Origin of the sequence: Gordonia terrae (assembly GCF_001698225.1) — a bacterium.
Lineage (GTDB): Bacteria > Actinomycetota > Actinomycetes > Mycobacteriales > Mycobacteriaceae > Gordonia > Gordonia terrae.
The window spans coordinates 1664779-1721009 of record NZ_CP016594.1; the positions used below are offsets into that span (position 1 = coordinate 1664779).

Genomic DNA, 56231 nt, shown 5'->3' on the forward strand with positions numbered 1-56231 from the left:
CCGCTGCGCGGCGAGCAGGACCGTCGCGTCCGGATCGGCCCGCCGCAGGCGGTCGATGATCGCGGCCTCGGTGTCGACGTCGAGGGCGCTGAAGGGGTCGTCGAGCACGTACAGCGACGGCCGGCGGAGCACCGCGCGGGCCAGCGCCAGCCGTTGACGCTGACCGCCGGAGAAGTTGCGTCCCTCCTGCGACACCGCGGCCTCGAGAGCGCCGGGACGCGTCGAGACGAAGTCGGCGGCCGCGGCGACCTCGAGGGCGGACCACAGTTCGTCGTCGGTCGCGTCGGGGCGGGCGATCCGCAGGTTGTCGGCGATCGTCCCGGTGATGAGTTCCGCGCCCTGACCGACGAACGCACTTCGTGCCCGAACCCACGCGGGTGCGAGGCCGGTCACGTCGTGTGCGTCCCAGCGGAGGAGCCCCGAGGTCGGGTCGGCGAACCGCAGGGGCAGGGACAGCAGAGTCGATTTGCCGCTCCCGGTACCGCCGAGGATGCCGGTGACCGTGCCGGGCGCGCAGAACAGCGAGACCTCGTCGACGGTGGGGGCCTCGGCCCCCGGGAAGGAGACGGACACCGCGTCGAAGACGATCGCGGGTGGCGTCGACGATCCATCCGCCTGGGGAGCGCCCGGGTCGAGGGGCTCGGTGTCGAGTACCTCGGTGATGCGTCCCGCGCTGGTGACGGCGCGCGGGATGATCCCGGCGATCATGGTCAGCAACGACACCGCCAGCAGGATCTGCGCGAGGTATCCCACCGTGGCGGTGATCTGGCCGATCTGCATCTCCCCGCGGTCGACGAAGACCGCACCCAACGCGGTCACCGCGACCACGGCGAGGTTCGAGACGACGGTGACCATCGGGAGCATCAGGACCTGCAGACGACCCAGACGCAGGGCCACATGGGTGAGTTCGTCGTTCTCCGCCGCGAACCGAGTGCGCTCGCGGTCCTCGCGACGGAAGGTCCGGATGATCGCGATCCCGCGCAACTGCTCACGCAGCACCCTGTTGACGACGTCGAGGCGACGCTGCAGCTGGGCGGCCCACGGCACCAGACGTCGTACGAGCACGGCGACCAGGATCACGAGCACCGTCCCCGCGACGACCAGCACCGGCGCCATCCGCCAGCCCTGAACCAGCGAGAGCACCAGTGCGCCGAACAGCATCAACGGTGCGGTCACCACGACGGTCAGGGCGACGAAGAGGAATCCCTGGACCTGGCCGACATCACCGGTGGTACGCGTCAGCAGGCTCGACAGGCCGATGGAGTGGACCTGCGGATCGCTGAACGCACTGATCCGGCTGTGCAGGCGAAGGCGGAGGTCGCGCGCGGCGGTCGCCGAGATGTGTGACGCGAGAAAAGTGGCTCCGATCGACACCACCAGGTTGATCACGGCGACGACGACCATGAGCACACCGACTTGTTTGATCGTGGCCACGTCGCCGCGCAGGATGCCGTCGTCGATGATCGCGGCGTTCAGTGCCGGCTGGGCGAGTGTGGTGAACACCGACGCGAGCTGGAAGACGAGGAAGCCGGCACAGGCCCAGCGGGTGGCCCGGAGCGCGTCGAACAGGAGCGCGAGCAGCGCGCGGACCTCATCCTTGCTCAGCGAGCGGGTGACGGGCATCAGGTGAGGCTACTCCGGGTCGTGGTGACGCTGGCGAACCGCGCGGAACAGAAATTCAGCCCCGACATCGGGCTCGGTGGATGCGCGGTCGTGAGTGTTCCGAAGTCTACATGCGCGCGTTTTGCGCCGGACCGCACCGGATATCCCGGCCGACGATTCATCCGCTCTATCGCAAAATGGGCGCGAAGAATGCTTCGATGTAGCGGAAAAACGTCGGGTGCGGAGCCAAAAACCGCCCCGGACCGTAGCCCGGGGCGGTTGGTCTCGGATCGAGATCTACGCGGGAGCGTCTTCCGAACCCGATTCGATCGAACCCGTGACCAGTTCGACGATTGCGTCGGTGATTGCGCCCTGAATGATGTCGGCCATGTGATCTCCTTCGTCGATGGTGGACTTCCGCACGTGGACGTCGATCGCAGGCGAACGACGATCACGACGCGAACAATACGATATTCGACAATGCAGCCGTCGACAGTCCATGGACTTCCGGTGAACCGTCTCGCAACAATCGGGTGCGTTGACCCGGTGATTATTTTCCGTATGGCTGCGCGAAACGCACATCGCCCCCGGCGTAGACCGGGGGCGATGTGCGAAAAGCGGTGGATCAGTTCTCGGTCGGAGCCTCGTCCGACAGGCTGTCCAGGTCGCGGATGATCTCGCTGAGGTTGATCTCGATTCCGGTTGCCATGTGAATCTCCTTCTGGGGCTTGAATTGAACGTGGCGAACTGGCCGAAGACGATCGGCCGGTACTTCTAGTCCTCGATCGGGGTGCCGTCGCTGTCCAGCGACCCGGTCAGCAGGTCCTTGATCGCGTCGCCGATTCCTCCACCGACTACTTCACCCATGACAAACTCCTTCTCGTGCTCGTGTCCGTCGGCATGTGCCGATGAGAGGCATGCGAACTCGTCTGTCGTATCGCCATCGCGATCAGTCGACTGCGCATGCCTGGGGAAACTCCTCTATCGGAGCAGAACGCTGATCTGGAATCAGCGATTCGCGTTGCGGGGCCGAATTACTCGGCGGTCGTGCCGTCCGAGCCGCCGCCTTCGTCGGAACCGGTGACCAATTCCTCGATGTAGAGGCGGATCCAGGAAATGCTGATCGCGTCAGACATGCGAATCTCCTAATGGTTGTCGACGATCTGATTGTGAAGCGCGTCGTTCCGTCTCGAAGACGGCAACGCGGCCGACATTACCGCACACCTCAGCACCTGTCCTGACCAGAGGCGGTTGAATTCTTGGTGAACTCATCCGCATCCGGGATGGGCGAACAGGTCGGCCGAAGCAGCCCAGGTGGTTGGTCGTGTGCCGCGCAACTGTGCTGGTATGAACCGATGACGCAACGCGTGGAGGTAGGCGGCACGACGACCCGGCAATTGGTCGAATCGGATCGGGAGACCGCACTCGACCTGCTCGAACACGGACTGCGTGAGGTCCCGGTCTACCGCTGGCTGATCGGCGCGGACGCGCCTGTGGAGGCATACCGCTGGTACGGGGAGATCCTGTTCATCGAGTATCTGCACGGCCTGCACGGTGTGTTCGACGAGCGGGGCGAGTTGATCGCGCTGATCGCGGTGTCGGCCCCCACCGACGAAGCCGGGCGGATCGACGAGGACCTCAAGACACGCACCAAGCATCAGGTACAGGCCATCGACGGCTTCGTCCACCGCTTCACCGAGTTGCAGCGGAAGTCGGAGGAGGCGCAGGTTGCGGAGAACCCGATCCGGGTGATCTTTGCGCTCGTCCGGCCGGATCATCGCCGAGGTGGCACTCTCGCCGGGCTGGTCGACCCGGTCATCGAACGCGGACGACGCGAAGGGCTGCCGGTCACGTGCAGCACGAGCGACGAACAACTCTCCGCGTTGTACGCCCGCAGATGGAAAGCGCTGGTACGCACGGAGTTCACGTTGACCGACGGTCCCACCGTGTGGGTCCAGCGCGTCGATCCGCCGGTGTGAGGAGTTGTTCCAGCGGTGGGAGCGAAGCGAGCCACGAAGGGTGGTGGGTCACCAGCCCTTCGTGGCTCGTCGCTTGCGCTCCTCGCACCTCAGGGAGCAGAGGGCAGTCGCTTGCGCTCCTCGCACCTCAGGGAGCAGAGGGCGTCGCTTCTTTCGGATTAGGGAGCGGAGGGGTGTCAGCTACCGAAGAACCACGGGAACGTCTTGGGGCGGGCCTGCGGACGCGCCTGGTTGCGCTGCTGCGGACGAGCCTGGCGGCGGTTCTGGGGCTGCGGCTGACGGTTCTGCGCGGGCTTGTTGGGCATTCGATCATCCTGTTCTCGTTCGGTCGCACCGGTTTTGGGGTCCGGTGCGGTCGCACGTTCCGGCGACGAATCCCAAAGTAGGGAGCCAACCTTCGGGTTCGGATGGTTCCGCCTGTCAGCTTCCTGCGAGACCGCGGTCCGCGTCAGCGCGAGTGACGGCCCGGCGCGTCCGGGCCCTCGCCCGGGAAGTCGCCCGGGTACTGCTCACCGGGATAACCGGATCCGGGGCCGGGCGGCGGGTAGTTGCCGGCACCCGGGTAATTGCCGGGCGGCGGGTAGCTGCCCGGAGCGGGTTGCGGCGTCGGAAACGGCTGTCCGGTAGGGCCTCCCGGCGGCGGTCCCTGCGGCGGGCGGTTCTGCGGAGGAGCCGACTGGGGCGGAACGGACTGGGGCTGGCCCGATTGCGGGGGAACCGGGTGTGAGGGCGGACCCTGAGGAGACGGGGGAGTCGAGATGCGTTGCGTCGTACCGGCTCCGGCGGGCGCCTCATAGGGGGCAAAGGAACCCGACGGCGGACCGTAGGAGTCGCCGGCAGGCCCGGCCGGATCGGACAGATGCGGCGGCAGGTCGCTCTCGGCTTCCGCCTTGGCTTTCGAGGTGCCCTCGGGGTCGAGCAGATCGCGGATCTCGGACAGCAGCGCGATCTCCGTGACCTCCGCCTTCTTCCCGAAACCGCCCAGTTCGGCCAGCTTGTTGTACGGCAGGATGATGATGAAGTACACCACTGCGGCGATGATCAGGAAGTTGATCACGGCAGTGATGACGCTGCCGAGGTCGACGAATGTCGATGGGTTGTCGGTGATCTGGAAGCCGAGTCCCTGCGCGGCGTCGGAGCCGACGGGGATCGAGTTGATGATCGGCTGGACGATGCCGTCGGTGAAGGCGGTGACGATCGCGGTGAACGCCGCGCCGATGATGACCGCTGTTGCCAGCTCGACGACGTTGCCCTTGAGTATGAAGTCCCTGAATCCCTTGAGCACGGTGTGCGGCCTCTTTTCGGTGATGTCCTGCTCTTGTCCGGCGATTCTGCGCACGATCGGAGCAAATCCGACACGCGCTGTGCGAGCTCGTACTACCCTATCCACGATCGTGAAGGAACCGATCCATTTGAGTTGATTCGCGCCGCTGTGTCGTTGCGGGCGAGGTCGGTATCCGCGGTCAGTGCAGGACCACGGCGAGCGACGTGTCGAGCCCCGCGGCGGCCACCCGGTGAGCAGCCGCGGCGTCCATGGCGAGCAGCACCGGGGCGGCCGCCGCCCGGCTGGGAGCGAGGCCGCCGGACTGCGGCTCGGCGGCGTGGAGGGCCACGACTGCCCGGCGTGCCAACACCTCCGCGTCCTCGGTCAGCACGTCCACCAGGTCACCCGGGCGGAGGAGTGAGGTCACCGCGTCGTCCGACAACCGGATCGGCACGAGGCGGGCGTCGTCGATCCCGGTCAGGTCGGCGGGCAGATGCGAGGACAGCAACCGCGCGTCGGTGAGGATCTCGCCTCCGCGGACGCGTCCGGTGACCGTCCGTCCGATGGCCGGTGCCGCCTCGGTCAAGACGCCGTCGGGAACCGTCCCGCCGGCGACCAGGTGGGATCGTAGGTCGCCTGACTCGACGATCTGACCAGGCAGCAGGTCATGCGCGGCTACCAGGACCTCGACATCGCCGTCGGCGCGCGTTCCGGCGACCCCGATGACCGCCGCTGCGACGACCAGGCACGCGGCGGCGACGCGGCGGACCAGGAGGTTGCGTGTCCACCCCGGGCGCAGTGCGGAACTCAACCGGTCGCGAAGTCGAGGCCCGAGGGAGGCGCTGGACGGGTGCTTCGACGGGGCAGACATGAGGCAGAGGCTAGGTTCGTCGACCGGGATGGGCGGCGCTCCGGACGTGCCTGTGGACAACTCGAAACCTGCCCTCGGTCCCTGTGGACCTCGTCCTCGCGGGCGGGTCGGAATGGCCCGCGGCGTGGCAGTGGGGGAGAATCGGTGATCGGTGTGCCGGGAAGTCTGGTCGGCCGCTGCCCGGCGCGGGTGGCGTGACGATGATCCGTCCGTCCGACCAGAGGAGATCGATGACCGACCAGACACCAGACGAGCTCGCAGGCGACGCCGGCCGGGCGAACCGATTGCGGCGCTGGGCCGCGCTCGACACGACCAGCGGGGCACTGCTTCTCGTGGCCGCCGCCATCGCCGTGCTGTGGGCCAACTCGCCGTGGCGCGCGGCCTACGATTCCCTGCTCGACGTCGAAGTCGGGCCCGAGGCGCTCCACCTGCACCTGTCGCTGGCGCACTGGGCGTCTGACGGGCTGCTGGCGATCTTCTTCTTCGTCGTGGGGGTCGAACTCAAACACGAATTCGTGGCCGGGAGCCTGCGAGACCTGAGACTCGCGGGCGTGCCGATCGCCGCTGCGGTGGGCGGGATGGTCACCCCCGCGCTCTGCTACGTCGCGGTGGTCGCCCTCGGCGACCCCGAAGGGTTACGGGGCTGGGCCATCCCGACTGCCACCGACATCGCCTTCGCCCTGGCGGTGCTCGCGATCTTCGGACGCGGACTGCCGCTCGCGCTGCGGACGTTCCTGCTGACGCTCGCCGTCGTCGACGACCTCCTGGGCATCATCGTCATCGCGACCTTCTACACCGAGGAGATCGACTTCGTCATGCTGGCGGCCGCGCTGGTCACGGTGGCCCTCTTCGCCGTGCTGGTGCGGCAGGCGTGGCGGTGGTGGCCGGTGCTCATCCCGGTCGCCGTCACCGCATGGGCGTTGATGCACGCGTCGGGGGTGCACGCGACAGTTGCCGGTGTCCTGCTCGGATTCGTCGTGCCCGCCGTTGCCATCCGCGGCGAGGCGCAGCCGCGCACCGAACGACTCGACGACGCGGTTCGCCCGTACTCCGCCGCGCTCGCCCTGCCGGTGTTCGCCTTCGCCGCCGCGGGGGTGACCGTCGTCGGCGGGGCCGGGTCGATCGTGCAGCCGGTGTCGATCGGCATCGTCGTCGGACTCGTCGTCGGCAAACTCGTGGGCGTCCTCGGCTCGACGTGGCTGATGACGACGTTCACTCCGCTGCGATTGCCCGACTCGATCGGGCTTCGCGACCTCCTGCCGGTGGGCCTGCTGACCGGCGTCGGATTCACTGTTGCGTTGCTCATCGCCGAACTGAGCTTCGAGGCCGGCTCAGACGATCACGCCGCCGCGGCGAAGGCGGCGATCCTCGTCGGATCAGTGGTCTCGGCGATCCTCGCCGCGATCCTGCTGCGGTGGGACGCCCGCCAGGCGCGCGACCCGGACATGAACCGCGACAACATCCCCGACATCGACAAGGACGTCATCGGGGGATAGGTCCCTACTTCGACAGTGTCGCGGCTTCCCGGGTGTCGTCGGCCCGACCGTAGGACTCCCAGAACGTCGCTCCCACGATGCCCAGGGCGACCGGATCGAAGATCGGGTCCTTGCCTTCCTTCTTCTGCCTCTCGTAATCGCGCAGCGCCTTGAACGCCGGCTGCTGCAGGATCAAGATGCCGATGATGTTCAGCCACGCCATCAGGCCGACGCCGATGTCGCCCAGCGTCCACGCCTCGCTCGCCGTGGAGACGCAGCCGATGGCCACCGACACCAGGATCAGGGCCTGGAGCAGCATCGTCAGATTGGCGCCGAGCGTGCTGCGGAGCGGACCGATGTAGATCGTGGACGCCTTGCCCATCAGGAACCGCAGGTTGGTCTCGGCCATGTAGTAGTACGCGATGATCGTCGTGAGGCAGAAGAACGCGAGTGATACCGCGACGAAGGTCGATCCGGCGCCGCTCCACATGCTGTCGAAACCGATCTGGACGAAGGTGGGGCCCACATCGGTGCCGCCGGGAAGCAGGCCGCCGTCGGCGATCACCGTGCCGTCGGCGCTCTCACCTTCGAACACCCGGTAGGCGCCGGTCGAGATGATGAGGAAGCCGGTGGCCGAGCAGACGAACAACGTGTCGATGTACACGGCGAACGCCTGCACGAAGCCCTGCTTCGCCGGGTGCGAGACCTCGGCGGCCGCCGCGGCGTGCGGTCCGGTGCCCTGACCGGCCTCATTGGAGTAGATGCCGCGCTTGACGCCCCACATCACGGCGGCGCCGACGACCGAACCGAAGACGGAATCGATCCCGAAGGCGCTCGCGAAGATCAGGCGCAGAACGTCGGGGATCTGCGAGGCGTTGGTGAACACGACGACGAGAGCGAACAGGATGTACAGGACGGCCATGAACGGGACGACGATCGTCGCGAAGGTCGCGATGCGCTTGACCCCGCCGATGATGACGAACGCGAGCACGATGACCACGCCGACCGCGACCGCCCAGTCCGCGATCCCCCACGCCTGGTTCATCGCGAGCGCCATCGAGTTGGACTGCACACTCGGCAGCAGCAGTCCGCAGGCGAGAACGGTCACGGCGGCGAACACGAGACCGTAGACCTTGAAGAACGGTGCCGCCTTGGTGTGGGCGAGTGCCTTGCTGAAGTAGTAGGCCGGCCCGCCGCGGTATTCGTTGGTCAGTGGATCTCGGGTCTTGTAGATCTGCCCGAGCGTGCACTCGACGAACGACGTGGATGCCCCGAGGAAGGCCATCGCCCACATCCAGAACAGTGCGCCCGGTCCGCCGAACGCGATCGCCGTGGCCACACCGGCGATGTTGCCGGTACCCACACGGCCGGCCAGCGAGATCATCAGCGCTTGGAAGGACGAGACACCGTCGGGGGAGCTCTCGCCATGACGCATGACCCGGATCATCTCGGGCACGTGCCGGATCTGCAGGAATCGCGACCGGATGGAGAAATACACCCCCACGCCGAGACACAGGTACACCAGCGGATTGCTCCAGATGATGCTGTTGAGGTCGTTCAGGAAATCGGTCATGAGACTCCAGCGATGATGGGTGTTGCCGCGCGGGCAGCACGTCGCGGACATTGCGCGGTGAACGGATTACTTCGGCTTGGCAAACACTTTGCACGACGCCAGGCGGTGGTGCGCGACAAGCCGGGAATCGAACGACGGAAAATCAGCTCGAAGCCTCGCTTAGCACTCGGAATGACTGAGTGCCAAAGTCGGTTACACTGGTCAGCGTTTACTGACTTTTCGGAGGTTTCGGTGCCCACCTACTCGTATGCCTGCACGGAGTGCGACAACAAGTTCGACATCGTCCAGTCCTTCTCCGACGACTCGTTGACCGAGTGCCCGCAGTGTGCGGGTCGTCTGCGCAAGCTGTTCAACTCGGTCGGCATCGTGTTCAAGGGCAGCGGTTTCTACCGCACGGACTCGCGTCCGGGATCATCGTCGGACACCTCGACGTCGTCGTCCTCGTCAGAGAGCTCGTCGTCCTCGAGTTCCACGTCGTCGGACAGCTCGTCGAGCAGTTCGAAGTCGGACTCGTCCAGCTCGTCGTCGACGAAGAGCGAGACCAAGGCCGCGACGCCGGCCTGACCGGCGCCACGACGACATCATCGACGCAAACCCGGGCGGCTGTCACGACGACACCGCCCGGGTTTCGCTGTCCCGCCGATCAGGCGAGTCTGCCGAACCCGTCCTCGGGTGTGAGTGTCCAGCCGACCGGGACGTCGTGGTCGCCGGACGGAAGTGAGTCGACGACCTCGTCGTCGTAGACCACGCCGACGAGGTCGGCCGACAGCCCGTGCAGGGTGCGGTCGTAGTACCCCGCGCCCCGCCCCAGCCGCACCCCGCTCTTGTCGATGGCCAGCGCGGGCACCAGGATCACCGATGCCGCGCGGATCGCGGTCACCCCGACCCGGTCGGTCGTCGGCTCGAGAAGGCCCCAGCGGCCCGGCGCCAACGAGTCCGGCCCTGTGTAGGGAGCCCAGTCCAACGGTGCGGGACCGCCGTCGGGGACCACCGGGACGAGCACCGAGACGCCTCGGTCGACCAGCGCGTCGAGCATCGAATTCGAGCCGGGTTCGTTGCCCACCGGCACGTGGGCGGCAACCGTGACGTCGTACTCCAGACGGAACGGGCAGGCGTACATCCACTCGGCGAGGGCGGCGGCGGAACGGTCCCGTTCTGCCTCGGAGCGCCGGGAGCGTCGCTCTTCGATCTCTTGTCGCAGTTGCTGTTTCAGCGTTGGCAAGACCCGACCGTCCTTCGCGTCGTCTCGACACCGGTGGCGTGTGCGTCCCGGCGGTGACAGCCGGGACGCCCGCACTGTATCCGACCGTCGGAATGCGTGTGGTGAGGTCCCCGTGACCGCCGTCTGTCCGGCCGACCACTCACTCCTGTCCTAGGGTGGATTCATGAGTGCGACGGATAAAGCTGGTTTCAGTGAGTACGACGGTGTACCCAACACTCCGCCGATCCCGCGTACGGCGGTCGTCCCGGCAGCCGGGTTGGGCACGAGGTTCCTGCCGGCCACCAAGACGGTTCCCAAGGAATTGCTCCCCGTGGTCGACACCCCGGGCATCGAGCTGGTCGCCGAGGAGGCCAAGGCGGCCGGCGCCGATCGTCTGCTCATCGTCACCTCGCCCGGCAAGGACGGCGTGGTCGCCCACTTCGTCGAGGATCTCGTCCTGGAGAACACACTCGCCACGCGCGGCAAGGAGTCGATGCTGGCGAAGGTGCGCAAGGCGCCCAACCTGCTCGAGGTCGCCTCGGTCGTCCAGGAGAAGCCGCTCGGCCTGGGTCATGCGGTCGGGTGCGTGGAGAGCTACCTCGACGACGACGAGGACGCCGTCGCGGTCCTGCTGCCCGACGATCTGGTCCTGCCCGGCGGTGTCCTGGAGGTCATGGCCCGCACGCGGCAGCGCCGAGGTGGGTCGGTCCTGTGTGCCATCGAGGTCCCCGAAGAACGGATCAGCGCGTACGGCGTCTTCGACGTCGAGCCGCTGCCCGATGCCAACAACCCCAACGTGATGCGGCTCAAGGGCATGGTCGAGAAGCCCGAACCGCAGGACGCGCCGTCGAATCTCGCCGCCGCGGGCCGCTACATCCTGGACCGCAAGATCTTCGACGCGCTGCGGCGCATCGAGCCCGGGGCCGGCGGTGAGCTTCAACTCACCGACGCGATCGCGCTGCTCATCGAGGAGGGCGAGCCGGTTCACGTCGTCGTGCACCACGGCACCCGGCACGATCTCGGCAACCCCGGCGGTTACCTGAAGGCCGCCGTCGACTTCGCCCTCGACCGTGACGATTACGGCCCCGATCTGCGCGAGTGGCTGGAGAAGCGACTCGCCGACAGCTGAGTCGGCGCCGCGATCGACGGTTGCATCCGCGCGCCTCGCACGCCGAGGCGGGAGTGCTCGATAACGTCTCCGACGTGTTGTATCGAGTGCACGACGCGCCGCGGGCTGTCGTCTGCACGTTCCGGTGCCGACCGGTTGAGACGAGAAGAGCGGTGAGATGCGGTCTGTCGAAGATCATCTGACGCTGGTGACCGCGGCGGCGGTGGCGCCGCGACCGGTGCGCGTCGCGATCTCCGAGGCGCAGGGCCTGATGTGTGCCGAAGAGGTCGTCACCGAGCACCCGATGCCCGGATTCGATCAGGCGGCGATCGACGGCTACGCGGTACGGGCGGTCGACGTGGGGCTCGCCGGGGTACTCGCGCCCGAGGACCTCGAGGAATTCGACGCCAACGGCGCGGAGCTGGTCGATCTCGAACCCGGCGAGCCGATGATCGTGTCGCTGCCCGTGGTCGGGGAGGTCGGCCCGGGTGCTCGCACACCGACACGACTGCAACCACGTCAGGCGGTGCGCGTCGAGACCGGGGCCCCGATGCCGACGCTCGCCGACGCAGTGGTCCCGCTGCGCTGGACCGATGGGGGCGATCAGAAGGTCAAGATCGGGCACGGTGTGGAGAGCGGCAACTACGTCCGGCGGGTCGGCGACGACGTACAGCCGGGCGACGTGGCTGTCCGCGCGGGTTCGATCATCGGTCCGGCCCAGGTCGGTCTCCTCGCGGCGGTCGGCCAGGCGCGGGTGATGGTCCACCCCCGGCCGCGGTTGTCGGTCATCTCGGTGGGCAGCGAGCTCGTGGACATCGACCGCACACCCGGGCCCGGTCAGATCTACGACGTCAACAGCTACGCGCTGGCCGCCGCCGCCCGCGACGCCGGAGCCGATGTGAACCGCGTCGGCATCGCCGAGCGCGAGGCGTCGCGGATGCGCGAAGTCGTGGAGGCGCAGCTGATCCGCTCCGAGATCGTGGTGATCTGCGGTGCCGTCGGGGGCAGTGCGTCGACCGCCGTCGCCGACGCGCTCGCCGATCTCGGCGACCTCGAGATCGTGCGTGTGGCGATGCATCCCGGCTCGGTCCAGGGTTTCGGGCGCCTCGGTCGCGACGAGGTGCCGACGTTCCTGCTGCCCGCCAACCCGGTGAGCGCGCTGGTGACCTTCGAGGTGATGGTCCGTCCGCTCATCCGGATCGCGCTCGGGAAGCGGCAGCCGATGCGGCGGATCATCAAGGCCCGCACCATCGGACCGATCGCGTCGGTCCGCGGCCGCAAGGGCTACCTGCGCGGGCAGTTGATGCGCGACGAACGTTCCGGTGACTACCTGGTGCAGGTACTCGGGGCGTCGCCGACCGGGTCCTCGCACCTGCTCGCCGAACTGGCCGAGGCGAACTGCCTGATCATGGTCGACCCCGATGTCGAGGAGATGGGCACGGGCGACGAGGTCGAGGTGGCCTTCCTCGCGCAACGCGGGTGACGTCGGACGTCGTGTCCGTCCGACGCGAGATCCAGGTCTCACGCCGTCGGCACTGTGACAGCGCATAAACTTCTCCTCGTGTTCAGGTGGTTGAGCGGCAATCAGGGAAGCCCGGGCTGGCCGGCAACTCTCGGGCCGCTGCGCACCCGGACCGGCACGGTCACCCTGCGGCCGGTGAAGATGCGCGACGCCAAGACCTGGAGTGAGTTGCGGATCCGCAACCAGAACGCCCTGTTGCCCTGGGAACCGACCGGCGTGGGGAGCTGGGCCGAACGCCATCAGCCGGGGTCGTGGCCGCCCCTGTTCGCGGTGTTGAAGTCCGAGGCGAAGCGAGGGGCGTTGCTCCCGTTCGTCATCGAACTCGACGGCCGCTACGTCGGACAGCTGACTGTGGGAAACATCCAGCGTGGAGCCGTCCGGACCGCGTGGATCGGCTACTGGGTGGATTCGGCCGTCGCAGGCAACGGCATCGCGACCGCCGCCGTGGCGCTCGGGGTCGACCACTGCTTCGGTGCCGTCGGCCTGCACCGGCTCGACGCGACGGTGCAGCCGCTCAACGAGGCGTCGCAGAAGGTGTTGACCAACATCGGATTCCGGCAAGAGGGTCTGCTGCTGCGCTACATGGACGTCAACAAGCGCTGGCGTGACCACATGCTGTTCGCGCTCACGGCCGAAGAGGTGGTCGGCAGCGCGGCCGAGGCACTGGTCCGGGCGGGCAGGGCGACGTTCCAGTGAGTCGGGGCGCGGCGTCCCGACCGACATGCACTTGGGAGATCAGTGCGTTTCGGGATCCGAGTATGTACTACTGGGTTTCGGGGCCGACCCAGCCCGACGACCTCGACGACCTGACCGAGATCGGCGGCACGCAGGCCGAGATCTTCTATGAGTCAGTGGGACTGGCGCGATACATCGTGCGCCTGGACCGCCACACGTTCGACGTGGCGTATTCGGCCGACACCTCGCCGGACACCCCGAGCGCGCCCGATGGGGCGGGGCTCGTGATCTCGGCGCTGCTCGACAAGTACGGCTACCGTTAGCCGCCGGTCAGCGTCCGGTTTCGACGGGGAAGTCCCGCGCGCGCATCTCCGATTCGATGGCCCCTCGAGTACGCAGATAGGAACTCGTCCGGATCGAGTCGTCGGCGGTGTACAGCGAGGGCAGGAACGTCGAACCGCGCTGATCCCGGTGCGCGCCATCGGCGCCCGCACGCAGCAAGACGAGGCAGTGATCGATGTTGAGCACATCAGCCGCGGTGAACAGCGGCGTCCGGCCGGCGAGTGGTTGCACCGAGTCGAGGTCGGCGCCGCGGTCGATCAACAGACGCAAGGCGTCCCCGCGACGATGGCGGACCGCGGTGTGGACGACGTTGCCGCCGATCCGGTCGGACGCCTCGACCAGCCCCTCGTCGAACCCGATGATGGTGCGGAAGGCGTCGAAACGGTCGAGCAGCACGCTGTAGGCGACGGCGTTGTATCGGCCGGCGCCCGGCAGGTGTGGATCGGCGCCCGCGCGGAGCAGGGCACCCACAGCCGTCGGCGGCCCGAATTCCACCGCCCACTGCAGGGGTGTGATGTCCACGCGGCGGGGGTCGATGTCCGGGTCGCCGCCGAGTTCGTCGAGGTCGGCGCCGACGGCGATCAGGGATTCGATCTGCGGCTGGTCGTCTCGCCGGGCGGCGTCGAGCAGTCGAACGGTGGGTGCGGTGAAGTAGTCGGCCGCGTCCACGCGCGTCGAGACGACATCGGCGATCCATCCGCATCCCGCGACCATGCACGCCGACATCGCTGCGGCGAACAACCCCACGAGTCTCCTCATCCGCACCACGTCCTCCGCACCAGGCTGTTCCCTCCACGACCTTCGCCCCGAATGTCCGATTTCGACGATAGTCCGGATCGGCTCGTCGACACATAGGCTCTCGGAATGACCGAGCACATCGACGAACTGGAGATCGTGGTCCGCGGCAACGCTCGCGGGCGGTACCGGCCCGAGCGCGGAATCATCCACCTCGTGGTGCGGGTGGAGGGTGCGGACAAGCCGGCGGTGTACACGCGCGCGGTCGAGGTCCACGCCGAGCTGAGTCACGCGCTGACGGACCAGGAGTCGGCCGGGGTGGTGACCCGATGGTCGGCCGACTCGGTGCGGGTGTACTCCTATCGCCCGTACTCGGAGACCGGGGAGCGGCGAGAACTGGTGTACAACACCCGTATTCGCATTGAAGCCGAGTTCGTCGACTTCGAGCGGCTGTCGGAGTTCATCGACCAGTGGGCGTCGGTCGACGCCATCGAGATCGGGGACGTCGACTGGGATCTGCGCGAGGAGGCCCGGCGCGAACACGAACGAGAGTTGCGTCGCGCCGCGGTCGACGACGCGATTCTCAAGGCGCAGGCCTATTCCGATGCGGTGGGTCGGGGACCGGTGACACCTGTGCTGTTGTCCGATCCGGACATGGCCGTGCGCGTGCCGGCGTCACCGCGACGGGCCATGCCGATGGCGGTCGCCGCCGGTCCACCGTCCTCGCCGTCGCTGGAACTGCGGACCGACGACATCGAGATCGCCGTGGCGGTGGACGCGCGATTCCGGGCGCAGTGACCCTCTCGGCAAACGGTGTTGCTGAGAGGCGCGTGTGAAACCCGTGCCGATTCGCTTGTGACACGGCGCGTCTACCCGGGGCCGACGTCTCGTCGCCCTAGATTGTGGAGTGGCTTCGTGTGACCAGAGTGAATGAAGGGAGAGTCGCATGCCCAACTCCGTACTGTGGGTCTGTCTCGTCGCGGTCTGGCTCTTCGTGCTGGTCCCGATGGTCATCAAGGGACGTCCGCAGATCCTGAAGTCGACCGACGCGGCGCGCAAGACGCGTCTGCTGCACCGTGGTGGGTCGCGCGCCACGACCGCTTCGGGCAACCGCCGCCGGTCGTCGGCCCGTCACCCGCACGACCCGTCCTGGAAGTCCTCGCGCCGCAGCACAACCACGACGCTCGAGAAGGACGCCGACGTGGAGGCCGCGGACGATGCCGAAGTCGATGAGACCAAGCCCTCGACCCGGATGCGCCGTTCCGGCAACGCCAAGGTCGAGAAGCCGGTGGCCGAATCCGCGGACGACGACACCCAGGTGGCCGAGACCGTACTCGACGAGACCGAGGACGGGCTGGTGGACGGCGACGAGACCGCGGAGACCGGCGACGACATCGAGGCCGAGGCCGGCGTCGAACACGTTGACACCACCGAGGACGAGGCGGACGCCACGTCCGAGGCCGCCGAACACGACGACGACTTCGAGGACGTCGACAGCGAGTACGAAGACGCCGAAGACGAACTCGACGACGACACCGACCACGACGACGCCGACTACGACGACGCCGACTACGACGACGCCGACTACGACGACGCCGAATACGACGACGCCGAATACGAGGACGTCGCAGACGAACTCGACGAAGACGAGTACGACGACTACGCCCGTGGGTCGCGGCACACCGACGCGCCGTCCGCGGTCGACGAGGACGAGACCGCCGAGACGGACGACGCCGAGGTCGACGAGGTCGAGGACAGCCGCCCCGCGGCGCGCTCGTCGAGCAGTCGACGGTCCGGACGCAGCATCTACTCCTCGGACAAGGAACGCGAACTCAAGTACCGGGAGCGTCAGCGCGTCACTCTGGGGCTGTTCGTACTCGTACTGCTGGCGATCGTGGCCGGGTTCGTCGTCGGGATGCCCGGCTGGGTCGCCACCGGCGTGCTCGGTCTGCTCCTGGTCGGTTACCTCGCGTACCTGCGTCGTGCGGTGAAGACCGAGCAGCAGATCCGGGCGCAACGTCTCGCGCGTGCCAAGCGGTCGGCGCGCGCCGAGGAGGAGCGTCGTCGACGCGCCGCAGCGGTTCCGGAGTTCGCCGCCGCACCGCCGCCTCCGCGACTTCGGCGACCCGGCGGCGCAACGGTTCTCGAGATCGACGACGAGGATCCCGTGTTCGATCACATCCCGCCGTTCCAGCGGCGTCGCATGGACCGCGAGGACCTGCAGTACCGCCGCGTCGGCTGACCCGGCATCGCAGTTCAGCAGTAGGTCTCGCTCGGCGACACCTACTGCTGAACTGCTTGTGGGTTACTTGGTCAGTGCCGGCCTGCCATGCGAATCCAGCCACGCCTGACCGGCTTTCGCGGCCTTCGACAGCGCGAACCGTTCGCCGAGGTAGGTCGCCGGGGCGCCGATGACGGGGATGTAGGCCAGCATGCGGAACAGCGCCATCGGCTGCGGACGCTTCTCGAATTCGTCGTCGACGGCGCGCAGCAGCTTCGCCGCATCCCAGATTGCGGCGAACAGCGACTTCTCGCGTTCCTTCGGTTCCGACGGCAGGGACTCGCCCGACTCGGCGGTGACATCCGGGTTCGTGAGATCGCGCTTGCACAGCACCGACGCGAGCAGCTGCACCTGCCGCTTGCGATCGGTGACCTCGTACTCGCGGGCGATCGCCACCAGCACCATGGCCTGGTTGGCGAAACCGAGGTACGGGGTGATCGGCAACCGTTTCGCCCACACCCCGAAGACGCCAGGAAACGCCACGGCGCCGGTGTTCAGGGTGCCGATGCGGGTCACCCACCAGCTCGCCCGCTTGTGCATCGACCGCTCGGACCAGCCCTTCGTGCCGGGCCACTCCGCAACGTCGAGCAGCTTCGACGCCGCGTGCTGAGCCTGCTGCAGGCGCGAGTCGGAATGGTCGTCATCGTGGAAGGTGTGGCCCTTCAGCCCGAGCGGGTCCCGCTCGGCGAGGGCATCGAGGACGGGGTTGATCACCCCCACGACATTGTCGAGAATTCCGGCCAACTGCTGATCAGACATCCGAGGCACTCGTCCAGCCTAGTGGTGTACCAGCCGTTTGGGAGTCGACGACCCCGGGCTGATAAAGTGGCTCGCGGTTGGTCGCAAGACCTCCCGGGGCTATGGCGCAGTTGGTAGCGCGACTCGTTCGCATCGAGTAGGTCTGGGGTTCGATTCCCCATAGCTCCACCAATAACAGCAGTTCAGACGGCCTCACCCGCGTCCCGGGTGGGGCCGTTTTTCTTGTCGCCACAGGTGTAGACCACTTTTCGGGTAATCGTCTGGCCGTCGGCTTTCGTCGTCCCAAGGGGGTGCTACCCGGCGTTGCCGTAGACCTCGACGATGTTGGCCTCCACCTTCGGCGCTGTGACAGAACCACCCATGGTCGTGTCGTAGGTCTCCGACCCGGTGACACCCACCCACAACGTCACGAGATCGTCCTCGACCACCTCCTTGAAGGACGCCAGGCCGGTCGTCACGATCGTGTTGATGTCGAAATCGTAGAGATCGACTTGCTGTCCGTCGGTGTTCACCCTGATTTGGAACGTGCCCGTCGCCGCATCGGCCTGGACGACTCGTCCGTAGATCACATACAACTCGCCCTTGTGCGCGTCCGGGTTCTTCGCGACGAGCTGCCAGTCACGAGAGGTGACATTGCGGTACGACGCCTTGTTCGTGAGCCGCCGGAATTCCCTGTCGCGCTGTTCGCGTGCGGCCACCGCCGATCGAGATGCGGCAGCAGCAGCGGATGGATCGGGCGCGAAGACGGTCACAGACCCGGACTCATCCGCGGTCACAGTCGAGCTGCTGCGTGCGCTACTCGAGCTCGAGTCGCCGCCGGATGACCCGATGACGGCAGTGCAGGAACCCACGACGAGAAGGAACGCGAAGAGCGATCCACCGATGATCAGGAGCGGCTTGGCTGCGCCCGATTTCTTGCGCTGGGGATACGGCGGGAAGGGCCCCGACGGTGGTGGAGTCGGCTGGCGATTGGCTGTCCATTGGTACCCGTCCCACCACCGGATCATCGTGGGGTCTTCGGGATCGCGATGCCAACCAGGAGTGGATGGCCAAGGGGGTGGCGGCTGTGACATTCGCGGATCATATCGGGCGTATCCGGCAATCCGCTGTCGTCTGTGCGAGCGTATCGAGCCGCCGCATCCGCGGCGCGTGCTGGCCCACATCAACGGCAGTCTGCAATCAAGAACGTGTTGCCTCAGGCAACTACGCGGCGTGAATCCCCATAGAATCTCATCAGCTTCCGGTGGGTTCCGATGCGGCTCTCCGACGCAGGTCAGGCGCTGCTCAGCCCGGTGCCAGCTGGGTTCGATTCCCCATAGCTCCACCGAAAACAGCAGTTCAGACGGCCTCACCCGCGTCCCGGGTGGGGCCGCTTCTCGTTGTCCAACGGGAACCTGTGCGAGGCGATCGAGCAGGCGCCGCGCGTCCCCCCTGAGTCCCCGGCTCAGAGTCGGGTCCGCAACCCCCAGCCTCGTCGTCAGTTGCCGGGGCTCGTGACCTCTCCCGGTTCGCGATCGCGTTCCTGACGCGCCGCTCCGACCGCATGCTTGGTGTATTTGCCGGCCAGAACGAGCAGCGCGATGGGCACCATCCAGTTCAGCAGTAGGTCGACAGGGCGGGAACCGTCCGACGGTGCGGACGCCGGCTCGACAAGTCCGGCCACCACATGGCCGACGCCCATGAACAGGACGGCCAGTCCCCAGACAGCACTGACCTTCCGGTTGGTCGCCCGGAACAACGGGCTCGACCATCGCTCTTCGGGTACCGAGTCCTTGGCGTATTGCTCGGTGAAGGGGACGGTGGCCGCGGAGATCAACATGAGTACGGCGAGAAGCAGGGTGGAGCCGCCGCGGGCGAAGTTTGTCAGCCAGTCTCCGAGTGAGTCGCCACCGATGAAGCCGGCGACGGCGATGGCGCCGAAGGTCACCACACCTGCCACGTCGAGGAATTTGATTCCACCCCGCCCACGGCTGGTCCATGCCATGACCGCGGCGAGTGCCGCCGCACAGAGTGCGGCGATGGCGACCGAGTCGTCGCCGTGCCGGTGGCTGAGCAGCGAGAACAAGAACCAAGGTGCCAAACCGAGAACAAAGCCGATCGGATTCATGCGATCACCGAAAGTGTCTGGAGTCGAGTCGATGTCATGATCATCCCAGCACGTACGTCGCCTGGGAGTGCGCGCCGAAGCGGTCGATGCGCGCGAAGTTGATCTCACCGTCGGAGGCGCCGGTGTTGCCGAGGGTGGTGAAACCGAGCGCCCAGCTGAGTTCGGACCGGTAGCGCCAGTGCGCCCACCGGTAGCTGTTGGAGTACGTCACCGACGCCGACATGTGCGCCGGGTTCGCTGACCAGGCACGCACGACCTCGACGCCGCCACGCGGAAGGACCGGGGCGGGAGGGTCGATCCACTGTGTGATCGACGAACTTCCTCCCCAGGTGTCGGTGGACGGCCATCCGCTCAGCGACAGGTCCCAGCCCGTCTTGTTGATCATGATCAGGGTCACGGTCGATCCGCCTGGAGGCGTCGGCCGTGCCTGAGCGTGCGGCGACGTGCCGATGCTCAGGCCGAGCGCGAACAGCAGTGCTGACACGAGTGCGATCAGACGGTTGGCGGATCGTGTTGTGTGCATGACGGGGTCCTCACTGATTGTTTCCATGGGGTGATCTGCTCGACGGGCACACTTTCCGAAATGCTGCTCGGTGTGGCAGGTCGACTCGCTGAGATGCGACGATAGCACTTTGAATGTAGTCCAACTACATCAAAATAGAGACGGGATGCTTCTCCGCGTCCGGCGGGCGATGGGGTCGTCCACCGCCCGGTGAAGGTGGCGGGATGGCCCGCGATCACCACCAGGAAACGGCGGGCCCACCGTGGGGGTGGACATGCTGGTGGTCGCAACGATCGAGATGTCGTGAATTGCAACGGCTTCCGGTCGCGGGCAGCATTGCAGATGCCGCCCTCGGTAGGGGGCGTTCGGTGCGGGCAAGGAGGTTGCGGTGAGTTGGTGCCGTGTAGCAGGTGGTCCCTGGTCAACGGCGCCCGCTCTTGCGATCGTGATCGCCGGCGCTCTGGTGGGCTGCGCCGGCACCACAACCGGCAGTGGCACGCCCGTCGGGTCGTCGACCCGTGGCCTGTCGGTGCCCTCGACAGTCGGGGAGGTTCATCTGGACGTCGGCGACACGTTGGCCGTCGAGTTCGGCACCGTGAACTACAGCGTCGGCGATCAGTGGAGGGTGGCCGATGATCCTGATCCCGAGGTGCTCACACCGTTGCTCGCCGACGGGTCGGGCGGCGAACAGGAGCCGGCCCCGCCCGGGAGTGCAATCGAGCTGACCATGCGGTTCGTCGCAGTGGCGCCCGGCTCGACATCGATCGCTTTCGAGTATTCCTATCGGGGTGGAGCGGGCACCCCACCCGATTCCGGCCCGCGGCGCCGAACCGTGACGGTGACAGTGGCAGGGCAGTCCTAGCGCGCGGCCTCTCGGTCGGGCACGTGCCGGCGGCGACGCAGATCGTGCGCGGGGTCAGCGATCCGCGGTGACCCGTGTACCTGGGAGTCACGCGGATGCGGCGGCGCGATGAGAACCGGGCGTACACTGCGACCAACTGGATCGAACATCCGACAGACCACTGTCGGCGTCACCGGTGTCAGATGACCGCCCACGGGTGGTCGAGTCAGGTGGCAACGGTGAAGGTCGCTACTCGTCCCGTGGGAGTCAGCCCACGGGTCTCCCCGAACAACCGGCTCGACGGATGAAGCCGCTGCTCGGCCCGCCCCGCGTCCGGTTCGGCCTCGATCCCGCCGCCGCGATCAACGGGGCCTGGTATCCGTACACCTTGCGTCTCGCCGAGGAACTGCCGGGGATGCTGGCGGCCGCTCGACCGCAAATCGGCGAGGTCACCGGAATCGACGTGAACTGGAGCAGCTTTCGCCGTCTTCCCGGTCTCGACTCACCGGACTCGCCGGAGATGCCGCCGCTGATGACCCTCACGTGCGGGGGTAAGACGGTGATGCTCTTGGTCATCCCACCCAGGACTGCGTCGTCGCTGGCGGCCATCCTGCTGCGCCAGGCGAGCGACACCGCCGCCCCCGGCGGTCAGTGCCATTCCCTGGAATACCGACGCGCCGAACGGATATTGGTGCGTGCGGGTGGCCATGGGGCTCGGGCCGCCCGCTGAACTGCGTCGAGCAGCGACGCCTGGGCGCGAGGACTTCCGCACCGCTGCCCTGTGGCCGGTGTAGATTTCGCGCATGACCGCCGCGATGCTGACGTTCGCCGGAACGCTGCTCGTCGCGATGATCGGCGCGGTCATCGCGCGGCTCGACGCCAATGACCGGCACCAGAAGCTGTCGCAGAAGGTCGACATCCTCGCGAAGCTGCCGCACGACTCGGCGGCACATGCGCGCATGAGCGGAATCGTCCTCGACGCCATCGACGAACTCGCGGAGTATGAACACCGGCGGCGGAGCGCGGTCTTCCAGCGTCGGGCACTCACCATGGCGTTGCTGGCCTGGCTCGTGGTGGTCGGCCTGCGCATCGCGGCCGAGCAATTCGACGTCGGGCACTACGAGCAGATCATGCACTACGTCGCGGTCACGCTTCTCGTGCTGGGATTCGTGCTCGTTTTCGCCTCGGTGGTGGCCACCATCCGCGACATCCGGCACCGTCACGACGAGGAACCCGCGTCAAACTGACGACGTTCCGCTCCCGGAAGCCGAGGTCTGTCGCGCTGGGATCCGCCATTTCACAGTGGGTCCTGTGAAACCCACATCGTGCCCTGAGACGGTTTGTTAGTTTCCGTCCATGAGATCGCCGAAGATCGTGTGGGGCCTGGTCGTCGCCGTGATCGGGGTGCTGGTGGTGACCGTGGCACCGGCGCGCGCCGACCCGCTGCCCGTCACCTACAACTTTTTGGCCGGGATACCGAACGAGCTCGCGAAACCCGGAGGCTCGCTTCCGGGGTCGAACGACTGGACCTGCAAACCGTCTGCACGTCATCCCAACCCGGTCATCCTCGTGCACGGGACGGGTGGATCGCAGCAGACCAACTGGGGCACCTACGTCCCGCTGCTGAAGAACGAGGGCTACTGCGTATTCGCGCCGACCTACGGCGCGGTGAAGGGAACCCCATGGCCGATCAGCGCGATCGGCGGCATGGGTGAGATGTCCGCCAGCGCTGCCCAGTTCGGCGCATTCGTGGACAAGGTCCGCCGGACGACCGGCGCGTCCAAGGTCGACATCGTGGGCCACTCCCAGGGGACGGTGGTGCCCGCGTACTACGCCAAGTACCTGGGCGGACGGGACGCGATCGGCAACTATGTGTCGCTGGCTCCGGCGTGGCGGGGCTCTGGGGTCGGTGGGAACGACGTCATCATGCCGATCGCCCGGTCTCTCGGATTGCAGCCCGAGCAGGTGCCGTTCTGTCAGGCCTGTGCCCAGCTCGATCCCGGAGCGGCGGTACTGCGCAAGATCGCCGCCGGGGGCTACTACCTGCCGTCGATCCGGTACACCAACATCGCCACCCGCTACGACGAGCTCGTGGTGCCGTACACGCTGGGATTGCCGCCGGGCGGATCGAACGTACGCAACATCGTTGTGCAGGACGGGTGTTCGGTCGACTACACCGAGCATGCCGGGATCGCCGGTTCGCGTCGCGCGGCGTTCTTCGTGCTCAACGCGCTGGATCCGGCGAATCCACGACCGGTTCCGTGCGATCGCGCCGCACCCATCACCGGGAGTCCGTTCTGAACGTGAGCAGGCGACGTCTCGGTGGTGGCCGTCGGCGCGTGCGCGCCGGCGTCGTGGCCATGTCGTGCGCCGCGATGCTGCTCGCGATCTGCGGTCTCGGCGGTGTCGGAACCGCCTCGGCGTCCGTTCCGCCGCTCGGCCCCGCCTTCGAATTCGGCGTCGCCCAGTCCGGTTTCCAGTCCGAGGGGTACAACCGTGACTCCAACTGGGTCCGTTACGGAAACCAGGGCCGGGTCGCCCACCGTGTCGGCAACGCCGTCGACTTCTACCATCGCTACGCCGAGGACATTGCCCGCGCGAAGAGTCTGGGCGTCGGCATCTATCGGACTTCGGTCGAGTGGTCGCGAGTGCAACCGTCACGCGGCCGGGATGATCCGGCGGGGTGGGCGTTCTACGACCGGGTGATCCGCGCGGTCGTCGACGCCGGGATGCGACCCATGATCACCCTCAACCACTGGGTGCACCCGGGCTGGGCGGTCGACCTCGGCGGTTGGAACCGTCCGCAGATGTCCGCCGACCTCGTGCGTTTCGCCGAGCGGGTGGTCGACCGGTACTCCTGGGCCGACCCGCTGTGGATCACCTTCAACGAACCCACCGAATACGTTCGGCGCGAACTGATGTACGGGGGAGTGGCACCGCAGAACGTGGGGCTCATGGCCGACGGGATCGTCGCCGCGCACCGGTCGATCCACCGATACATCCACCGCGTGCAGCCGGGCGCCCAGGTGTCGTCGAACATGGCGTACTACCCGATCGCCGGCCTGCAGACATGGCTGGAATCGGTCTTCCCGCAGCGCATGCGCGACACACTGGACTTCGTCGGCATCGACCACTATTACTCCTTCTCGGTCACCGATGCCTCGGTGGCCAACGGCGCGACGGGTGAGTTCTGGAAGAGCTCGCAGGCACCGGAGAGCATCTACTACGTGCTACGTCATGTCGCGCACCAGTTCCCGGGCAAGCAGATCCGGGTGATCGAGAACGGACTGGCCACCGACCCGCAAGGCCGGCGGCCCGACGGTTACCGCCGGGCCGATCACCTTCGCGACACCGTCTACTGGTTGCAGCGCGCCCGACAGGACGGCATCGACGTGGCGTCCTACAACTACTGGAGTCTCACCGACAACTACGAATGGGGCGACTTCGATTCGCGCTTCGGCCTGTACACCGTCGATGCGGAGCGTGACCCGACTCTGACCCGTCACCCGACCGATGCAGTCGCCGCCTACCGTGAGATCACTCGCGACAACGGCGTTCGCCCGGGGTACCGCCCGACGCGGATGCCGGTGACGTGTTCGCTCGTGGCGGTGCCGGACAGTTGCGCGAATCCGGCTGTCGTGCGGTGACTTTCTCGCCGTCACTCACGCGAGGCCGAGGGCCCGCAGGCCGGCGGCGGTGGCCGCGGCGAGGATGACCACGACCGCGAGGGGCGCCCTCAACAGCGCCGCGATCACCCCGACCGTGACGCCGATTGGACGCGCCCAGCCGGCGAAGTCGTGGTCGATGAAGAACGCGCCGGTCAGCGCGACGGCGACGAGCAGGACCACGGTCGCTCGATCCATCAGCCTCTCGACCCCGTCCGAGACCGAGATGCGGTTTCGCAGAACGGGTCCGGCGGCGCGCATCGCATAGGTGCCGACCGCGAGGACAGTGATGCCGATGGCGAGGGAGATGCCGGTGCTCATCGACATCCCGGAACGCCGTTGTGCTGGAGCGCCTCTCGCGACGATGCGGTCTCGTTCACGGTGTCCGTCCTCGTGCCGGGTAGGGCCGGTGCGCTCGGTGGGGTCCGCCGAAGCCGGCGGAGTGACTCCACGGCGGCGAAGCCCACAAGCGCTCCCATGATGGGCAACCCGGCCGGTAGGAACGGCGTCGAGGCCACGGCCACCGCCGCGCCGACGGTCACGGCCGCCCAGGTGGCGCCGTCGCGCAGGGCCGGGATGGCCAGCGCGGCGAGCAGAGCGGGGAAGGCGGCGTCGAGCCCGAGGCTCGCGGGATCGGCGACCACACCGCCGAGCGTGGCACCCAGTGCTGCGCCGACGGGCCACGAGACCAGAACGCCGAGTCCGCACAACAGGAAAGCGGCCCGTGCCCGACGCGGGTCGGATTCCGCGGTCGCCAACGCGGCCGTCTCGTCGTTGATGAGGTGGGCGCCGACGACGAGCTCCGGGGTGCCGCGCAGGTGCTTGCCGACGGCTAGGCCGTACCCGAAATTGCGGGTGTTGACCAGCAGGCCCGCCAGTGCGGCGAGGATCGGCGCCCCGCCGGCGGCCAGGATGCCGACGAAGACGAACTCCGACGATCCGGCGAGGACGACCGTGGCGATCAAAACGATCTGCCAGAGGGCGAGACCCGCGCCGTGCGCGGCCACCCCGTACGACGTCCCGATGACCAGGACGGACAGGGACATCACCACGACGGCGCGCAGGGTCGCCGTGTCGAGTGTTCTCCAAGCCGAACGCATGACTATCATAGTGAACAGGAGAAGCGTGTTCGTCAAGATGGACGATCGGACGGTTTGATGAACGAGACGCGGGTGAACCCCAAGGAGCTGGTCGCGGCGTCGTTGAAGAGGGAACGCACACGAGCGGGTCTGTCGCTGACCGAGCTCGCGCGTCGTGCCGGGATCGGGAAGTCGACGTTGTCCCAGCTCGAATCGGGGGAGGGGAACCCCAGTGTCGAGACGCTGTGGGCGCTCTCCACGGCGCTTGGTGTGCAGTTTTCGGCGTTGCTGGACTCACCCACACCGACCGTCGAGGTCATCCGGTTCGGCGAGGGGCCGGTGATCCCCGCCGCGGACGCGGACTACTCGGCAACCCTGTTGTCCACCGCGGCGCCGGGGTCGCGGCGCGACATGTATGTCATCAGAGCCGAACCCGGCAAGCCGAGAATCTCGGCGCCGCATGCGCGCGGGATCATCGAGCATGTCGTGATCAGTTGCGGCCGTGCGCGTCTCGGTCCCACTGATGCCACCGAGGTGCTGTTGGCCGGTGACTACATTTCGTATCCCGGCGATGTCGAGCACGTCTTCGACGCGCTCGAGCCGGGCACCGTCGCGGTGATGCTCAGCGAGGCGTTCTGAGACGGTGGCACAGGTTCTGGCGAAACGCGACGTGCATCACAGCGATTCGCGGTATCGATCACCGACGCGTACTGTTGCCAGAAGTGATGCGCCCGTACAGGCCGCGTCCAGCGTCGTAGAACGCCTCTCTCGCAGGTCCGGACATTCCGACACCGGTCGGCCACCTGCCATTGACTTCATACGGCGAACGAGCTCGCGCACCCGCGTGTTCGCCACCGGCACCGCCCTTGCACCTCAGTCGTGCTGTTCGCGTGCCAAGCACAGGAAGAAACCTGCACACCACATGACTGCTGTACTCGAAAACCCGGCCACCACCACCGATGCTGCTGCGTCGACGCCTGGTGTGTCGTTCGAATCCCTCGGTGTCCCAATCGAACTCGTCAAGGTTCTTGCCTCTCAGGGCAAGACCGACGCATTCCCGATCCAGAAGGACACCCTCCCCGACACCCTCGACGGCAAGGACGTCCTGGGCCGCGGCAAGACCGGCTCGGGCAAGACCCTCGCCTTCTCCATTCCGCTCGTCGCCGGCCTGGCCGAGATGCAGGTCAAGCGCTACGTGGGGGCACCCACGGGGCTGATCCTGGCGCCGACCCGCGAACTCGCGACCCAGATCGCCGCGGTCGTCGAGCCGCTCGCCGCCTCCGTGGGACTCACCGTCACCACCGTGTTCGGTGGCGTCAAGCAGACCCGCCAGGAGCAGGCATTCCGGCGCGGTGTCGACATCGTCGTCGCCTGCCCCGGTCGTCTCGAGGACCTGATGCGTCAGGGCATCGTCCGCCTCGACGAGGTCGAGATCACCGTGATCGACGAGGCCGACCACATGGCCGACCTCGGCTTCCTGCCCGTCGTGACCAAGATCCTGGCCGCGACCCCCGCCGACGGACAGCGGATGCTGTTCTCGGCGACGTTGGACAACGGCGTCGACAAGCTCGCCAAGCGGTTCCTCGACAACCCGGTGCTGCATTCGGTGGACTCGGCGGAGTCGCCGGTCGCCGCGATGACCCACCACGTCTTCGAGGTCTCCTCGGCGAACAAGCAGGATCTCGTCGCCGAACTCGCCTCCGGCACCGGGCGCCGCATCCTGTTCATGCGCACCAAGCATCAGGCCAAGAAGCTCGCCAAGAAGCTGACCGAGGCCGGGATCCCCGCCGTCGACCTGCACGGCAATCTCAGCCAGGCGCAGCGCGACCGCAACCTCGCCGCCTTCGGTGAGGGAGACGTCCGCGTCCTCGTCGCCACCGATGTCGCCGCTCGCGGCGTGCACGTCGACGGCATCGAGCTCGTCGTACACGTCGACCCGCCGGCCGAGCACAAGGCCTACCTGCACCGATCGGGCCGCACGGCTCGCGCCGGGTCGGCCGGCGACGTCGTTACCGTCGTCCTGCCCGAGCAGCGTCGTGAGGTTGCGCAGCTGCTGCGCAAGGCCAAGATCAAGGTGACCCCAGTCTCCGTCGACGCCACGTCGGCTGCTGTCGACGAGCTCGTCGGTGAGCGCGCGCCCCGCGTGTTCGCGGCGGCACGCGCCGCAGCAGAGGCTGCTCGTGGTGGCGGTGCTCAGAACGGGCGGTCCCAGGGTGGTCGTTCGCAGGGGAGCCGCCGCGGCGGTCGTGGCCGAGGCCAGGGCGGTAACAGCAGTGCTCGAGGCGAGAATCGGAGCGCCGGCACCGGCGGTGGCCGGAACTCCGCCGGCGGTGACTCGCGCGGCACCCGCGGCGAGGGCCGCGGACGTCCGGCCCGGAGTGACTCACGGTCCGGCGGTTCGCGCTCGGCCGAGGGTCGCACAGGCGGTCAGGGTCGAGGCGCGGGACACTCGCGGGCCGGCGATCAGCAGCGCGCGGGCAGCCGCGGGCAGGGACGTCGGGTGAGCCGCCCCGCCGGTTCGCCGACCGGTCGCTGACCGAGACGTCAACCGCGACAACTGAAGAACGATATTCACCCAGGTGTGAGCGAAGCGAGCTTTCTGTGTTCCCCGAGGTGTGAGCGAAGCGAGCTTTCTGTGTTCCCCGAGGTGTGAGCGAAGCGAGCCTCGAGGGGCTGGTGACATGAGTCGCCTGCCCTTCGAGGCTCGTCGCTTGCGCTCCTCGCACCTCAGGGAGCAGGGGTTATGCGGTTCTTTCGGCTTAGGGAGCAGAGCGGTGGCCGCTTGCGGTCCTCGCACCTCAGTGTCTGCGGCCTGGCGGCCGTCGTGGACTACGACAAACTCCGCTCCCTGAGGAGCTGAGCGGTGGTCGCGTGCGCTCCTCGCACTTCAGTGGGGCGGATCAGGCAGGTAGGAACCGCTGGGCCAGCCGCGGTGCGAGCCACGGGCGGGCGCCCCAGGCGATCGCCTTGACGGTGAGGCCGATCCATCCCGGCGACACCCGGCCGTAGCCGGCCAGCAGGGCGGTGGCCGGGTCGACGCTGATGTGTACGTCGGGGCGGCGGGGTTCCGGCGGATCGATCACGAGCTCGCCGTCGGTGAACTCGTAGACATGGCGTTCGCCGCACCCGCGCAACCGGATGTCGTAGGTGCCGGAATGGCCGGCGGCGTTCACCGGATCGACCCAGCTCGGCAGGATGTGCTGGCGGGCGCGGATGATCATCGACACCACCTCGGGCTCGACCCACCAGCGGGCGCCGACGGCCCGGGCGATGTCGTGGGCGTGCACGACGAACTCACCGATCAGCAGACCCAGTGCGGCGTCCGCGCGGATGAGGCGGTCGCCGTCGAAGTGCATCTTGGGGACCTGGGCGTGGAAGTGCGACACCTCGTCGACGAGTTCGCGCAGGTCGTCGGCCAGCCGACGGCACAGCAGTCGCACGTCCCGGGTGGGCAGGTTGGCGATCTGCTTGGCGTTGAAGTCGGGGACGTCGACCGCCGAACAACACCATTCCCCCTCGCCGCGGGCGAGTCCGAGAAAGCGCGACGGTGCCGACGCGACATGACCCAGGCAGTCGGTCAGCGTCCAGCCGGGGACGTCCGGGAGCCGGGTGTCGGGGTCGTCGACCCCGAGCACGAGATCGGTGAACCGATCCCCGGTCGTGAGCGCGGCGTCGATGTAGTCAAACCTCGAGAACATCCCCGTCGCGCGTGGTTCCTCCCCCCACATGGGGCACGACAGTACCCCGGCGCGTTGCGACGTGCGACACATTCAGTCCCAACACGCCGAACCTGGGGACAGATGTGCAACGTGCGCAACATTATTCACAAACGCGCACGGTGATTTTCAATCGTGTGACGCTGCCGGGGCGGCTTCGCCGAGACGGACGCACACGACGCCGAGCACGATGAGCAGGCCGCCGGCGAGCTGGATCGGTGCCGGCAGCTCGTCGAGAACCAGCCAGGCGAAGACCACCGCGAACAGGACCTCGGACAGCGCGACGAAAGACATCACGCGCGCGCCGAGGAGCCGCCCGCCCGCGATGCCGAAGCCGTAGGCCATGGCGGCCGAGACCACACCGAGCAGGACCAGCGGCACCCACCAGGCCACCTCGAGTGCACCGACCCGGACCGGAACGGTGGTCATCGTCATCGGCAGGAGTCCGGTCAGTCCGGCGCCGACGAGGGCCAGCGCACCGATGAGCAGGCCGCCGGCGGCGAGGCTCAACGGCGGCCAGCCCGTGCGATCGTCGGCCGAGATCACGAAGTAGGCGGCGGCCCCGACCATCGCGGCCAGCGCCCACAGCACCCCGACCGCACTGATCGGTACGTCGCCCGTCAGGTCGAGCACGAGTGCCAGTCCGGCGATCGCGAGGGCCGCGCCGAGGACCGTGACCCGTCCCGGCCGCTGACCGTGGCGGAGCCACATCCACACCAGCACCGCGACCGGCGCGGTGTACTCGATGAGCAGCGCGACCCCGACCTGCAGGTAGGTCACCGCGTAGAAGTAGGCCAGCTGACAGCCTGCCACGGCGAGCAGGCCATAGCTGACGAGCACGGGCCAGGACCGGCGGCCGGGCCGGTCCGGGACGGGCCGTCGGCGATCACGGAAGGCGAGCAGGCCGGGCACGGCCAGCACCAGTCCGCCGAGCGCGATGCGCACCGTGACCGTCGCGCCGGCCGACCACCCCGCCTCGATCATGGCCCGGGCGAGTACGCCGGAGATGCCGAAGCAGGCCGAGGAGATGAGGGCCAGCGTGATGCCGAGGGCAGGTCGAGGGAGGGCGGGAGTGCGGTCTGCGGAGCTCACGGATTCTTCGCGGCGACGATCGCCGTGCGAACGGCTTCGCGGCACTCCGGCCCGGCCGGCTCGCCGGTCCCGAGGTAGAAGCTGCCCGGGCGACCCTCGTCACCGGCGAACCCGGTCACCGAGAATCCGTCCGACTCGGGAACATACGGGGTCGACGACATCGACGCGACGCCCAGCGGACACGACAACGCCGCGACCCCGCGCTTGGCCCCGGACACGACGACGATCAGGTGGGTCGGGTGCAGCACGATCAGCGTCTGGTGCTCGGAGTCGGGGTCGACCGGGTTGCTGCGTCGTCCGAAGACCTTGCCGAGGAACGTCGTCGACGGCGGGTTGATGCTCCGGGTGATCCACGCCGGCAGATCATCGGTGACGGTGAGCTGCTTCGACTCGGCGTGGTCGCGCAGCGTCGCGGCGACGTCGGCGGGAAGGTCGGACAGATCGGCACGCACGGTGGTGCGCTGGTACGCGGGCCCCATGGCTGCTCAATCTAGTGCAGTGGCCCCGCCGTCGAGGCCGGCGACGGACTGCGCGACACCCAGACGTCGGCCGAGTAGCCGACGCCGACGCGGCACCGAGACCTCCGGCGCCTTCGCCTCGAGGTCGTCGAGCAACGACGCGACGGTCTGCGCGGAGTCGGTCTTGTTGGTGCCGATGAAACCCGACGGCCCTCGCTTGATCCACCCCGTCACGTACATGCCCGACACGGGTTCGGTCCCGTCGAGAACGCGGCCGTCGAGGTGGGGGATGACCCCCGCGGCGTCGTCGAACGGCAGGCCGGGTACCGGCACGCCGCGGTATCCGACCGAGGTGAGGACCAACCCGGTCTCGAGAGTGGTGGTGTCGCCGGTGGGTTCGATGCCCACCGCGGACCCGGCGTCGTCGACGACCGGCCGGTTGCGGCCGACGACCAACGCGCTCGCCCGACCGTGGGGGCCTGCGGTCACCTCGGACGGAGAACTGAAGAAGGCCAGCCGGATTCGACGGCCCGTCGGCTCGGGGCGCGCGGCGCATTCGGCCAGGATCTCGAGTTTGCCGCGGACGGTGGCGTCGAGATCGGCCGGCGCGGGGAGCGCATCGAGATCGGCGGCATCGACGGTGACCGGGACACCCGAATCGACCAGTCCGATGAGTTCGGGGAGGGTGAACGCCGCGTGCGCGGGTCCGCGACGTCCCATCACGACGACTTCGCGCACCGACGAGGCCCGCAGGGTCGCCAGCGCACTGCGAGAGATGTCGGTGGCCGCGAGCGTGTCCGGGTCGGCGACGAGAATGCGCGCGACGTCGAGGGCGACGTTGCCGTTGCCCACGACCACGACACGCTCGGTGTCCAGGTCGACGTCGAGGTCGGTGAAGTCGGGGTGGCCGTTGTACCAGCCCACGAAGGAGGTCGCACTGGACACACCCGGGAGGTCGAATCCGGGCAGTGCGAGTCGCCGGTCGGTGGGGGCGCCGCCCGCCCAGATCACGCCCTGGTGTCGGGCGCGCAGGTCGGCCAAGGTGAGATCCCGCCCGACCTCGGTGTTCAGCAGGATCTCCAGACGCGGGTTGCGCGCGATGTCGTCGAACAGCTCCATCACCTTGCGCGTGTGCAGGTGATCGGGCGCAACGCCGAAGCGTGCCAGCCCGAACGGTCGGTCGAGGCGCTCGTACATGGTGACCGACACCTGCGGCTGCCGCAGCAGCTCGTCGGCGGCATACATCGCCGAGGGGCCCGATCCCACGATGCCGATCGAGATCGAGCGCTCGACGGCCAGCTGCCGCGGCCGGTCGATGGGTGCGAGTGGCAGCCGACGGGCCGGGTCGACAGGGAAGCGAGCGGCCCCGTCGGCCGGATCGTGGTACTGCGTCGCGTTGACCTCGACGAACCGCTCCTGGCCCGCGGGCAGACGGTGACCCGGGACGATGGCGCCGACCGGGCACGCACTCACACACGCGCCGCAGTCGACACAGGTCGCGGGATCGATGTACAGCATCTCGGCGATGCCGAAATCGGGTTCTTCGGGCGTGGGGTGGATGCAGTTGACGGGGCATGCATAGACGCACGACGCGTCGCCGCAGCACGCCTGGGTGACGACGTGGGGCATGGTCTCGGGATCTACCTGCGTTCGGTGCGGCTCAGGCCGCGGTGTAGGTGGGCTCGCTGCGAAAACGCGAGGGCCGACCGCTGATGCCGAGTGCACGCCACAGCAGTCGCGACACCGGGTTCATCAGCCCGCTCTGCTCGCCGAGCATCCTGACGTCGCCGAAGACGTTGCGCAGGAAACGCTTCGACTCCGCCGACCGCCAGAAGATGTCCTTCATGACCTCGTCGGGGACGTCGAAACGCTTGGCGAATCCACGCGGGGGCACCACGATCGCGCCGCACAGGATGCGCATGGTCAGCGGGAGCATGAGGGACAGGATGAACCGCTGGAAACGGCCACGCTGCGGCACCTGCTCACGGATGAGGTGATGGGCGAACGAGATGTGGCGCGCCTCTTCGGCGACATGGAGCTGCATGACCGCCGCCATCGTGGGATGCAGGCTGGCGCGGGTGCGCAGGAAGTCCTTCTGGATGTGGTCGATCGGCTCCTCGCCGCCGAGGACCCCGAAGAAGAACAGGGTGGGGAAGACGGTCGAGACGAGCGGGACGAACGGAGAGATCAGCCGGTAGCCGATCTTGGCACCCGGCACGTCCACCCCGGTGCGGTTGATGAACTCCTGGAACATCAGGGTGTGGTTGCACTCCTCCTTGGATTCGTGCGTGGTGTACCGGAATTCGCGCGCGCCGTTGGGGAGCTTGAAGCTGTACTGCATCAGGCCGCGGATGAGGATCGACTCGAACTGCAGTCCGACCTTGGCGACGTTGGCCTGGCGCCACATGCCGATCTCGATCTGCTTCTCCTGGGGAAGCTGCTGGTACCACGGGTGACGGCCGATGGGATCGACCTCGTAGGACAGGATCCACCGGGGGTCGTTCTCGGTGATCGCCATGTGCGGCGCGTCCCAGTCGATGTCCACGTAGGGATCGAAGTTGCGGTGGACCGAGGCCGCGGACAGGTCGTCGAGCACCTGGCTGTAATCGTGGTCGCCGCCGGATTTGTCGTGCTGCGGCACGTAGCGGGCGGGGGCCTCGTGCTCCCGATCGGTCGGGGTGAGTGCTTTCGTCATCGTCGCATCCCTTCGGGTGGGCGGCTCGGTCGGTGAAACAGACCACAGCGGATGACTCGAACGTATTTCGACGCCGCCTTATTTGTCAACACTCGATGTCACGTTCGATACCGGCACAATGGGCTGGTGCGCGTGTCGGTCGATGTCCGGCTTCGGGGGCTGACCTGGTGAGACGGGTGTAATTCGATCGGGTTATATAACCCGGTCGAGGCGATGATCGCGGGTTAGAGTTACCACCGTCCGTGCCCGTGTCTGCTCACCTGGAGGAGCGATGTCCCGTCGTGTTCACGCGTCCCAGCGCTTCCGGGCCCCGACGCACTCCACCTGCGCCCGCCGGCACGAAGCGCCCGCGGTCGTGACCCGGGTCCGGGGCCGGTCGTGAATCAGCCGCCGCAGGGTCCGACGCGTGTCGTCCCCTCGCCGGGCGGGCCTCCTCCGGGTATGCCCCATCCGGGCGGTCCCCGCCCGGGTGCGCCGGGTCCCCATCGGCCCGGTCCGCCGCCCCCGCCTGCTCCCGGTCCGATGCCGCGGCAGGCCCCGCGGTCGCCGAACCGGGGTGCGCCCGGTCCCGGCGGTGCCCTCGGTGATCTGACCCCGCAACTCATCGACACCGACATCTGGACCGACGCGATGGTCGAGGGAGCGGGCATTCCCGTCGTCGACGTCCCGTTCGTGACGGTCGGGTCGGGCATCGGCTCGTTCGTGACCGTCGACTACTTGCGGATCAGCGGGGTGCCGCTCGATCGGATCGCGGTGCTCGGCCCGCAGGACGTGCCGTGGCACAGCTATGAGTACCTGACGCGGGTGTCGCAGATCCCCCGTGGGGAGCGCCTGCGTTCCGACTCGGCGTCGACCCCGGACAACATCTGGGGTTTCCCGTCGTACGCGGTCCGGGAGGCGTGGGCGGACAAGAAGTTCAAGCCTCTGTGGAATGTGTTGGTGGAACCCGTCTTCGCGAACTTCTACACGCCGAAGGCCGGACAGGCATTCGCCTCGATGGAGAAGGAGTGCGAGCGCATCGGCTACCTGAAGTGCCTGCACCGCGGCCAGGTCCGGATGATCCGGCGTCGCGCCGGTGGCGGGTACTTCACGATTCTCACACCGCCACAAGGATCTTCGCCCACCAAGCGGGTGGCGTTCCGCAGCCAGTGGGTCCACGTCGCGATCGGTTACCCCGGGATCAAACTGCTGCCCGATCTGCAGGCGTTCCGGGAGACCTACCGCGACGCCAGCAAGGTCGTGAACGCCTACGAATCCCATGAACACATCTATCAGTCGTTGCAGCGCAAGCCCGGCACCGTGGTGATCCGCGGCGCCGGGATCGTCGCCTCCCGGGTTCTCCAGCGACTCATCGACGATCGCGACGCGTACGGGCTCCAGACGCAGATCGTGCACCTGTTCCGCACCTACTACGACAAACCGCACGGGCCGCACATCTTCATGCGGCGCAAGGGCAAGGACGGCTGGGCCTATCAGGGGTTCAACTACCCGAAGTCGGTCTGGGGCGGACAGCTCAAGGCCCGGATGCGCAAGCTCGAGGGGCATGAGCGGGCCGAGGCGTACAAGCAGATGGGCGGCACCAACACGCCCGTCCGCGACGACTGGCAGGAGCAGCTGGCGCGTGGGCGGCGCGAGGGCTGGTACCGCGTCGCCGTCGGGAAGGCAGAGAGTCTGGTGCCCGCGGCGGGTGGTCAGGGTGTGGTGACCACGGTGCGGGTCGACCCGCACGCACCGATCCGACAGGACCACCGGCCCGACGGGACCTTCGAGATCTACGCCGACTACGTGATCGACTGCACCGGACTCGAAGCCGACGTTCGCGAGCACCGCCTGCTGCGCGACCTGCTCGACCACACCGGTGCCGGCATCAACCCCGTCGGCCGCATGGATGTCGAACGTGACTTCGAGCTGAAGGGCACGCGGAGCGGGAACGGCAAGCTCTACGCCTCCGGCAGCGCCACACTCGGGGGCTATTTTCCCGGCGTCGACACGTTCCTCGGCCTGCAGATCGCCGCCCTGGAGATCGTCGACGACCTGGCGCGCCAGGGTTTCTGCAAGCGCCTGACGCCGTGGCGGTCGACCGCTCAGTGGTGGCGCTGGATGAACAACAAGGGAGTCGACTGACATGTTGCCCACCCTGTGGGGGCGAATCCAGACCCGCGTGCTCGTGCTCGGCATCCTCGGTGGTCTGTGGACCATCGTGCTGGTCCCGTTCCTCTGGCTGATCTCCTCGGGTGATCCGACGATCCTCGACGTCTACCGGGTCGCCTTCACCGTGCTCGTCACCGTCATCGTCCTCGGGGTGTTCTGGGAATTCCTGTACCACTTCCTGCAGCAGTTCCGGTGGGAGAAGGACTGGCCGACGCTGTTCGGGCTCCTCACCGCCATCAACGAGGGAATTCTCGTGTGGGTGGTGATCGACAACACGGGACTCATCCCGGAGTCCCTTCGGCCATCTCCCTTCGTGTTCTCGGTCCAGTTCGTCACCACGTGGCTGCTCGTGTGGGTGGCGGTCAACGGGCCACTGCGAGCGGTCTTCCCCCACTGGCGATTCCAGGGAGGTCGTTTCCTGTGACCAGCCCGGGCGACATCCCCAGCGTCACACCGACCGTGACGCTGATCCGCGGGGAGGGGGTCGTGATCCGCACGCCGGCGTTCCTGTGCCTGGTGAACGACGCGGTGCCCGCGTCCTTCCTCACCGACCTCCTCGACATCGAATCGGCGGTCTCCGTACCGGATTCGGCACCCCGACGCGGACGGCACCTGGTGCGGGCGCTGGCACAACTGGTGGCCACCGCAGCCGACCCGGTCGACATCGCCTTCGCCGCACCCGACAGTGCCGGCATCGCGATCTTCCTCTCGGGCCGGGTGTACGGCGAGACCGACGGCAAGCGTGTCGAAGCGGCCGCCGGCGACACCTACGACCGCGCCGTGCCGTGGCCGTACGAGGGTCTCGGGCTGTATCTCGCCGGCACCGAGCCGGCCGAGGTCGGCGAGGAGCGATTCGACCTGGTCGAGGGCACGGTGCCCGCCGCGGGTGCGTTGCTGCACACTCCACTCGGCCTGCGCGGCACCGAGTTCCACGCGGTGTCCGACAGAGCGGCGCAGCCTCGGCCCGACGGAGCGGCGCAGCCGCGGCCGGACCGGGTTGTCGAACCGTCCCGACCCGACCCGGATGCGGGGCCGCCGACCGAGGCGCTGGGAGGGCTCGACGAGCCGGATCATCCCGAGATGCCCAGAACTCCGGCGCCCGAAGCGGAACCGGAGCCCGACCCGATGGGCACCACCGAACGGATGGCCCCCGGCGCCGGGAGCCCCGGATCGCCCGCACCGGACCCGCTGCCGTTCACCTCGACTCCGCTGGGCGGCCCGTTCGAGGCGGAACCGTTGTCGCCGAACGCGCCGCTCCCGTCCGAGCCCGCGCCGCGGGACGTCATGCCGCCGGGCGGACGCGCGCCCGTCGAACCCGGAGCCGCGTCGAATCCGTTCGCCGAGCCTCTCGAACCGCGCGCGCCCCTGCCCAAGGCAGAGCATCAGAAGCCCGCGACCGAGGTCGTCAAGATCGAGGCCTCCCGGGCCATGGTCCACGGGATACGTTGCTCGCGAGGCCATCTGAACCACCCGCAGTCGTGGCTGTGCGGAGTCTGCGGAATCCGGATGGATCAGTTGACGACCTTCCTCGTCGAGGGGGAGCGGCCGCCGCTGGGCTGGTTGCTGCTCGACAACGGATTCACCTTCCTGCTCGACGAGGACCTGGTCATCGGTCGAGAGCCGGGATCAGCCGGAGGCGGACCGGCGGCTTCGCCCAAACCGATTCGCGTACAGGACGAAACCGGTCAGCTGTCGCGGCGGCACGTCGAGATCCGGCTGGTGGAGTGGACGGTGCAACTGGTCGACCTCGGGTCCGCCAACGGCACCTTCGTCGCCGATCCCAGCAACGGCAACCGCGAGACCCGCCTGCTGCCGCATCGTGCCCATGTGCTGGTGCCCGGATCGCATGTGCGAATCGGCGGTCGGCACTTCATCTTCGAGTCGCACCACGCCCGCATCTGAGGGATCCGAGGTCATGGAGAAACACACGATCGCCTTCCTGCTGCTCGACGTCGCGGTCGTCATCGCCGCCGCCCGGGTGGGCGGGATGATCGCGCGGGCGTGCCGTCAGCCGGCCGTGGTCGGCGAGATCGCCGCCGGGATCGCGCTGGGCCCCAGCCTGCTCGGACTCCTGCCCGGCAATCCCGACCAGTGGCTGTTCCCCGACGACGTCCGGCCGCTGCTGGGCGCGCTGGCGCAGATCGGTCTCGTGCTGTTCATGTTCATCGTCGGCCTCGAACTGGACATGAGGCTGACCAAGGGGCGTGAACGCGCGGCGGCGAGCATCTCGGCCTTCTCGATCGCCCTGCCGTTCGCTCTCGGTGCCGGGCTCGGAGTGCTGCTCTACCCCTCGCACAACATGGTCGGGGGCATGGAGATCGAACGGCTCGGGATGGTGCTGTTCATGGGCGTCGCGATGTCGATCACCGCCTTCCCGGTACTGGCGCGAATTCTCACCGACCGCGGGATGATGCGGACCGTCCCCGGCGTGTTCAGCCTGGCCGCGGCCGCGATCGACGACATCCTGGCGTGGACGCTGCTGGCCTTCATCATCGCGATCATCCAGGGCGGCAGTCCGCTCGAGGTCGCCAAGATCGTCGGGCTCACGCTCGTGTACGCGGCCGTGATGTTCGGCGTGGTTCGTCCCCTGCTGGCCAAGCTGATCGCGTGGCGCGACACGGCCGGCCGGCTCACCCCGGACATCCTGGCGGTCATCCTGATCGGGCTGTTCCTCTCGGCGGCGGCGACCGACGTCATCGGCATCCACCAGATCTTCGGCGCCTTCGTGTTCGGCGCGGTGATGCCGAAGGTGGGGGCCGAGCAACTGCACCGGGAGATCCTCGAGCGGCTCGAGCAGGCGAGCGTGCTGCTTCTGCTGCCGATGTTCTTCGTCGTGACCGGACTCAACGTCGACCTCACCGAGATCGGGTTCGCGGGGATGGGGCAGTTGCTCCTGGTCCTGCTCGTCGCGATCGCGGGCAAGTTCGTCGGTGCCTATGCCGGCGCGCGGGTGAGTGCGATACCCACCAGGCAGAGTGCGGCCATCGCGGTGTTGATGAACACGCGCGGACTGACCGAGCTGGTGATCCTCGCCGCCGGCCGGGAGCTCGGCGTGCTGAGCGACGAGCTGTTCGCCATGCTCGTCGTGATGGCGCTGGTGACCACGATCCTGACCGAGCCGTTGTTGCGCGTGGTGTACCCGGACCGGGTGGTGGCCAACGACATCGCGGCAGCCGAGCGGCGTGCGCTGGCCACCGCCACCGCACCCCGGGTCCTGGTGCTGATCCGCGATCCCGTCGGAACGGTCGCGGACCTGCGGGCGAGGCACCGGCGAATGCTGGATTGCGCCACCGGATTCGACGTCGTGCTGGCCGGTCTGCTCACTGCTCCGGATCGGTCCGCCCGTCCACTCGAGGTCGGTATCCCGGTGGTGCCGGACTTCGCGGCGATCGCCTCGGCCGTCGAGAAGCTCTCCGAGCTGGGCTCGTCGCTGACCGGCGCGGGTTCGGTCTCTGTGCTGTGCCGGTTCAGCGCCGATCCGGCCGCCGACCTCGACGCGATGTCGGAGAACGCGCATGCCGACATCATCGTCGTGGACAGTGTGGACCGATCCCTGGGGGAGTCGCTGCGATCGGCCCCGGTCGCCGTGATCGACGAGGCCGCCGATGCGGCGGTGGCCCCGGGTCGCAGCACCGTCACCTGCTTCGCTGCCGACAGTCGCAGCGGCCGGACCGCTGCGCTGGTGGCCGCGGGTCTGGCGCTCTTCGGATCGCGCTCGCTGACCGTCGTCGCATCGGGGTCCCGGCGCCGGTGGCTCGCAGATCTCAACGCTGTTGCGGAACAGGGAGTCTCGGTGTCGGTGCAGGATCCGCGGCGGCATCGCGACGATGCGGTGTCGTTCGCCGTCGCCGCACCGGACGAGGGTGGCCCGGGCGCACCGGTTCCGGTCACCGTCGTCGACAACACCGGGACAAGCGAGGAATCGCTGGGCGACCGCGTGGCGGCCCTCTATCCGCCGCCGGTGGCGCAACCCACGCCGTCGCGAGCGGCCCCCGACACATCCAGCCCCGACATCGGTTCATCATCGGAGAGGCACTGACATGGCGACAGTCGAGATCCCGCAGCAACTGGCGGATTTCACGGTGCTCGAGAAGCTCGGCATGGGCGGCAACGGGACGTTCTACCTCGCCGTGCCGCCGGCCCGATTGGGTCTGCGCACCGACCGCGTGGTGGTGAAGGTCTTCGGGGGAGTCTGCAGCGACGACGCCTACCGCCGAGGCGTGCGCGAACTGCGGGCATTCGCGGCCGTCGTGTCGCCCTACCTCGCGGGCCTCTACGACGCGGTGCTGCAGGGCCAGTTCATGTACGCGATGGAGTACTTCCCGCTCGGCTCGCTGGGCAGTCCGGCCCGCGAGTTCAGCCGAGACGAGAAGCTGGCCGCCATCGCCGACGCGGCGCGCGGGGTCGACGCACTGCACGAAGCCGGGATCGCGCACGCCAACATCACGCCGTCGAGCATCATGGTCACCGACACCGGCGGCAAGATCTCCGATCTCGGCCTGGCCCGGGTCCTCGCCGCCGACGAACCCATCACGAGCTTCGCCCAGCCCGGCGCGGTGCAGTACATGGATCCGGCACTGCTGGCGGGTGACGTGCCCTCGCGTGCGACCGACATCTGGTCGCTCGGAGCCTGTCTGCACCGTGCCCTCACCGGCGACGGGGTGTACGGGGAGGTCCCGGACGCCCAACCCCTGCTGGCGATCCGGGCGGCGCTGTCGACCCCGCCGGCGCTCTCGGAGAATCTGGACCGCGACGAACGCACCCTGATCGCCAACTGCCTGGCGCTTGCCGGTTCGCGTCCGTCGACCGCCTCGGAGGTCGCCGGCCGGATCGACGCGCTCCGCGGGCGCTGACCCACGACCTCGCACCGGCCGCCGGGCGGGCGACAGTCCGGGCGGTCAGCCCAGCGGCGCGGTTCGCCACCAGTCGTCCAGGATCTCGCGGCCGGTGTGCCCGGGCCACGTCGTCACCAGGGTGTACTCCGCGTATGGTGAACCGCTGAAATTCGTGACGACCCAGCCGTCCGCCACACTGTCCCGGCTCGTCGAAGCCGGCCCGTCCCGCCAGCTGATCTCGTCTCCCGGAAAACCTTTCAGGTCGGCCGTGACAGCGGCACGTGCGGCCGGCGTCGGCGTGCGCCACACCACGAATCCGACGCTCGCGTCGTCAGTACACGAGATGCCGTCGACGCCGTCGCGGAAGACCGCCGCGCAGGCGGCATCGCGCCAGCCGGTCCCCTCGGGTGTGTCGGGGAGGAGTTGCGGGAAGGCCGCGGCGATCGGGGCGACGGTCGACGGCCACGGGGGCCGGGTGGTGCGCGCACCGAGGAGCATCAGCGATCCGACGACGACGGCGACGACCAGCGTCGCGACGAGAAACGGTGCGATCCATCGACGGCGTCGTGGCGACGCCGGCACCGGTGTCGTGGACGGCTGCCCCGTCGCCGCGACCGTCCGGTTCCGGTCGGTGCTGATCTCGGTCGGCCGGTCCGGATGACCTGCGGGCTGGAACACGCGTGGGACGTGGTCCGGGCGGGGCGCGTTCGCGACGATGACCTCGGTCGGAAGTTCGCCGCCGGTGTGCGTGAGATGTAGGGCGAGTTCGGCGGCGCGGACGAATTCCGCGCAGGTGCGGTATCGGTGATCGGAACCGGCGTCGAGTGCGCGCGCCAGCACGGCGTAGAAGGCCGGCGACACGGCTCCCGACACCCGATGCCGTGCGACCGAGTCTGTGCCGGTGAGCAATTCGACGAGTGTTCGACCCAGGGAAGCGACATCGTCTGCCGGATGCGGCATCTGGTCACCGTTCGCCGGTGCGGTGAGGCCGAACCCGGTGAGCGTGACGACCCCGGGGGTCGCCGCGGCGGAGGCGGCCAGGTCTGCGGACTCGGCGAGCAGGATGTCGGCGGGGGAGACGTTTCCGTGCACCAGTCCTCGGCGGTGTGCGGCGTCGAGCGCCTCGCCCACGATCGAGACGATGCGCACCGCGAGTTCGTTGTCGATGCCGTCGGGCCGGCGGCGGACGACCAGTGCGGCGTCGGAAGCAGGCACGGGTGTGACCGCCACCCATGACCGCCCGCCGGCAGAACCATGACCGGCGACGCGTGCGATCGCGGGATGCCGCATCGTGGAAGCCTTTTCGAGCGCAACGGGGAACCAGCCGCCGAACCCGGGGTCGGCCGAGGTCCCCCGGTCGACAACGGTGAGCAGAACCCGCCCGGCAGGCGAACCCGGTGTCGGGGGCTCCCCGGCGCCGCCGTGGCGGACGGTCGCGAGGTAGTCCGTACCGTGCGGGCGCCTGCGGAGCAGGCGGTCGACGCGATGAGGCCCGACGAGAGTGCCGGGCAGGAGTGGCTCGTCGTGAGCCGGACCGACGGACACGGCGCCCCCTCACCTCAGGTGAGTCCTGACTTTACCGGTCGGACCATGTCCGCCCGGGGTGATCAGTCGTCGGTCGTCGCCGCGGAGATCATTCGAAGAGGAGCGGGGCGGAGTTGAACAGCATCACGATGAAGAAGAACAGCAGGAACCACGCACCGCCCTGCCACACCTGCCAGCGGCCGTTGCGCTTCCAGACCAGGTACGTGCGGTACAGCATCGCGCTCGCGCCCACGAGAACCACGACGGGGGAGGCCACGACGAGTACGGTCTGCAGCGAATCCGACGACGCGTGGGCGAGGAACAGCAGGCCGAGTCCGAGGGCGACGGTGATCCCGACGTGGATCAGGATCGCGCGAAAGTCGTTGGTGCCGTTCTGCGGAAGCGGTGACGTCATGGTGTCCACCAGGTTACACGCCGGGCGAATCGTGCAGAAAGCCACCGCGATCAGGACTTCGTACTCATTGCCGCGGCCACGACGCCGGGGCAGGATGGAGGGCGGGGCCGAACCGGGCCGCGCGGGGCGACCCGAACGGCCCGCGGCCGAACCCGAGGACCCCACCCGGGTCTGTCGAGATCAGAGGAGATGAGCCACAACATGAATGCGATACTCGTCGGCGTGGACGGGTCGGACGCGGCCACGGGAGCAGTGCGATGGGCCGCCCGGGCCGCCGCGGCCGAAGGTCTCGATCTCAAAGTGGTCGGTGTGTACGACGCCAGCACGAGTGACTACGCCCCCGGCCTCATCATCCCGCAGGACGTCGTCGACGCCATCCGCCAGGACGCGTCCGACGCCGTCCACGCGGCCGCCGACGCCGCGAAGGAAGTGGCGCCCGGGGTGACGGTCGCCACCTCGATCGTCGACGGCGACGCGACCCGGGTCCTGCTCGAGCTGGGCAAGGACGCGGCGATGATCGTGGTCGGCACCCGCCGTCTCGGCAGCGTGAAGGGACTGTTCCTGGGTTCGGTGAGCACCAGTGTCGCCGCCCACGCGCACGGCCGGGTCGCGGTGGTGGCCGCCGAGGGCAGTGACGCCGGCCCCGTCGTCGTCGGTGTCGACGGTTCGCCGGTCAGTGACGCCGCGGTCGCCGAGGCCTTCCGACAGGCGTCGCTGCGGAACGTTCCACTTCGGGCGGTGCACACATGGACCCCCCTCGACGCGGACGCGCTGCACGGTTACGGCATCGGGGCCGACGAGGTGGCGCGGATGACGCAGGACGCGGTGGAGGTGCTGGCCGAGCGGCTGGCCGGATACGCGCAGGACTACCCGGACGTGACGATCGAACGCTCCGTGCTGCCCGAGGACCCGGCGAAGGCCCTGCTCGACGCGGCGGGCGCCGACGCGTCGCTCCTCGTGGTCGGGAGTCGTGGGCGGGGTGGCTTCCGCGGGCTGCTGCTCGGTTCGACGAGCCAGAAGGTGATGCACCACGCCGAGTGTCCGGTGATGGTGGTCCGCGCCTGACCGGACGAACGCGGCGCGTCGTTCCCGATCGCGGACCGGGGCCGACGAACCGGCGGCGCTTACCATCGACGCATGACGCTGAAGAAGCTGGAGCTCTCGGTCGGGGAGCTCGCCCAGCGGGCCGGTATCGCCCCGTCGGCGGTCCGCTTCTACGAGGACCAGGGCCTCATCTTCAGTCGGCGCACCTCGGGTAACCAGCGCCGTTATCACCGGGCGATGCTGCGGCGCGTGGCCTTCATCCGCGCGTCGCAGGTCGCCGGTATCCCGCTGTCGGTGATCGGTGAGGTGCTCGCCGAACTCGGCGACCATGAATCCCCGCCCAAGTCGATGTGGGAAGCGGCGTCGAAACGCTGGATGGACGACATCAATCACCGCATCGCGCTGCTCGAGAACATGCGGGACATGATCGGCTCGTGCGTGGGTTGCGGCTGCCTCTCGCTCGGGGAGTGTCACCTCCTCAACCCCGGCGACGAACTCAACAAACTCGGTCCGGGGCCGCGCCGACTCCTCACCGATCAGTAGCGAGCTCGACCACAGCGGGTTCGGCCACTTGCGATTCGGGGCGCACAACTGCCGGCGGTACTGTTGCCCCATGGCTCGACCGTCGCGCGTGGCGCTGGCTCTGGGAAGTGGAGGCGCTCGCGGTTACGCGCACATCGGGGTGATCGCCGAACTCGAGGCACGCGGATTCGAGATCGTCACCGTCGCCGGCTCGTCGATGGGTGCGCTCGTCGGCGGCCTCTACTGCGCGGGCAAACTCGACGACTACGTCGACTGGATCTCCGGCCTGTCGCAGCTCGACGTCGTCCGGTTGCTCGACGTCTCGCTGACCAAGCCGGGTGTCATCGGCGCCGAGCGCATCCTTCTCCGCGTACGAGAGATCCTCGGCGACACCGTGATCGAAGATCTCCCCGTCCCGTTCACCGCCGTCGCCACCGACCTGAACGCCGGTCGTGCGGTCTGGTTCCAGCGCGGTGTCCTCGCCGACGCCCTGCGCGCGTCGATCGCGATCCCGGGGGTCATCAGCCCGCACGAGCACGGTGGCCGGCTGCTCGCCGACGGCGGCATCCTCGATCCACTGCCGGTGGCGCCCACCTCGACGGTGTCGAGTGACGTGACCATCGGCGTCATCATCGGCTCCGACGGCGGTCCGGAAGCGGGCGCCATCCGCGAGCCGAAAGCCAAGGGACTGCTGCGCCGCAACGTGGCGCCGATCCTCGACAACGAGTTCATCCGCGCGGTCCGGGACCGGCTCGGCCACGAGGTGCCCCCGACCGAGCGCGGCGAGCCGTCGGCGACAGGCGGGGCGGCGACAGACGGGGCGACGACGGGTGGGGCAGCGACCGCCAGCGGCGGTGCCGACATGGTCGACGCGGCGGCCGGGCCGGACTCCGTCCCCACCACCGAGCAGGCCGGGTTCGGCGTCGACGAGCCGGCTCGGATGGGACGCGTGGAAGTGCTCAGCCGGTCCCTCGACATCATGCAGGAGGCCCTGACCCGCTATCAGGTCGCCGGTTATCCGCCCGACGTCCTGATCAGGGTGCCTCGGCGGACGGTTCGCACGCTCGACTTCCACAAGGCCTCCGAGATGATCGAACTCGGCCGGACCCTGACGGCGCGAGCCCTCGACGACCTGCCCGAGCTGCCATGAGGCAGATCCCCCGCGGCATCTGGGTCCTGCTGTCGGCGAACGTCGTCATCGCACTCGGATACGGCTTCATCGCGCCCGCGTTGCCGACCTTCGCCCGTACCTTCAACGTCTCGTTCACGGCCGCGACCGCGGTCGTGTCGGCGTTCGCCGTCATGCGGCTCATGTTCGCGCCCGCGACCGGCCGCCTGGTCACGGTCTTCGGCGAGCGGCGCATCTACCTGACCGGCCTGCTGATCGTCGCGGCGAGCACGCTGGCGTGCGCGTTCGCCCAGACCTACTGGCAGCTGCTCGTCTTCCGCGGCCTCGGCGGAATCGGCTCGACGATGTTCAGCATCTCCGCGATGGCGCTGCTGATCCGGATGGCGCCGAGCGACATTCGCGGCCGGGTGTCGGGCTTCTTCTCGGCCGGGTTCCTCATCGGCAGCATCACCGGGCCGCTCATCGGGGCGGCGCTCGTCGGCTTCGGCCTCCGTGTCCCGTTCGTGGTGTACGCGGTTGCGCTGCTGGTCGCGTCGACGGTGGTGGCCACCCAGCTGCGGGAGGTCATCGCCCCCGATCAGGCCGACGGCCCGGCCGGCGCGCTGATCGGTTTCCGGACCGCCCTGCGCGACAGCGCCTATCGGGCGATCCTCGCCTCGAACTTCACCCAGGGCTGGGCGTCCATGGGCGTCCGGGTCGCGGTGGTGCCGTTGTTCATCACCGAGAGTCTCGGTGCCGGAGCGGGAATGGCCGGGATCGTGCTGGCGATCTACGCCGCGGGCAACGTGCTGGCGATCCTGGTCGCGGGCCGGTTGTCGGACCGGTTCGGGCGGCGGCCCATCATGCTGCCCGGTCTCGTCATCACCGTCGTCGCGACCATCGCGCTCGGCTTCTCGCCGAACGTCGGCGTCGCCCTGGCGTTGTCGGTGGTCGCCGGAGTGGGCTCGGGTCTCTTCGCACCCACCCATCAGGCGGCCCTCGCCGACGTCCTCGGCAACCGTCAGCAAGGCGGTTCGGCGTTGGCCGCCTACGGCATGTCGTCGGACCTCGGCGCCGTCACCGGACCCGTGATTGTGGGGTTCGTGGCCGATCGGGTCGGCTTCGGCCCGGCGTTCGTGCTGACCGGGGTGGTGGCGGCGGTTGCGCTGGTCCTGTGGATCTTCGCGCGGGAGACCGCGCCGGCGATCGTGGGCGACGGCCCCACGATGACACCGACCGACACGAACCCCCGCGGTGCCGATGAGTGATGTGCGCGGGCGGACGACGAATTACGGTTGAGCGATGACCGGTGCAGGGCAGTCGGATCACCCGCCTCGGCGGACCGTCGGACGCGTGGGCCGATGACGTCCGGCAACGGTGGCCGCGCGCCGGGATACGACTACGCGCTCGGGGCCGACTCGGAGGTCGGCGTCCTGCGGGCGGTCATGTTGCACCGTCCCGGCGACGAACTTCGCCGACTCACCCCGCGGAACAGCGACCAGCTCCTCTTCGACGGGCTCCCGTGGGTCGGGCGCGCGCAGGAGGAGCACGATGCGTTCGCTGAGGTGCTGCGCGGCCGCGGAGTCGACGTGTACCTCCTCGGCGACCTGCTCGCCGAGACGATCGCGCACAGCGGTGCGGCCCGAATCCAGGGCATCGCGGCGGCTGTCAGCGCACGCCGGCTGGGAACGCACCTCGCGGAGGATCTCGCCGCCCACTTGCGGGGTCTGTCGCCGGCCGACCTCGCCTACGTGCTGATGGCCGGGATGACGTTCGACGAGCTGCCGATCACCCCGTCGGCAGAGCGGTCGTCACTGGTGCGGCGGATGCATCACGGGCCGGAGTTCGCGATCGAGCCCCTGCCCAATCTGCTGTTCACCCGCGACAGTTCGTTCTGGATCGGTGGACGGTTCGCGATCACCTCGCTCGCGCTGCCCGCACGGGCCCGGGAGACGTCGCTGACCGATCTCATCTACGCCCATCACCCGCGGTTCACCGGCGCCCGACGTGCCTACGAGTCGCAGGTGGCGCCGGTCGAGGGTGGCGACGTGCTGCTGCTCGCCGCCGGTGTGGTGGCCGTCGGGGTCGGCGAACGCACCACGCCTGCCGGGGCAGAAGCGCTGGCGCGCAGCCTGTTCGACGACCATTTGGCGCACACGGTGCTCGCGGTGCCGATCGAACAGTCGCGGGCCTTCATGCACCTCGACACCGTCTGCACGATGGTCGACACCGACGCCGTGGTGATGTATCCCAACATCCGCGACACGATGTCCGCGTTCACCCTCGTCCACGACGCCGCGACCGATGCGGTCCGGATCACCGGTGAACGGCCCTTCCTCGACGCGGCCGCCGAGGCGATGGGGATCTCCAAGTTGCGTGTCATCGACACCGGCCTCGACCCGGTGACCGCCGAACGGGAGCAGTGGGACGACGGCAACAACACCCTCGCCCTCGCCCCCGGGGTGGTGGTGTCCTACAACCGGAACTCCGAGACCAATCGGCGACTCCGCGATTCCGGCATCGAGGTCATCGAGATCGAGGGTCGCGAGCTGGGCTCGGGCCGCGGCGGGCCGCGGTGCATGTCGTGTCCACTCGCACGTGATTCTCGGGAAGGGGGCGCGTCGTGACCTCGGATTCATCGACCCCCGACGCGGCGAGCGACGCCGCCCCGTCGGCGCTCGCCGCACTGCGGATCGACGCAGACTCCGATCGGCCGCCCTTCGAGCAGGTGCGGGTCGGCGTCATCGACCTCATCGAATCCGGGCAGTTGCTCACGGGCGAACGCCTCCCGACGGTGCGGGCGCTGGCGTCGCGGCTCGGCGTGGCCGCCAACACGGTCGCGCGCAGCTACCGGGAGCTCGAGGCGGCCGGGGTCATCGAGACCCGTGGGCGGCAGGGATCGTTCATCAAGGCCGGTCGCCACGATGCGCTCGACGCCGGCTTTGCAGCCGCCACCGAGTACGTCGAAACCGCCCGTGAGCTGGGCTTCGACGATTCCCTGATCGTTGAGATGCTCAACCGTGTGCTCGGGCGAACTTGAATAGATTCATCGAGATTGATTGGCTTGAACGATGACAAGTGAACAGGATGTGATCACCAGGCGTCCGAAGCAGACATTGGACCCGGTGGTCTTCACCGTGACCGCGGTTCTGGTCATCGCCTTCGTGATCTGGGGGATCGGCGACAAGGAGAGCCTCAACACCACTACGACCGAGGTGCTGAGTTGGATCACCAACAACCTCGGGTGGTTGTTCATCCTCTCTGCCACGGGCTTCGTGATCTTCGCGATCTTCCTGGCCGTGTCCAAATACGGCCGGATTCCGCTGGGCCGGACCGGGGAGAAGCCGCAGTTCCGCACCATCAGCTGGATCGCGATGATGTTCAGCGCCGGCATGGGCATCGGACTGATGTTCTTCGGCGCCTACGAGCCGCTCTACCACTTTGCTAGTCCGCCACCGGAAATCGGTCCCGACGACATCCGCGCGGCCATGGCGACGACGATGTTCCACTGGGGTTTCCACCCGTGGGCGATGTACGCGGTCGTCGGTCTGGCGCTGGCTTACAGCACGTACCGGCTGGGTCGGACGCAGCTGATGAGTGCGGTGTTCGAACGGCTCCTCGGTCCGCGGGTATCCAACGGGCCGGGCGGCAAGGTCATCGACATCCTCGCCATCTTCGCCACCCTGTTCGGCACCGTGGCCTCCCTGGGCCTCGGCGCGCTGCAGATCGGATCGGGTCTCGACACCCTCGGCTGGGTCAACGAGCCCACCAAGATGCTGCTCGTCGCGATCATCGCGCTCCTGACCGCGGCCTTCGTCGCGTCGGCGGTGTCGGGAATCGCGCGCGGTATCCAGTGGTTGTCGAACATCAACATGGTGCTCGCCGTGGTGCTGGCGCTGTTCGTCTTCGTCGCCGGTCCGACCATCTTCATCCTGAATCTGCTGCCGACCACTCTCGGGGCCTACGCCACCGACCTGACCACCTTCGCGGCCCGCTCCGACGCCACGGTCACGACCGAGGCGGGTCATCAGTGGCTGGCGGACTGGACGATCTTCTACTGGGCGTGGTGGGTGTCCTGGACCCCGTTCGTCGGTCTGTTCCTCGCGAAGATCAGCCGCGGTCGCACCATCCGCGAGTTCGTGATCGGCGTCATGGTCGTCCCCACAACTGTGTCGCTGGTCTGGTTCTGCATCTTCGGCGGCACCGCGATCCATCAGGACATCGAGGGCACGCTGGCCTTCGATCCGGCGACCGCGGCCAGCGAGAGCACGCTGTTCGACGTTCTGGCCCACATGCCGTGGACCGGGGTGGCCTCGGCCCTGGTGATGATCCTGGTCGGCATCTTCTTCGTGTCCGGCGCCGACTCGGCCTCGCTCGTCATGGGCACCCTCTCGCAGCGGGGCGTCGAACACCCGTCGCGCTCGCTGACCGTGTTCTGGGGTGTGCTGACCGGCGTGGTCGCCGCGCTTCTCCTGGCGATCAGCGGCGACGACGCCCTCGACGGCATCAAGACGATGGCCATCATCGCCGCGCTGCCGTTCGTCGTGGTGATGATCGGCATGTGCCTGTCGCTCTATCTCGACCTCCGGCGCGACCCGCTGATCGTGTCCCGGCACGTCCTGACGGCCCAGGTCGACGAGCACGTCCGGGAGCAGGCGGTCGCCATCGCGACGGGCGAACTCCAGTCGATCGACGCCGACGCGGTACGGCACCTGGAGAAGATCGACCCGGACTTCGTCGAGCAGGCGAACGGTTCGGAGGCCGCCGGATCGACCAACGGGTCGTCGCCCGCCGCGCCGTCTGTCGGCGACGACGGCCGCACCGACGGGAACCGGGACGAGGGCCAGCACGACACCGATCGCCTGCCCGGACCTGCGGTCTAGCAACCGATTTGCCCCCGATGGGGCGATGACACCCGGTGGGCCGCGCGATGGTGCGCGGCCCACCGGCGTCGGCGGGGTCGTGCCGTGGGAGGGAAGGGCGCCTACGGAGCGTCGATCTCCGCGATCGACGCGGCGAGAGCAGCGGTGAACGTCTCGGCAGCCGCCCGGTCGAGCCGGGACGTCGTGACCCGCAGGCCGTTTCGGGGGGTGGCGCTGTCGACGGCGAAGATCGTCCCGGGTTGTACCGCCCAGCCACGACGGGCGAGCTCGGTGCTCACCTTCTCCGCGGGGACCTCGCGGGGCAGGTCGACCCAGGTGTTGATCCCGTCAGGTGGTCCGAGCGTCGACGCGACGCCCTCGGAGGTGAGTGCATCGATGAGAAACTCTGTGCGACGGGCATATTCGTCGCGAGCCGTGGTGATGAGCTCGGTCGTCGCCGGATCGGTGAGAAGGTGCGCCGCGGTGGTCTGCAGCAGGTGGCTGACCCAGGGGCGGCCGGACCGGAGTCGCGCGTCGAGTGCGGCCGCCGTCGTCGGGTCGGCATCGACGAGGGCGACCCGCAGGTCCGGACCCAGGAACTTCGCGACGGACCTGACGACGGCCCAGTGCCGGCTGTTGTCCGGGATCACGCGCCGGTAGTCGTAGACCGACAGCAGCGAGAAGTGGTCGTCTTCGATGACCAGCACCTCGGGGTACCGCTCGAGGAGCGTACGAAGTTCTCCCGCACGGGTCTCGGAGAGGGCGATCCCGCCGGGGTTGTGGCCGCGGCAGGTGACGATGACGGCCCGAGCGCCCTCGTCCAGCGCCCGTGCCAGGTGATCGGGTCGCATGCCGGACCCGTCCAGTTCCACCGGTAGCGCGCGATATCCGTTGACGCGAATCGTGCCGACGCTGGCGAGGAAACACGGATTCTCCACGGCGACACCGTCACCCCGGACGAGGTGGGTGTTCAACAGCCGTTCCATCGCGTCGACGGCGCCGTGGGTCGCGACCAGTTCGCCTTCCTGCGGATGATCGCCGAACAGCACCGGCGCCGCGGCCCGGAGCGCCGGAGCCACCGCGGAGGTGCCGTACATCGTGGGCCGGTACGGTGACGCGGCGATCGCGGCGCGCAGGTCGGGGAGGAGATCGGGGTCCGGGTTGCCGCCGGCGAGGTCGACGGCATCTGCCGGAGCGGCGAGTTCGCTGCCGGGGTGGAGTCGGTCGGCGACCACCGTTCCGCCGCGGCCTCGGGTGTCCGCCGCGCCCAGTACGACGAGCTGCCGGTATGCCGTGGCCACGGTGTTGCGGTTGACGCCCAGCTCGGTTGCGAGTTCACGGATCGGCGGCAACGTGTCACCCGGTCGGAGTCGGCCGGAGACGATCGCGTCCCGAGCGCTCTGAACGATCGCGTTCACTGTCTGCCCGGTGATCACAACGGACACTGTAACCCCAGCTCCCCATTTTTGTCCTAGGACAAATGCTACCCTGGTCGTACAACGCCGAGATCAGGAGTGTTCGCCCATGAGTCACGAGTCCCCGCGCCCGGCCTGGTGGCGCTACGTCGCGTACTGGTACGGCGGCAGACTGCCTGTCTCGGTGCAGGATTGGGTGATCAACGACCTCGTCGGTCCCGGCGCGTCGGCGCGGATGGTCGCTCGGTGGTCGATACCGTGCATCATCCTCGTGCTGCCGATGCTGTTCGTCCCGGGGCCGTGGGGGGTGCGGATCACCATGACCATGCCGATCCTGCTGTCGTACCTGTTCTTCTCCATCGCGCTGAACCGTGTCTATCGCCGCTACCGGCTGGTCCAGCACGGACTCGATCCGGCACTGATCAACGCGCTCGACCGGGAGAAGAACGCCGACCTCTACGCCGAGTACCACCGGAAGTACCGCAACGAGGCCGCACCGCCGCCGTTCCCCGTCTCACGGTGAGGCCGCGTGGGCCTCACGGGGTTCGGTTGCGCGCCGGGAGTGCTCAGCCCCAGCTGGGCAGCCAGATCTGCTGGCGCCAGAGGCCCGGTGATATCGGGGAACCCGTCAGGATGGGCCACAACCAGACGAAGTTCGCGACGACCAGGCCCACGTAGATCGCGACGACCAGGATAGCGAGCGCACGGCGCTCGGGCCGGGCGCGCGCCGTCGCCGCAGCCGAACGCAACAGATCACCGCAACACAGGGCGAGACCCATCACCAGGAACGGCGCGAGGACGGTCGCGTAGAAGAAGTACATCTGCCGGTCGAGGGCGAGGAACCACGGCAGGATGCCGGCGAGGTATCCGACGAGGACCGCCGCGTACCGCCAGTCGCGACGCACGATCCACGACCACAGTCCCCACAGGAGCATCGGCAACGACAGCCACCAGAGCGCGGGCGAGCCGATGAGCATCTGGGCGCGGACGCACTCACCCCCGCCGCACTGGTCGGGCCCGTTCTCGAGCGCGTACAGCATGGGACGCAGGCTCATCGGCCACGTCCACGGCTTGGACTCCCACGGGTGATGGTTGCCCGCGGAATTGGTCAGCCCCGAATGGAACTCGAGGATGCCGGACTCGTAGTACCACAACGATCGCCAGGCACCCGGCACCCACGCGAACGGGCCGTCGGTTCCGATCGTGTTGCCCACCTGGTAGCGGTAGACGGCGGTCTCGCTGGTGAACCAGGGGATGTAGGTCAAGAAGTAGATGACGACCGGCATCACCGCGAGACTCGCGCCGCTCGGGACGACGTCGCGCACCAGGGTGCCGACCCAGGGGCGCGGCACGTGATAGGCGCGGCGGGCGGCCACGTCGAAGCCGATCGCGAGTGCGGTGAAGAAGATGACGTAGTAGATGCCCGACCACTTGGTGCCGCAGTTCAACCCCAGCATCACACCGGCGGTGAACCGGTACCAGCGGAAGCCGAGTCGCGGTCCGAACGGGCTGTCGGCGATGCGGCCCTCGAGGTACACGCGGTACATGCGTTCCCGGACCTGGTCGCGATCGGCGACGAGCGCGGCGAACGTGGCCACGATGAAGAGGGTCTGGAAGATGTCGAGCATGCCCATCCGGGATTGCACGAACAGCACGCCGTCGCAGATCGCGAAGATCCCCGCAATGGCGCCCACCAGCGTCGACCGGGTGAGCCGGCGCACCGCGCAGTAGATCAGCACGACGACCAGCACGCCCGAGACGGCCGGTGCGACACGCCAGCCGAGTGGACCGTAGCCGAAGATCGCCTCGGACGCCGCGAGCATCCATTTGCCGACCGGTGGGTGCACGACCAGGCCGTACGCCGGGTTGTCCTCGATCCAGTTGCCGCCGGACAGCACCTGCCAGCCCTGGGGGACGTAGTGCTTCTCGTCGAAGACCGGTGTGCCCTTGTCGGTGGGGTGGGTCAGGGCCCAGAACCGGGTGATGGTGGCCAGCAGTGCGATGACGACTCCGACGAGGAGTCCACGCCCGCGGTCGGGGGCACCGAACAGCGGCGACGGAACCTCCGGACCCAGGCGGGGTCGCGGAATCGGAGACCGTGGGTCGCCGCCGGACACCGGGGTGTCGTGCACGGCGGTGATGGTCACCCGATCGATCCTAGTGGTCCCTCGTAAGCTGGCTGTCGATGAACACCGCCCACCCCGGCATGTCCCACGCCGACGACGACGCCTCCGGGCCTCCGGACACCAGTGCTGTCGCCGACCCCGGTCGCGTGTCCCACGGTCTCGGCCGGCTGGTGCTGGCCGCCACGCCGATGGGACAGATCGACGACGCCTCGCCGCGTCTGCGTGCGGCCCTGCAGACCGCGGACATCGTCGCCGCCGAGGACACCCGGCGCGCCCGTTCGCTGGCCGCGGCGCTCGACGTCGAGATCGGCGGGCGGCTGGTCAGTTACTACGACCAGGTGGAGGCCGCGCGTACCCCGGGTCTCGTCAGCGCGATCGCCGAGGGGCAGACGGTACTGCTGATCACCGACGCCGGGATGCCGTCGGTCAGCGATCCCGGGTATCGCGTGGTGGTGGCATGCGCCGACGCGGGACTCCCGGTCACGGCACTGCCCGGGCCGTCGGCGGTGACGACGGCCCTCGCGGTGTCGGCGCTGCCCTCCGAGCGGTTCTGCTTCGAGGGTTTCGCTCCCCGCAAGCCCGGCGCGCGAGCCGCATGGCTGCGCGAACTGGTTGCCCAGCCACGGACCGCGGTGTTCTTCGAGTCGCCCCACCGACTCGCCGACACGCTGGTCGCCGCGGCCGAGATCCTCGGTCCGGACCGCCGCGCGGCGGTGTGCCGCGAGATGACCAAGACCTACGAAGAGGTCCGGCGCGGCCCGCTCGCCGAACTCGCCGAGTGGGCGGCTGACGGCGTCCGCGGCGAGATCACCGTGGTGATCGCCGGTGCCGTAGCCGCCGAACCCGACATCGACGACCTCGCCGATCGGGCCGAAGAACTCGTGGCAGGCGGCATGCGACTCAAGGACGCGTGCGCCGAGGTCACGCAGGGTTCCGGTGCCTCTCGGCGCGACGTCTACCAACAGGTACTCGAAAGACGTCGAGCTGATCCGGGCTGACCCGCAGTTCCACTCGCGGCGCCAGTCGATACGGCCGGCTCGAGACGAGCGCCCCGACCACCCGGCGCAGTCGGGACAGCTCGGCGCGCACGCTGACGGTGTGGCCGTCGTCGCCGAAGAGCAGCTGGCTCAATCGCTGTGAGGTGAGGCCCTGGTCACCGGCGTCGGCGAGGAGCAACAGGATCTGGGCATGCCGGCGGGTCAGCACCGTGCGCCACGGCTCGCCGTCGCCGGTGACCGTGACGGTCGGCTCGCCGTCGAGGGAGAGCTCGGCCAGGACCGGGCCGGACGGGCCCGCCGGACGCACCAGCCACCCCTGCCCGAGGCGTTCGACCACACAGATCCCGAGCCCCGGCACGAACTGCCGCATGTCGTCCGTCGGGGCGGCGACGCGGACGGGCGGCGTGCAGCCGCGCCCTTCGGCGACCCATCCGTCGTCGTCGATGAGCAGCCCCGGCCCGTGCAGCCCGGCCAGCTGCGATTGGCCGGTGAATCGCAGGTCGGCGAGCTCGCGCTGGTGGGCGAGGGTGATCTCGTGTTCGCCGAGGGCGGCCAGCGCGGAGGTGAACGCCGATGCCGCCGGCTGCATCTCCATGGCCGGGCCCGCCAGGCCCGCAATGGCGATCATGTCGCCGGTGCGGTGGTCGTGCACCGGTACCGCGGTGCAGAACAGCCCATGCAGCGAGCTGTAGTAGTGCTCGGCACCGAACAGCCGGGTCGGGCGCTGGAGGTGCACGGCGAGGCCGACCGCCGTGGTCGCCGTGGAGTTCTCGTCCCATCGGCTGCCCTCGACGAGCTCGAGCCGGTCGGCCTCCGGGAGAACGGACGCCGAGCCGCCGCGCCACAACAGCACGCCGTCCGCGTCGAACACGCCCAGCGTCATCGAGGCGTCGTCCGCGGACTGGGCGAACAGTCGCTGAAGTGGTTGTACCGCGTCTCTTAGGGGGTGCGTGGCGCGCCGGGTCTCGAGCTCATCGTCCGAGATGTGGCCCGGATTGTGCGTGTCGACGGTGGACCGGTGTCGGCCCGACCGGACACGACCCCAGGATTCGACGACATCCCCCGGGACCCCGGCACGTGGGGTGCCGCCGGACATGTAGGCATGGTGGTCACGGCGCAGATCGCGATCGAGCACCGCGAGATCGGTGGACGACCGGATGGGCACAGTCATGGCGGAATCGTACCCAACGAGGGGGTCGATCATGTCCAACCGCGCGACCCCACGATACTCGCGGCCTTGTCGAGGCACTCCTGCCATTCCCGATCCGGGTCGGAGTCGATGGTGATCCCGCCGCCGACACCCAGGGCGAGTGCCCCGTCGGGCGTGATCTCCACGGTCCGGATGGCGACGTTGAGGTCGAGTGCCCGCCCGGGGCCGGCCATGCCGATGGCCCCGCAGTACACGCCGCGCGCGTCGGACTCCCAGCCCTCGAGCAGTTCCATCGCCCGCAGCTTCGGGGTGCCGGTGACCGACGCCGGCGGAAACGTCGCCGCCAGGATGGCGTCGTTGCCCGTTCCCGGCGCCAGGATCGCCTCCACCCGCGACACCAGGTGCCAGACGCCGGGGGCGGGTACGACGGTCAGGAGTTCGGGGACCCGCACGCTGCCGGTCACCGCGATCCGGCCCAGATCGTTGCGGACCAGGTCGACGATCATGATGTTCTCGGCGATGTCCTTGGCAGAGGCGGC

Annotated in this window: 54 protein-coding genes, 1 tRNA gene and 1 pseudogene (2 of these 56 only partly in view); 31 read left to right on the forward strand and 25 right to left on the reverse strand. The window is 68.4% G+C overall.

All coding sequences use genetic code 11. The features are described from left to right. A protein-coding gene (locus BCM27_RS07555) for an ABC transporter ATP-binding protein (RefSeq protein WP_004020038.1) crosses the window boundary here: on the reverse strand, window positions 1-1623 show its 5' portion. The gene continues 141 nt to the left of window position 1, outside the view; only the first 1623 of its 1764 coding nucleotides appear in the window; the start codon lies at window positions 1621-1623; its stop codon lies beyond the left edge, outside the window. A 1334-nt stretch (window positions 1624-2957) separates the two neighbouring features. Here BCM27_RS07555 and BCM27_RS07560 point away from each other — a divergent pair. After that, window positions 2958-3581, forward strand: coding sequence for a hypothetical protein (locus BCM27_RS07560; RefSeq protein ID WP_004020037.1), 624 nt, complete (start codon window positions 2958-2960; stop codon window positions 3579-3581). Window positions 3582-3757: 176 nt separating this feature from the next. On the opposite strand, the gene BCM27_RS26200 is transcribed toward BCM27_RS07560, so the two are convergent. From BCM27_RS26200 to BCM27_RS07570, 3 genes are all read right to left on the reverse strand, one after another. Next, window positions 3758-3886 (reverse strand): hypothetical protein, encoded by a 129-nt coding sequence (locus BCM27_RS26200; protein ID WP_255220176.1) that lies wholly within the window; start codon window positions 3884-3886, stop codon window positions 3758-3760. 143 nt (window positions 3887-4029) lie between these two features. Continuing rightward, window positions 4030-4866 (reverse strand): large conductance mechanosensitive channel protein MscL, encoded by an 837-nt coding sequence (mscL, locus tag BCM27_RS07565; protein WP_033203830.1) that lies wholly within the window; start codon window positions 4864-4866, stop codon window positions 4030-4032. Window positions 4867-5044: 178 nt separating this feature from the next. Next, on the reverse strand, window positions 5045-5716 hold the full coding sequence (locus BCM27_RS07570; protein ID WP_033203682.1) for an SAF domain-containing protein: 672 nt from the start codon (window positions 5714-5716) through the stop codon (window positions 5045-5047). A 230-nt stretch (window positions 5717-5946) separates the two neighbouring features. Between BCM27_RS07570 and nhaA the strand changes: the two genes are divergently transcribed. Continuing rightward, a complete protein-coding gene (nhaA, locus tag BCM27_RS07575; protein WP_004020034.1) occupies window positions 5947-7212 on the forward strand; it encodes a Na+/H+ antiporter NhaA in 1266 nt (421 codons plus the stop codon). Between the two features lie 4 nt (window positions 7213-7216). Here nhaA and BCM27_RS07580 read toward each other — a convergent pair whose 3' ends face one another. Further along, entirely contained in the window at window positions 7217-8764 is a 1548-nt protein-coding gene (locus BCM27_RS07580) for an alanine/glycine:cation symporter family protein (RefSeq protein WP_004020033.1), read from the reverse strand. 231 nt (window positions 8765-8995) lie between these two features. On the opposite strand from BCM27_RS07580, the gene BCM27_RS25390 reads away from it, so the two are divergent. Beyond that, a complete protein-coding gene (locus tag BCM27_RS25390; protein ID WP_174316843.1) occupies window positions 8996-9328 on the forward strand; it encodes an FmdB family zinc ribbon protein in 333 nt (110 codons plus the stop codon). 79 nt (window positions 9329-9407) lie between these two features. Here the strand turns inward: BCM27_RS25390 and BCM27_RS07585 are convergent, their stop codons facing one another. Beyond that, entirely contained in the window at window positions 9408-9986 is a 579-nt protein-coding gene (locus BCM27_RS07585; protein ID WP_004020031.1) for a 5-formyltetrahydrofolate cyclo-ligase, read from the reverse strand. Window positions 9987-10149: 163 nt separating this feature from the next. On the opposite strand from BCM27_RS07585, the gene BCM27_RS07590 reads away from it, so the two are divergent. The 4 genes from BCM27_RS07590 to BCM27_RS07605 all read left to right on the forward strand — a co-directional run bounded on the left by BCM27_RS07590 (window position 10150) and on the right by BCM27_RS07605 (window position 13593). Beyond that, a complete protein-coding gene (locus BCM27_RS07590; protein ID WP_004020030.1) occupies window positions 10150-11094 on the forward strand; it encodes a UTP--glucose-1-phosphate uridylyltransferase in 945 nt (314 codons plus the stop codon). A 157-nt stretch (window positions 11095-11251) separates the two neighbouring features. Next, the gene (gene glp / locus BCM27_RS07595) at window positions 11252-12556 is read left to right on the forward strand and encodes a molybdotransferase-like divisome protein Glp (protein ID WP_004020029.1); all 1305 of its coding nucleotides are present in this window, start codon (window positions 11252-11254) and stop codon (window positions 12554-12556) included. A 78-nt stretch (window positions 12557-12634) separates the two neighbouring features. After that, window positions 12635-13291 (forward strand): GNAT family N-acetyltransferase, encoded by a 657-nt coding sequence (locus BCM27_RS07600; RefSeq protein WP_033203675.1) that lies wholly within the window; start codon window positions 12635-12637, stop codon window positions 13289-13291. 62 nt (window positions 13292-13353) lie between these two features. Next, window positions 13354-13593, forward strand: a complete 240-nt coding sequence (locus tag BCM27_RS07605; protein WP_004020027.1) for a hypothetical protein — start codon at window positions 13354-13356, stop codon at window positions 13591-13593. A gap of 7 nt (window positions 13594-13600) precedes the next feature. Here BCM27_RS07605 and BCM27_RS07610 read toward each other — a convergent pair whose 3' ends face one another. Next, a complete protein-coding gene (locus BCM27_RS07610) occupies window positions 13601-14371 on the reverse strand; it encodes an ankyrin repeat domain-containing protein (protein ID WP_141638819.1) in 771 nt (256 codons plus the stop codon). 105 nt (window positions 14372-14476) lie between these two features. On the opposite strand from BCM27_RS07610, the gene BCM27_RS07615 reads away from it, so the two are divergent. After that, the gene (locus BCM27_RS07615) at window positions 14477-15145 is read left to right on the forward strand and encodes an SIMPL domain-containing protein (RefSeq protein WP_004020025.1); all 669 of its coding nucleotides are present in this window, start codon (window positions 14477-14479) and stop codon (window positions 15143-15145) included. Window positions 15146-15293: 148 nt separating this feature from the next. Then, on the forward strand, window positions 15294-16589 hold the full coding sequence (sepX, locus tag BCM27_RS25935) for a divisome protein SepX/GlpR (protein ID WP_004020024.1): 1296 nt from the start codon (window positions 15294-15296) through the stop codon (window positions 16587-16589). A gap of 63 nt (window positions 16590-16652) precedes the next feature. On the opposite strand, the gene BCM27_RS07625 is transcribed toward sepX, so the two are convergent. Then, window positions 16653-17396, reverse strand: coding sequence for a hypothetical protein (locus tag BCM27_RS07625; protein ID WP_033203674.1), 744 nt, complete (start codon window positions 17394-17396; stop codon window positions 16653-16655). A gap of 86 nt (window positions 17397-17482) precedes the next feature. Here BCM27_RS07625 and BCM27_RS07630 point away from each other — a divergent pair. Then, window positions 17483-17558: transfer RNA gene (locus tag BCM27_RS07630), tRNA-Ala, on the forward strand. Window positions 17559-17680: 122 nt separating this feature from the next. On the opposite strand, the gene BCM27_RS26055 is transcribed toward BCM27_RS07630, so the two are convergent. The 4 genes and pseudogenes from BCM27_RS26055 to BCM27_RS26065 form a co-directional block, all read right to left on the reverse strand. After that, window positions 17681-18139 (reverse strand): hypothetical protein, encoded by a 459-nt coding sequence (locus tag BCM27_RS26055; protein ID WP_004020022.1) that lies wholly within the window; start codon window positions 18137-18139, stop codon window positions 17681-17683. A 204-nt stretch (window positions 18140-18343) separates the two neighbouring features. Continuing rightward, window positions 18344-18550 (reverse strand): annotated as a pseudogene (locus tag BCM27_RS26250) (DUF2510 domain-containing protein); the annotation flags it as partial. 314 nt (window positions 18551-18864) lie between these two features. After that, window positions 18865-19494, reverse strand: coding sequence for a hypothetical protein (locus tag BCM27_RS07640; protein WP_004020019.1), 630 nt, complete (start codon window positions 19492-19494; stop codon window positions 18865-18867). A 40-nt stretch (window positions 19495-19534) separates the two neighbouring features. Next, window positions 19535-20017, reverse strand: coding sequence for a hypothetical protein (locus tag BCM27_RS26065; protein WP_239450676.1), 483 nt, complete (start codon window positions 20015-20017; stop codon window positions 19535-19537). Window positions 20018-20441: 424 nt separating this feature from the next. On the opposite strand from BCM27_RS26065, the gene BCM27_RS07650 reads away from it, so the two are divergent. The 5 genes from BCM27_RS07650 (at window position 20442) to BCM27_RS07670 (ending at window position 24484) form a co-directional block, all read left to right on the forward strand. After that, window positions 20442-20858 carry a protease inhibitor I42 family protein gene (locus BCM27_RS07650; protein WP_033203672.1) on the forward strand — a complete coding sequence of 139 codons (417 nt, stop codon included), beginning with the start codon at window positions 20442-20444 and terminating at the stop codon, window positions 20856-20858. Between the two features lie 283 nt (window positions 20859-21141). Then, entirely contained in the window at window positions 21142-21567 is a 426-nt protein-coding gene (locus BCM27_RS07655) for a DUF5994 family protein (protein ID WP_004020016.1), read from the forward strand. A 73-nt stretch (window positions 21568-21640) separates the two neighbouring features. Beyond that, window positions 21641-22084, forward strand: a complete 444-nt coding sequence (locus BCM27_RS07660) for a hypothetical protein (RefSeq protein ID WP_004020015.1) — start codon at window positions 21641-21643, stop codon at window positions 22082-22084. Between the two features lie 109 nt (window positions 22085-22193). Further along, entirely contained in the window at window positions 22194-23138 is a 945-nt protein-coding gene (locus BCM27_RS07665; RefSeq protein WP_033203671.1) for an esterase/lipase family protein, read from the forward strand. 59 nt (window positions 23139-23197) lie between these two features. Continuing rightward, window positions 23198-24484, forward strand: a complete 1287-nt coding sequence (locus BCM27_RS07670; protein ID WP_033203823.1) for a family 1 glycosylhydrolase — start codon at window positions 23198-23200, stop codon at window positions 24482-24484. A gap of 15 nt (window positions 24485-24499) precedes the next feature. Here BCM27_RS07670 and BCM27_RS07675 read toward each other — a convergent pair whose 3' ends face one another. Further along, on the reverse strand, window positions 24500-24823 hold the full coding sequence (locus tag BCM27_RS07675) for an AzlD domain-containing protein (protein ID WP_004020012.1): 324 nt from the start codon (window positions 24821-24823) through the stop codon (window positions 24500-24502). After that, window positions 24820-25602: an AzlC family ABC transporter permease gene (locus tag BCM27_RS07680; protein ID WP_004020011.1), complete on the reverse strand. Its 783-nt coding sequence runs from the start codon at window positions 25600-25602 to the stop codon at window positions 24820-24822. Before BCM27_RS07680 ends, BCM27_RS07675 begins: the two co-directional genes overlap by 4 nt. 57 nt (window positions 25603-25659) lie before the next feature. On the opposite strand from BCM27_RS07680, the gene BCM27_RS07685 reads away from it, so the two are divergent. Continuing rightward, entirely contained in the window at window positions 25660-26220 is a 561-nt protein-coding gene (locus BCM27_RS07685) for an XRE family transcriptional regulator (protein ID WP_004020010.1), read from the forward strand. Between the two features lie 283 nt (window positions 26221-26503). Beyond that, window positions 26504-28117 (forward strand): DEAD/DEAH box helicase, encoded by a 1614-nt coding sequence (locus tag BCM27_RS07690; RefSeq protein WP_004020009.1) that lies wholly within the window; start codon window positions 26504-26506, stop codon window positions 28115-28117. A 364-nt stretch (window positions 28118-28481) separates the two neighbouring features. On the opposite strand, the gene BCM27_RS07695 is transcribed toward BCM27_RS07690, so the two are convergent. From BCM27_RS07695 to BCM27_RS07715, 5 genes are all read right to left on the reverse strand, one after another. After that, window positions 28482-29279, reverse strand: a complete 798-nt coding sequence (locus tag BCM27_RS07695; RefSeq protein WP_172622048.1) for a maleylpyruvate isomerase family mycothiol-dependent enzyme — start codon at window positions 29277-29279, stop codon at window positions 28482-28484. A gap of 147 nt (window positions 29280-29426) precedes the next feature. Next, entirely contained in the window at window positions 29427-30389 is a 963-nt protein-coding gene (locus BCM27_RS07700) for an EamA family transporter (protein WP_004020007.1), read from the reverse strand. Beyond that, window positions 30386-30868, reverse strand: coding sequence for a hypothetical protein (locus BCM27_RS07705; protein ID WP_004020006.1), 483 nt, complete (start codon window positions 30866-30868; stop codon window positions 30386-30388). Before BCM27_RS07705 ends, BCM27_RS07700 begins: the two co-directional genes overlap by 4 nt. 6 nt (window positions 30869-30874) lie before the next feature. Then, window positions 30875-32476, reverse strand: coding sequence for a 4Fe-4S binding protein (locus BCM27_RS07710; RefSeq protein ID WP_004020005.1), 1602 nt, complete (start codon window positions 32474-32476; stop codon window positions 30875-30877). A gap of 31 nt (window positions 32477-32507) precedes the next feature. Continuing rightward, window positions 32508-33542 carry an AurF N-oxygenase family protein gene (locus tag BCM27_RS07715; protein ID WP_004020004.1) on the reverse strand — a complete coding sequence of 345 codons (1035 nt, stop codon included), beginning with the start codon at window positions 33540-33542 and terminating at the stop codon, window positions 32508-32510. Between the two features lie 522 nt (window positions 33543-34064). Here BCM27_RS07715 and BCM27_RS07720 point away from each other — a divergent pair. From BCM27_RS07720 to BCM27_RS07740, 5 genes are read left to right on the forward strand one after another with little or no spacing between them, the layout of a single operon-like run. Further along, window positions 34065-35666 carry an FAD/NAD(P)-binding protein gene (locus tag BCM27_RS07720; protein ID WP_004019998.1) on the forward strand — a complete coding sequence of 534 codons (1602 nt, stop codon included), beginning with the start codon at window positions 34065-34067 and terminating at the stop codon, window positions 35664-35666. A 1-nt stretch (window position 35667) separates the two neighbouring features. Continuing rightward, the gene (locus tag BCM27_RS07725) at window positions 35668-36117 is read left to right on the forward strand and encodes a hypothetical protein (protein ID WP_004019996.1); all 450 of its coding nucleotides are present in this window, start codon (window positions 35668-35670) and stop codon (window positions 36115-36117) included. Further along, window positions 36114-37595 carry an FHA domain-containing protein gene (locus BCM27_RS07730; protein ID WP_004019995.1) on the forward strand — a complete coding sequence of 494 codons (1482 nt, stop codon included), beginning with the start codon at window positions 36114-36116 and terminating at the stop codon, window positions 37593-37595. The genes BCM27_RS07725 and BCM27_RS07730 overlap by 4 nt, the downstream gene beginning before the upstream one ends. A gap of 13 nt (window positions 37596-37608) precedes the next feature. Further along, the gene (locus BCM27_RS07735) at window positions 37609-39732 is read left to right on the forward strand and encodes a cation:proton antiporter (RefSeq protein ID WP_004019994.1); all 2124 of its coding nucleotides are present in this window, start codon (window positions 37609-37611) and stop codon (window positions 39730-39732) included. Between the two features lies 1 nt (window position 39733). Further along, on the forward strand, window positions 39734-40546 hold the full coding sequence (locus BCM27_RS07740; protein ID WP_004019993.1) for a protein kinase domain-containing protein: 813 nt from the start codon (window positions 39734-39736) through the stop codon (window positions 40544-40546). A 45-nt stretch (window positions 40547-40591) separates the two neighbouring features. Here the strand turns inward: BCM27_RS07740 and BCM27_RS07745 are convergent, their stop codons facing one another. Further along, window positions 40592-42073 (reverse strand): serine/threonine-protein kinase, encoded by a 1482-nt coding sequence (locus BCM27_RS07745; RefSeq protein ID WP_004019992.1) that lies wholly within the window; start codon window positions 42071-42073, stop codon window positions 40592-40594. Window positions 42074-42161: 88 nt separating this feature from the next. Continuing rightward, window positions 42162-42467, reverse strand: coding sequence for a hypothetical protein (locus tag BCM27_RS07750; protein WP_033203819.1), 306 nt, complete (start codon window positions 42465-42467; stop codon window positions 42162-42164). A 201-nt stretch (window positions 42468-42668) separates the two neighbouring features. Between BCM27_RS07750 and BCM27_RS07755 the strand changes: the two genes are divergently transcribed. From BCM27_RS07755 to BCM27_RS07785, 7 genes are all read left to right on the forward strand, one after another. After that, the gene (locus BCM27_RS07755) at window positions 42669-43532 is read left to right on the forward strand and encodes a universal stress protein (protein ID WP_033203817.1); all 864 of its coding nucleotides are present in this window, start codon (window positions 42669-42671) and stop codon (window positions 43530-43532) included. Window positions 43533-43604: 72 nt separating this feature from the next. Further along, on the forward strand, window positions 43605-44054 hold the full coding sequence (gene soxR / locus BCM27_RS07760; protein ID WP_004019988.1) for a redox-sensitive transcriptional activator SoxR: 450 nt from the start codon (window positions 43605-43607) through the stop codon (window positions 44052-44054). A 70-nt stretch (window positions 44055-44124) separates the two neighbouring features. After that, window positions 44125-45183, forward strand: a complete 1059-nt coding sequence (locus BCM27_RS07765; protein WP_004019987.1) for a patatin-like phospholipase family protein — start codon at window positions 44125-44127, stop codon at window positions 45181-45183. Continuing rightward, the gene (locus BCM27_RS07770; RefSeq protein ID WP_004019986.1) at window positions 45180-46409 is read left to right on the forward strand and encodes an MFS transporter; all 1230 of its coding nucleotides are present in this window, start codon (window positions 45180-45182) and stop codon (window positions 46407-46409) included. Before BCM27_RS07765 ends, BCM27_RS07770 begins: the two co-directional genes overlap by 4 nt. A gap of 93 nt (window positions 46410-46502) precedes the next feature. Then, window positions 46503-47768, forward strand: coding sequence for an arginine deiminase (locus BCM27_RS07775; RefSeq protein ID WP_033203667.1), 1266 nt, complete (start codon window positions 46503-46505; stop codon window positions 47766-47768). Then, window positions 47765-48181, forward strand: a complete 417-nt coding sequence (locus tag BCM27_RS07780) for a GntR family transcriptional regulator (RefSeq protein ID WP_004019984.1) — start codon at window positions 47765-47767, stop codon at window positions 48179-48181. The genes BCM27_RS07775 and BCM27_RS07780 overlap by 4 nt, the downstream gene beginning before the upstream one ends. Window positions 48182-48212: 31 nt before the next feature. Next, complete coding sequence (locus tag BCM27_RS07785; RefSeq protein WP_004019983.1) at window positions 48213-50024, forward strand: BCCT family transporter; 1812 nt, start codon at window positions 48213-48215, stop codon at window positions 50022-50024. A gap of 101 nt (window positions 50025-50125) precedes the next feature. Here the strand turns inward: BCM27_RS07785 and BCM27_RS07790 are convergent, their stop codons facing one another. Then, a complete protein-coding gene (locus BCM27_RS07790) occupies window positions 50126-51439 on the reverse strand; it encodes an aminotransferase class I/II-fold pyridoxal phosphate-dependent enzyme (protein WP_239450677.1) in 1314 nt (437 codons plus the stop codon). 88 nt (window positions 51440-51527) lie between these two features. Here BCM27_RS07790 and BCM27_RS07795 point away from each other — a divergent pair, with 88 nt between their 5' ends. Continuing rightward, on the forward strand, window positions 51528-51941 hold the full coding sequence (locus BCM27_RS07795) for a DUF5313 domain-containing protein (protein ID WP_004019981.1): 414 nt from the start codon (window positions 51528-51530) through the stop codon (window positions 51939-51941). Window positions 51942-51984: 43 nt separating this feature from the next. Here BCM27_RS07795 and BCM27_RS07800 read toward each other — a convergent pair whose 3' ends face one another. Continuing rightward, the gene (locus BCM27_RS07800) at window positions 51985-53565 is read right to left on the reverse strand and encodes a dolichyl-phosphate-mannose--protein mannosyltransferase (protein WP_004019979.1); all 1581 of its coding nucleotides are present in this window, start codon (window positions 53563-53565) and stop codon (window positions 51985-51987) included. 38 nt (window positions 53566-53603) lie between these two features. Between BCM27_RS07800 and rsmI the strand changes: the two genes are divergently transcribed. Beyond that, a complete protein-coding gene (rsmI, locus tag BCM27_RS07805) occupies window positions 53604-54542 on the forward strand; it encodes a 16S rRNA (cytidine(1402)-2'-O)-methyltransferase (RefSeq protein ID WP_033203666.1) in 939 nt (312 codons plus the stop codon). Here rsmI and BCM27_RS07810 read toward each other — a convergent pair. Both BCM27_RS07810 and BCM27_RS07815 read right to left on the reverse strand, forming a co-directional pair. Beyond that, window positions 54466-55713 (reverse strand): helix-turn-helix domain-containing protein, encoded by a 1248-nt coding sequence (locus BCM27_RS07810; protein ID WP_033203805.1) that lies wholly within the window; start codon window positions 55711-55713, stop codon window positions 54466-54468. The two genes, rsmI and BCM27_RS07810, sit on opposite strands and share 77 nt — an antisense overlap. Before the next feature lie 29 nt (window positions 55714-55742). Then, on the reverse strand, window positions 55743-56231 hold the 3' portion of the coding sequence (locus BCM27_RS07815; RefSeq protein ID WP_052369247.1) for an aminodeoxychorismate synthase component I. It continues 738 nt past the right edge of the window; the window shows 489 of its 1227 coding nt (coding positions 739-1227); its start codon lies off the right edge, out of view; its stop codon occupies window positions 55743-55745.

Bases quoted from the DNA above. Each gene is read 5' to 3' on its own strand.
- BCM27_RS07560 (WP_004020037.1), top strand. From the start codon at position 2,958: ATGACGCAACGCGTGGAGGTAGGCGGCACGACGACCCGGCAATTGGTC.
- BCM27_RS26200 (WP_255220176.1), bottom strand. From the start codon at position 3,886: ATGCCCAACAAGCCCGCGCAGAACCGTCAGCCGCAGCCCCAGAACCGC.
- BCM27_RS07570 (WP_033203682.1), bottom strand. From the start codon at position 5,716: ATGTCTGCCCCGTCGAAGCACCCGTCCAGCGCCTCCCTCGGGCCTCGA.
- nhaA (WP_004020034.1), top strand. From the start codon at position 5,947: ATGACCGACCAGACACCAGACGAGCTCGCAGGCGACGCCGGCCGGGCG.
- BCM27_RS07580 (WP_004020033.1), bottom strand. From the start codon at position 8,764: ATGACCGATTTCCTGAACGACCTCAACAGCATCATCTGGAGCAATCCG.
- BCM27_RS07590 (WP_004020030.1), top strand. From the start codon at position 10,150: ATGAGTGCGACGGATAAAGCTGGTTTCAGTGAGTACGACGGTGTACCC.
- glp (WP_004020029.1), top strand. From the start codon at position 11,252: ATGCGGTCTGTCGAAGATCATCTGACGCTGGTGACCGCGGCGGCGGTG.
- BCM27_RS07605 (WP_004020027.1), top strand. From the start codon at position 13,354: ATGTACTACTGGGTTTCGGGGCCGACCCAGCCCGACGACCTCGACGAC.
- BCM27_RS07610 (WP_141638819.1), bottom strand. From the start codon at position 14,371: ATGAGGAGACTCGTGGGGTTGTTCGCCGCAGCGATGTCGGCGTGCATG.
- BCM27_RS07615 (WP_004020025.1), top strand. From the start codon at position 14,477: ATGACCGAGCACATCGACGAACTGGAGATCGTGGTCCGCGGCAACGCT.
- sepX (WP_004020024.1), top strand. From the start codon at position 15,294: ATGCCCAACTCCGTACTGTGGGTCTGTCTCGTCGCGGTCTGGCTCTTC.
- BCM27_RS07640 (WP_004020019.1), bottom strand. From the start codon at position 19,494: ATGAATCCGATCGGCTTTGTTCTCGGTTTGGCACCTTGGTTCTTGTTC.
- BCM27_RS26065 (WP_239450676.1), bottom strand. From the start codon at position 20,017: ATGCACACAACACGATCCGCCAACCGTCTGATCGCACTCGTGTCAGCA.
- BCM27_RS07655 (WP_004020016.1), top strand. From the start codon at position 21,142: ATGAAGCCGCTGCTCGGCCCGCCCCGCGTCCGGTTCGGCCTCGATCCC.
- BCM27_RS07660 (WP_004020015.1), top strand. From the start codon at position 21,641: ATGACCGCCGCGATGCTGACGTTCGCCGGAACGCTGCTCGTCGCGATG.
- BCM27_RS07665 (WP_033203671.1), top strand. From the start codon at position 22,194: ATGAGATCGCCGAAGATCGTGTGGGGCCTGGTCGTCGCCGTGATCGGG.
- BCM27_RS07670 (WP_033203823.1), top strand. From the start codon at position 23,198: ATGTCGTGCGCCGCGATGCTGCTCGCGATCTGCGGTCTCGGCGGTGTC.
- BCM27_RS07675 (WP_004020012.1), bottom strand. From the start codon at position 24,823: ATGAGCACCGGCATCTCCCTCGCCATCGGCATCACTGTCCTCGCGGTC.
- BCM27_RS07680 (WP_004020011.1), bottom strand. From the start codon at position 25,602: ATGCGTTCGGCTTGGAGAACACTCGACACGGCGACCCTGCGCGCCGTC.
- BCM27_RS07685 (WP_004020010.1), top strand. From the start codon at position 25,660: ATGAACGAGACGCGGGTGAACCCCAAGGAGCTGGTCGCGGCGTCGTTG.
- BCM27_RS07690 (WP_004020009.1), top strand. From the start codon at position 26,504: ATGACTGCTGTACTCGAAAACCCGGCCACCACCACCGATGCTGCTGCG.
- BCM27_RS07695 (WP_172622048.1), bottom strand. From the start codon at position 29,279: ATGTTCTCGAGGTTTGACTACATCGACGCCGCGCTCACGACCGGGGAT.
- BCM27_RS07705 (WP_004020006.1), bottom strand. From the start codon at position 30,868: ATGGGGCCCGCGTACCAGCGCACCACCGTGCGTGCCGATCTGTCCGAC.
- BCM27_RS07710 (WP_004020005.1), bottom strand. From the start codon at position 32,476: ATGCCCCACGTCGTCACCCAGGCGTGCTGCGGCGACGCGTCGTGCGTC.
- BCM27_RS07715 (WP_004020004.1), bottom strand. From the start codon at position 33,542: ATGACGAAAGCACTCACCCCGACCGATCGGGAGCACGAGGCCCCCGCC.
- BCM27_RS07720 (WP_004019998.1), top strand. From the start codon at position 34,065: ATGCCGCGGCAGGCCCCGCGGTCGCCGAACCGGGGTGCGCCCGGTCCC.
- BCM27_RS07725 (WP_004019996.1), top strand. From the start codon at position 35,668: ATGTTGCCCACCCTGTGGGGGCGAATCCAGACCCGCGTGCTCGTGCTC.
- BCM27_RS07735 (WP_004019994.1), top strand. From the start codon at position 37,609: ATGGAGAAACACACGATCGCCTTCCTGCTGCTCGACGTCGCGGTCGTC.
- BCM27_RS07740 (WP_004019993.1), top strand. From the start codon at position 39,734: ATGGCGACAGTCGAGATCCCGCAGCAACTGGCGGATTTCACGGTGCTC.
- BCM27_RS07750 (WP_033203819.1), bottom strand. From the start codon at position 42,467: ATGACGTCACCGCTTCCGCAGAACGGCACCAACGACTTTCGCGCGATC.
- BCM27_RS07755 (WP_033203817.1), top strand. From the start codon at position 42,669: ATGAATGCGATACTCGTCGGCGTGGACGGGTCGGACGCGGCCACGGGA.
- soxR (WP_004019988.1), top strand. From the start codon at position 43,605: ATGACGCTGAAGAAGCTGGAGCTCTCGGTCGGGGAGCTCGCCCAGCGG.
- BCM27_RS07765 (WP_004019987.1), top strand. From the start codon at position 44,125: ATGGCTCGACCGTCGCGCGTGGCGCTGGCTCTGGGAAGTGGAGGCGCT.
- BCM27_RS07770 (WP_004019986.1), top strand. From the start codon at position 45,180: ATGAGGCAGATCCCCCGCGGCATCTGGGTCCTGCTGTCGGCGAACGTC.
- BCM27_RS07775 (WP_033203667.1), top strand. From the start codon at position 46,503: ATGACGTCCGGCAACGGTGGCCGCGCGCCGGGATACGACTACGCGCTC.
- BCM27_RS07785 (WP_004019983.1), top strand. From the start codon at position 48,213: ATGACAAGTGAACAGGATGTGATCACCAGGCGTCCGAAGCAGACATTG.
- BCM27_RS07795 (WP_004019981.1), top strand. From the start codon at position 51,528: ATGAGTCACGAGTCCCCGCGCCCGGCCTGGTGGCGCTACGTCGCGTAC.
- rsmI (WP_033203666.1), top strand. From the start codon at position 53,604: ATGAACACCGCCCACCCCGGCATGTCCCACGCCGACGACGACGCCTCC.
- BCM27_RS07810 (WP_033203805.1), bottom strand. From the start codon at position 55,713: ATGACTGTGCCCATCCGGTCGTCCACCGATCTCGCGGTGCTCGATCGC.